This is a genomic window from Streptosporangium sp. NPDC049248 (assembly GCF_040678965.1).
GTDB lineage: Bacteria > Actinomycetota > Actinomycetes > Streptosporangiales > Streptosporangiaceae > Streptosporangium > Streptosporangium fukuiense.
Genome location: NZ_JBFAQY010000042.1, coordinates 1 through 51001, shown reverse-complemented (window position 1 = coordinate 51001; position 51001 = coordinate 1). Strand labels below are relative to the sequence as shown.

Below are 51001 nucleotides of genomic sequence, written 5' to 3'. Positions count from 1 at the left end.
CCAGAGGGCGTGAGCGCGAGGCCCGAGTGGCTCGATCGCCTCCAGGAACGACCGAAGTTCCTCCTCGACTCCGGTGACCGATCCCCTGCAGGGGATCGGCGCTCTCCGGCGTTCGAGGCCGTCAGTCAGGTGACCGGACTACAGCAGTCCGGACACCGATGGTGTGTCATCAGGGAGAGCGTGCCGCACGGGCCGCGGAACGGCGAGGTCGCCGGTGGCCCGCAGGAGCCCCGGGAGGCTCACCCGGGGACGCGGGCCCCTCCGCGCACGCGTCGTATGAGGTCGGCGGCGGCCTCCGGCCACCGGGGGTGGTCGAAGGTGAAACCCGCTTCGAGCAGGCGGCCGGGGACGACCCGGCGGCTTTTCAGCAGAAGTTCGGTGTCCGAGCGCAGCGCGAACGCGCCGAGCCCGGCCATCCACCTCGTCGCGGGCAGGCCGATCCGAATCCCCCATGCCGCGCGCAGCACGCGCATGAACGCACGCTGCGGCAGAGGATCGGGGGCGGCAAGGTTCACCGGCCCGGCCAGGTCTTCCCGGTCGGCCAGGAACTCGACGGCGCTGACGAAGTCGCGGTCGTGGATCCAGGACATGTACTGCGCGCCGCCCGCGATCGGGCCGCCGAGGCCGAGCCGCGCCATCCGCAGCAGGACGTCGAAGACGCCGCCGCGATCGGGACTCATCACCATGGCGGTACGCAGGGCGACCTTGCGCGTGTGCGGGGTTTCGGCCCGTTCCTGCTCCCGCTCCCACGCTTTCGCGATCTCGACGCTGTAGGCCCAGTAGTCCGGGACACCGGGTTCGGTGCCGCCGAGCACGCCGGTCGCCTCGTCGTTGGGCGCGTCGAAGCGGTGGGCGTAGACGGTGGCGGTGCTCATCTGCAACCAGACCCGGGGAGGCCGCGCGGCGGCCGCGATCGCCTCGCCCACGACCCGGGTGGAGTGCACGCGCGAGTCCATCATGGCCCTCAGGTTGGCGGCGGTGTAGCGGCAGTCGACGCTGCGCCCGGCCAGGTTGACCACGATGTCGCTGCCGTCGATCTCCTGTGCCCAGGGCCCCAGGGTCTCCCCGTCCCAGCGGATGTCACGCTGCCGCACCGGCCGCCTGGTCAGCACCACGACGTCATGCCCCGCGGCGGTCATCGCACGATCCAGGATCGCGCCCACCTGACCGCTTCCTCCGGGTATCACTATTTTCATCGGACTCCCCAGAACGTGTGAGGCGAGCCTAGCGCGGCACGCTGAACGCGTTCAAAAGAGGTCGGCCTTACCCGCCGATCCGCGCGCACGCGGCTCTGCGGGCGGCGTATCGGCGCCGCCGGCCGTGCCTGTCCGCCGCCGCCGATACGCCGAAGGCTCTTACCGAGCCTGGGCCTTCATCGCGTCCCGCACCGCGTCCAGGAGGTTGGCCGCCCTGTGGTCCGGCACCCCCTCCTGAAGGTGGTTCATGACGTAGCCGAACGCCAGGCCGGTCGCCGGGTCGGCGAAGCCGAGTGATCCGCCGAGACCGGGGAAACCGAAGGCGGTCGGGCTGTACCAGAACGCGTCGGGTGTCGGCAGGCCGAAACCGGTGCCGATCCGGACGGGTACCCGCAGGATGCGGTCGATGCCACCGACCTGTTCCGCGGTCGCCGCGGCCAAGGTGTCGGGTCCGAGGATGCGGTGCCCGTCGACCTCGCCGATGAGCGCGGCGTAGAAGCGGGCCAGGGCGCGGGCCGTGCAGATGCCGTTGGTCGAGGGCATCTCGGCGGACTGCTCGTCGGGGTCGTTGTGGTCCAGTGGCGGCGTGACGACGGTCATCGACCGCACGGTCAGCGACGTCGGATCGGCATAGGCCGCCATCACCTCGCGCGCGGGTCCGGGAAGGGCGTCCAGGTCGATCCCGGCCAGCGCCTCGACGTCGGGCACCGCGGCGATGATCCGGCTGACCCGATGCCGCTCGGCTTCCGGCAGCCCGATCCACAGGTCCAGGCCGAGCGGTGCGGCGATCTCTTCGGTGAGGAACGTGCCGAGGCTGCGGCCGCTCACCCGGCGGACGACCTCCCCGACCAGCCAGCCGTAGGTGAGCCCGTGATAGCCGTGCTCGGTGCCCGGTTCCCAGGAGGGGCGCTGGGCGGCCAGTGCGGTCACCATCGGGTCCCAGGCGATCGCCTCCGCCGGGGTGACCGGGTGGTCGATCACGGGCAGTCCGGCCTGGTGGGTGAGCAGCCAGCGGACCGGGATACGGTCCTTCCCGTTCGCCGCGAACTCCGGCCAGTAGTCGGCGACGGGTGCGTCGAGGTCCAGTTCACCGCGCTGGGCCAGCAGGTGCGCGCAGGCGGCGGTGACCCCCTTGGTGGTGGAGTACACGACCTGCAGGGTGTCGTGCTCCCAGCGGCGGCCGGTCTCGGGGTCGGCGATTCCGCCCCACAGGTCGACGACCTTCCGGCCGTGCAGGTAGACGCCGACCGCGGCGCCCACTTCCTGGCCGCCGGCCAGATTGGCCGCGAACGCCTCACGTACTCCTTCGAATCCCGGTGCGGTGTTCCCACCGATTTCGGGCATGCGTCATCGCCTTCCGTGTGGAGGGGTGTTGCCGGGAAGTGCTACCCGCGCCACTTCTCGATGAGCCAGGCGCAGATCTCCGGCTCGGTCATCTCGGGGAACTCCTCGGTGAACGCGACGAGGGCGCGCATCGCCTCGTCTCGGTCCAGGCCGCGCACCGCCGCCGCCCTGAGGTACTCCTGACGTGCGGCGGAAGGACGGCCTCCGCCCGCACCGCGACCCGGCAGGCCGTCGCGCCACCGCACTATCTCTTCCAGCCGATCAGCCCGCCAGCCGGGAGCCCCGTCGACCTCGACGTCGGGCTCGGGAAACGGGTGACGCGAATCGCCCGGATAGCGGGAGCGCCACTTGTGCACCGCGTGCCGGCTCACCCCCAGCGCCTCGCCGATACCGAGGACACCGAGGTAGGACTCGGTCATGGCGCACCAACTTGTCTGTCCGGCCTCCTTCGCGGATCTCATTACTACCACGCCCGAAATGAAGTCCTCGCGTCGACAGAACGCAAAGAACATCGTCTCGATTAGAGACGATGTTAACGTGGACATTGAACCTCGTCTACACCGCAGACAAGGTTATTGATGAAGAGCCGGGCACTCCACATCTCGTGCTCCTGCGGTAGCCACTTTTTTGTGGGTACTTGTCGGCAGGACCGGGGCGGCCTGAAGCTTGGTCGTGGGCGGTCGAAGGCCGTCAGACCCAGACGAGACGGGCAGGTTGGCGGTGTATCAGGAGACCGGTTGGGACTCGGTCAGCTTCTCCAGGCGCCGGTGGCCCCAGTCGGAAAGCGGCGCCAACACTTCGGAGAGTTCGCGGCCGAACGGGGTCAGGGAGTACACGGTCTTCAGCGGCTGCACATCGTGCACCTCCCGGTGGACCAGTCCGTCGGCCTCCATCTCCCGCAGCGTCTGAGTCAGCACCTTCTCGGTGAGACCCGGCAACCGCCGGCGTAACTCGCTGGGGCGGTGCGGATCGGACTCCAGCAGCCAGAGCAACATCGTCTTCCACTTGCCGTCGATCACGGCGATCGCGGCGGTCACTCCGCAGACGTTCGGGTCCTGGGCACGGCTGCGCGTCATCTTCATCACCATTTCGCTAGTCATCGAGGAGTCGAGGCATGACCTCACACAATGAACAGTCTGCTGTCACCGTGCTCGGCCTGGGGCCGATGGGGCGGGCCCTGGCCGGGGCCTTCCTGGACGCCGGCCTGCGGACCACGGTCTGGAACCGGACACCGGGCAAGGAACGGGAGTTGGTCGAGCGGGGCGCGGTCGGCGCTCGATCGCCCGAAGAGGCGGTCGCCGCAAGCACGTTGACCGTGGTCTGCGTGGTGAACTACGACGCGGCGGACGCCATCGTGCGACGCGACGCGGTCACCGACGCGCTCAAGGGGCGCACTGTCGTGAACCTGACCGCCGACACCCCCGGCCGGGCCCGGGACACCGCGACCTGGGCGGCCGAGCACGGTATCGGATACCTGGACGGTGCGATCATGACGCCGACCACGACCATCGGCACACCGGCCGCGGTGTTCCTCCACAGCGGCCCCGGCGAGCTTTACCGGGAGCACCGATCGGTGCTGGACGCCCTGGGGGGCACCCACACCCACCTCGGTGAGGAGATCGGCCGGGCGGCCGCGTACGACATCGCCTTGCTCGACATCTTCTGGACCGCGATGGCGGGCTATGCGCACGCGCTGGCGATGGCCATGGCCGAGGGGGTCACCGCGCGGGAGCTGGCACCGTTCGCCAAAGGCATCGGCGCGATCCTTCCGCCGATCTTCGAGCAGGCCGCGGAGGAGGTCGACAGCGGGAGGTTCTCCGGCGAAGACAACCCGATCACCTCGGCGGTGTCGTCCATGGCCCATATCGTCCACACCTCCGAGGCCCACGGCATCGACGCGAGCGTGATGCGCGCCGCCGAAGGCTTGGCGCGCCGCGCCATCGGGCGTGGCCACGGCACCGACGGGTTCCTCCGGATCATCGAGATCATGAATCCCCGCTGAGAGAGCACCCCTGCCAAGTCCTTCAGAGGCGCGACCCGTGCCGGCTTGCTGCGGTCACACCTTCTCAAGCGCTCACTTCACTCGGATCGGCTGACTGAGCGCTTCAGGGCCGGCCTTCCCACCGCGAAAGGCGGCCGTGCTCCCACGGATCACGAGTTCGGTGCCCAGTTCCACTCGCCGCTGCTGGAGCGACTCCCCCTCGGCCAGGCTGATCAGCATGGTGGCGGCCGTGGCGCCCATCTCGATCAGGGGCTGGTGGATCGTGGTGAGCGGCGGGATGGCCCAGCGGCAGGAGGGCATGTCGTCGAAGCCGATCACACTGAGGTCGTCCGGGATGCGTAGTCGCAGCTCGTGGGCGGCGTGGTAGACACCGACGGCCTGGCCGTCGTTGGCCGCGAAGATCGCGGTAGGTGGCTCGGGCAGCTTCAGCAGCCGGCGGGTGCAGGCCAGGCCGTCCTCGATCTGAAACGTCCCCTGGCAGATCAGGTCGGGGTCGACCGGCACACCGGCGGCGTCGAGGGCGGCACGGTAACCGTCCAGGCGTGCCCGGCCGGAGAGCGCGTACTCAGGCCCTGTGATCATCGCGATCCGGCGGTGACCGAGTTCGAGAAGATGACGGGTGGCCTCCAGGCCGCCGCTCCAGTTGGTGGCCCCCACCGAAGGTACGCCGCGGCCGGGATCCCCGGCCGGATCCAGCACGACCAGGGGGACCTCGCGAGTGGCCAGCCGTACGCGCTGCTCCTCCGTGGGACCCGAGAACACCGTGATGACGCCGGTGGGGCGGCGGCCGAGCACGTCCTCGATCCACCGGTGTCCCGGGGTGTGCCGGCCGCCGAGCTCGGAGATCACCACGCTCAGGCCGTGCCGCCGGGCGACCTGCTGGACGCCCTTGACGATCTCTATCGGATAGTCGCCCGCCAGCTCGTGAAAGACGACCTCGATGAGGCCCGCCGGCTTGATGCGGCGGCGTTGCCTGCGGTAGCCGTGCTCTTGGATGAGGCCCTCGACCAGGGCGCGGGTCTCCGGGCCGACCTCCGAGCGGCCGTTGACGACCTTTGAGACGGTGGCCATGGAGACCCCGGCCAGCTCGGCGAGCTGAGAGAGGGTCAACGGTTTGGAAGAGGCCGAGTCGGCGTGGGGGGATTCCTCGGTCGAGGTCATATAGGGAGTGTATCGGGCGACTTTCGGTCTCTCGGCATGGCCGTTTTCGCTGCTCCTCCCCCCTTCCAGCCCGCTTCGCCGGACACTTGGAACGATCATTGATCCGACAACTATCGGTTGTCAACAGAAAATTTCCACCGGCCGGCTCGGGCTACCCGGGTCGTCAAGCAGGGGCCGTCGAGAAAGTTAGCTGAATTCAGCCGGAATTCTACGGTTGCCAACTGGTAACTTCTGTGAAACTTTCACATGCGCGGGCAGCGCGACATGATCTCCCTCCGGGCGAATGCCCAGGCCGGGAAACATGTCAGCGGCAATGCCCAGGTCAGCGAGGGTTGTGACTCATTGACCTGGATCGGACAGTCGGATGTACTCCGCGTCAACACATCCACGGGAGCAGGCCATGGAGATCTGGAGTCTCGAATGTTAGCGATAACAGATTTCGGCGGCCGCTGTCCCCCAGCCGTGGCCAAGGAGCGATGGATGCCTCCCCCGTCTCGACCTCGTGCCCAAGAAGGAACCGGCATGCCCCCCACTGCGATCCTGACCGTCGCCTCGAAAGCACGACGAACCCTCACTCTCACGATCGCCGCAGCCCTCGGAGCCGGCGTCATGGTGGCCATCCCGTCGGCCGTCTCCGCTGCGGAGACCACGCTCGGGGCGGCGGCCGCCCAGTCGGGTCGCTACTTCGGCGCGGCCATCGCCGCCGGCAGGCTCGGTGACTCCACGTACGTGAACATCCTGAACCGCGAGTTCAACTCGGTCACCGCCGAGAACGAGATGAAATGGGACGCCACCGAGCCGTCGCGCGGCTCGTTCAACTACACCAACGGCGACCGCATCGCCAACCACGCCATCGCACGCGGCATGAAGATCCGAGGCCACGCCCTGCTGTGGCACGCCCAGATGCCCGGCTGGGCACAGAGCCTGTCCGGCTCGACGCTGCGCAGCGCCGCCATCAACCACGTCACCCAGGTCGCCACCCACTACCGAGGCAAGATCCACTCCTGGGACGTCGTCAACGAGGCCTTCGCCGACGGCACCTCCGGCGGACGGCGTGACTCCAGCCTCCAGCGGACCGGCAACGACTGGATCGAAGCCGCCTTCCGCGCCGCCCGCGCCGCCGACCCCGGCGCCAAACTCTGCTACAACGACTACAACACCGACGGCATCAACGCCAAGAGCACCGGCATCTACAACATGGTCCGCGACTTCAAATCACGCGGCGTCCCGATCGACTGCGTCGGTTTCCAGTCCCACCTGACCAACTCCGTCCCCGGCGACTACCAGGCCAACCTCCAGCGCTTCGCCGACCTCGGCGTCGACGTCCAGATCACCGAACTCGACATCTCCGGCTCCAACCAGGCCAACGTGTACGCCACCGTCACCCGCGCCTGCCTGAACGTCGCCCGCTGCACCGGCATCACCGTATGGGGCATCCGCGACAGCGACTCCTGGCGCACCGGCCAAAACCCCCTGCTCTTCGACGCCGCCGGCAACAAGAAGGCCGCCTACACCTCGGTGCTGAACACGCTGAACGCGGCCACTCCCAACCCGAGCCCCACTCCCACTGTCACGCCGCCCCCGGGTGGGCCGTGCCGGGTGGGTTACACCCTCAACGCCTGGAACAACGGATTCACCTCGGCGATCACCGTCACCAACACCGGCTCCTCCGCGATCAACGGCTGGTCGCTCGTCTTCACCCTGCCCTCGGGCCAGAGCATCACCGGGGGATGGAACGCCACCTACTCGCCCGCCAGTGGCCAGGTGACGGCACGCAACGTGAGCTACAACGGCTCGATCCCCGCCGGAGGCTCGGTCGAGATCGGCTTCCAGGCCACCCACACCGGCAACACCGCCGCCCCCTCCGCCTTCACCCTCAACGGGAGCACCTGTTCCCGCGCCTGAACTCCCGGGGGACCGAGCGGACGGCTACCCGGCGACGTCGGGCCGTACAGGTCCTGCCGATCCGGCATGCCCGCTTCCTGCCCCGTTCACGGAGAACGGCCGGACCTGCGGCGTGACCTGACCGCACACCGCGCCCCGGTCCCGTCGTCCGCCAGGCGACGGGACCGGACACCCCCTCCGGTAACCCCCCAGAGAAAGGAACGCCCGTGTCCCTGAGCCGCAGGCAGTTCGGCAGGGCCGCCCTGACGTCGGCCGCCCTCGCCACCACCGGCGTGGTCGGTTTCCCCCGAGCGGCGTACGCGGCGAACGCCGCGTACGTCTTCGGCTACTTCACCGAGTCCCCGAGCCAGCAGGCCGCCGACTACGGCCTGCACCTGGCGGTCAGCCGGGACGGCCTGAACTGGACCCCCCTCAACCAGAACAACCCCGTGGTCACCCCCACGGCCGGCCAGCTGGGCCTGCGCGACCCGCAGATCTTCCGGAAGCTCGACGGCACCTTCGTCGTCGTCGCCACCGACCTGAAGGGCCTCAACTTCGGCACGCCCAGCCAGTACCTGCATGTCTGGGACTCGGTCGACCTGACCAACTTCACCGGCTACCGCCGCCTGCGGATGCACACCACCGGCGGCCACACCTGGGCCCCGACGGTCTTCTACGACAACTCTCGCGGGCAGTACGGCATCGTCTACTCGTTCGACACCGGCGGCCGGGACATCCTCGCGGTCAACTACACCTCCGACTTCCAGTCGGTCGGCGCGCAGCAGACCTTCTTCAGCCCCGGCTTCAACGTGCTGGACGGCGACATCGTGGTCGACGGTTCCACGACGTACCTCTACTACAAGAACCTCAACGACGGGAACCTGTACGGCGCCCGCTCCGCCACGGGCCAGCCCAACAGTTTCACGACCTACACGAGCGGGATCCGCATCGGCAACGCCATCGAGGCGCCGTTGCTCCAGAAGACCAACGAGGGTGGCTGGCGTCTGTGGGGTGACTCCTTCAGCCCGGTCAACAACGACTACTACCTGTGGTCGTCGTCGAACATCGGCGCGAACGCGTGGTCGGCGGTGAACCAGCGCGACTACACCCCGCCGATGAACTCCAAGCACGGTTCGATCGCCGGGATCACCGACGCCGAGTACAACGCCCTGGTCTCCCGGTGGGGCCTGCCGAACTGGGTGCGGCTGAAGTCGTCGAACTTCCCCGACTACTTCGTCCGGCACGCCAACCGGATCGGGCGGATCGACCCCTACCCGTTCGACCCGTATCGGGAGCAGATGTGGCGGATGGTGCCGGGGCTGGCCGACTCGGCCGGGGTGTCGTTCGAGGCGGTGAGCGTTCCCGGTAGCTTCCTGCGCCACAGCGACTACGCGATCCGGCTGGACCCGAACGACAACTCCGCGACCTTCCGGGCCGACGCGACGTTCTATCGGGTGGCCGGGCTGGCCGACGGGAGTTGGTCGTCGTTCCGGTCGTACAACTTCCCGACCCACCACCTGCGGCACCAGGGTTACGTGCTGCGCATCGACCCGGTCAACGCGTCGTCGAGCGCCGCCGACCGGCAGGACGCCACATTCCGGGTGACGTCATGACCCAAATGTTAACGCTAACAAAATTATCCGGAGGGGGACGTATGCATTACACCAGGCGAAATCATCTGCGCGTACTGCTTGCCGCCATCACCTCGGCCATACTCGTCGGCACCCTGCTCACGCTCGTCACGCCCGCCGCGAACGCGGCGACGGTCGACACCGGCGCCTGGTACGTCCTGGTCAACCGCAACAGCGGCAAGGCCCTGGACGTCTACAACCTGGCCACCAACGACGGCGCCCGCATCACCCAGTGGACCCGCAACAACGGCAACCAGCAGCAGTGGCAGTTCGTCGACTCCGGCGGCGGCTACTACCGCCTGAAGTCCCGCCACTCCGGCAAGGTCCTCGACGTCTACAACTTCTCCACCGCCAACGGCGGCGCCATCGTGCAGTGGGCCGACGGCAACGGCACCAACCAGCAGTTCCGGCTGGCCGACTCCGCGGGCGGCTACGTCCGCCTGATCAACCGCAACAGCAACAAGGTGCTGGAGGTCCAGAACGCCTCCACCGCCGACGGCGCCAACATCGTCCAGTACGACGACTGGGGCGGCAACAACCAGCAGTGGCAACTCGTCCAGGTCGGCAGCGAACCGAACCCGACCCCCACCCCGACCACCGGCGGCGACTACACCAATCCGGTCGTGTGGCAGGACTTCGCCGACGGCGACATCATCCGGGTCGGCGACGCCTACTACTACTCGGCCTCGACGATGCACTACTCGCCGGGCGCGCCGATCCTGCGCTCCTACAACCTGGTCGACTGGGAGTACGCCGGCCACTCGGTCCCCCGGCTCGACTTCGACTCGAACGCCTACGACCTCAACGGCGGCCGGGCGTACGTGAAGGGCATCTGGGCCTCGACCCTCAACTACCGGCCGAGCAACAGCACGTACTACTGGATGGGCTGCGTCGAGTTCAACCGCACCTACGTCTACACCGCCTCGGCGGTGGACGGCACCTGGACCAAACGCTCCCAGATCAACAACTGCTACTACGACGCCGGCCTGCTCGTCGACGACAACGACACGATGTACGTCGCCTACGGCAACGGCACGATCAGCGTCGCCCAGCTCTCGGCCGACGGGCTCAGCCAGGTGCGCGCCCAGCAGGTGTTCCAGACCCCCTCCAGCGTCGGCACCCTGGAGGGCGCCCGCTTCTACAAGCGCAACGGCTACTACTACATCTGGCTGACCCGGCCCGCGAACGGCCAGTACGTGCTGCGGTCGACCAGCCCGTTCGGCCCGTACGAGATGCGCCAGGTCCTGCTGAACATGCCGGGCCCGATCTCCGGGGGCGGCGTGCCGCACCAGGGCGGGCTCGTGCAGACCCAGAACGGCGCCTGGTACTACATGTCGTTCGTCGACGCCTTCCCCGGCGGCCGGGTGCCCGCTCTCGCGCCGATCACCTGGACCGGCGACGGCTGGCCCACGATCCAGACGGTCAACGGCGGCTGGGGCGTCAACTACCCGAAGCCGAACATCCAGACCAACCGGACCGTCCAGTCGATGATCGGCCCCGACTCCTTCACCTCGGGCGCGCTCGGTCACCGCTGGGAGTGGAACCACAACCCCGACAACACCAGGTGGTCGACGGGCAACGGGCTGCGGCTGCAGACCGCGACCGTCACAGGCGACCTGTACAACGCCCGCAACACCCTGACCCACCGCATCCAGGGGCCGTCGTCGACCGCGACGATCGAGCTCGACTACTCGCAGATGGCCAACGGCGACCGCAGCGGCCTGGCCATGCTCCGCGACCAGTCGGCCTGGATCGGCCTCAAACGCGACAACGGGACGACCCGCGTCGTGATGACCAACGGGCTGACCATGAACAGCAGCTGGCAGACCACCGGCACCGGCACCGAGGCGGCGAGCGCCAACGTCTCCGGCGGCCGGATCTGGCTGCGGGTCAACGCCGACATCCGGCCCGGCTCCGGACGGCAGGCCCGCTTCTCCTACAGCACCGACGGGACCAACTTCACCTCGTTCGGACCGGCCTTCACGTTGAACAACGCCTGGCAGTTCTTCATGGGCTACCGCTTCGGGATCTTCAACCACGCCACCCAGTCCCTCGGCGGCGCGGTGACCGTGCGCCGCTTCGACCTCACGACCCCGTAAGAACCACCCCACCGCCCAATCGCTCCGCGTCAGATGAAATCGGAGTACATCATGAGAGCAAGACCCCTGGCCGTCATCGTGGCTGCGGCCACATTGCTGATGAGCCTCTTCGTGGCCGTCCAATCCGCGAACGCGGCGACGGTCGACACGAATGCCTGGTACGTCCTGGTCAACCGCAACAGCGGCAAGGCCCTGGACGTCTACAACCTGGCCACCAACGACGGCGCCCGCATCACCCAGTGGACCCGCAACAACGGCAACCAGCAGCAGTGGCAGTTCGTCGACTCCGGCGGCGGCTACTACCGCCTGAAGTCCCGCCACTCCGGCAAGGTCCTCGACGTCTACAACTTCTCCACCGCCAACGGCGGCGCCATCGTGCAGTGGGCCGACCTCAACGGCACCAACCAGCAGTGGCGCCTGGCCGACTCCGCCGGCGGCTACGTCCGCCTGATCAGCCGCCACAGCAACAAGGCCCTGGAGGTCCAGGGTGCCTCCACCGCCGACGGCGCCAACATCGTCCAGTACGACGACTGGGGCGGCAACAACCAGCAGTGGCAACTCGTCCAGGTCGGCAGCGGGCCGAACCCGACCCCGACGCCGACCCCGACCGGCACCTGCGCTCTTCCGTCGACGTACCGCTGGACGTCGACCGGCTCGCTGGCGAACCCGAGGTCCGGGTGGGTCTCGCTCAAGGACTTCACCGTCGCCCCCTACAACGGCAGGCAACTCGTCTACGCCACGACGCACGACAACGGGTCGAGCTGGGGTTCGATGAACTTCGGCCTGTTCACCAACTGGTCGGAGATGGCCTCGGCCAGCCAGAACGCGATGAACTCCGCCACCGTCGCCCCCAGCCTGTTCTACTTCGCCCCCAAGAACATCTGGGTGCTCGCCTACCAGTGGGGCGGCCCTGCCTTCTCCTACCGCACCTCCACCGACCCCACCAACCCGAACGGCTGGTCGGCACCGCAGACGCTCTTCTCCGGAAGCATCACCGGCTCCGGCACGGGCCCCATCGACCAGGCGGTCATCGGTGACGGCACGAACATGTACCTGTTCTTCGCCGGCGACAACGGCAAGATCTACCGGGCCAGCATGCCCATCGGCAACTTCCCCGGCAGCTTCGGCTCGAACTCGACCGTGATCATGAGCGACACGACGAACAACCTGTTCGAAGCCGTCCAGGTCTACAAGATCCAGAACGAGAACCGCTACCTCATGATCGTCGAGGCGATCGGCTCGCAGGGCCGCTACTTCCGTTCCTTCACGGCCACCAGTCTGAACGGTACCTGGACACCGCAGGCCGCGACCGAGGGCAACCCCTTCGCCGGCAAGGCCAACAGCGGCGCCACCTGGACCAACGACATCAGCCACGGCGAACTGATCCGTACCAACGCCGACCAGACCATGACCGTCGACCCCTGCAACCTGCAGTTGCTCTACCAGGGACGCAGCCCCAACTCCGGCGGCGACTACGGCCTCCTGCCCTACCGGCCGGGCCTGCTGACACTGCAGCGCTGACGGCGTGACCCGGGTCCGGCTCGGGTGTTCCTGATGTTCGCGGCAAAGGCGCATGCCGAATCGGGTGAGCGTCGTCACGGCATGCGATCAGGACCGGGTGGATCCAAAGCGGCGGGCTCGGCGCAGGCCGAGCCCGCCCGGGTCACGCGGAGAGCCCAGATCATCTCCTGAACCGGTCCCGGGCGCGGAGGGAGGTAGCGCCCACCGCCCCGGGACCACGCCCCCGTCATCACGTCTCTAAGGGAGACAACAGGTGAGACCTGCTCTGCGCACGGTCCTGTGCACCGTGGGCCTGCTTCTAACGGCAATGCTGTTCCCGTTGTCGGCCAGGGCCGACAACCCGATCGTCCAGACCGTCTACACCGCCGACCCGGCGCCGCTCGTCCACAACGGCCGCGTCTACCTCTACACCGGTCACGACGAGGACGGCTCGACGTACTTCACCATGCGCGAGTGGCGGGTGTACTCGTCGTCGGACATGGCGAACTGGACCGACCACGGCTCCCCGATGAACCTGGCCACCTTCGCCTGGGCCGACGCCAACGCGTGGGCGGGCCAGGTCGCCTATCGCAACGGCAGGTTCTACTGGTACGTGCCGGTCCGGGACCGCGCCTCCGGTTCGATGGCCATCGGCGTCGCGGTCGCCGACAGCCCGACCGGGCCGTTCCGCGACGCCATCGGACGTCCGCTGGTGAGGAACGGCGAGATCGACCCCACGGTCTTCATCGACGACAACGGTCAGGCCTACCTGTACTGGGGCAACCCCAACCTCTGGTACGTCCGGCTGAACACAGACATGATCTCCTTCTCCGGCAGCCCGACCCAGATCCCGCTGACCGCCGCGGGATTCGGCGCGCGCGGCGGCAACACGAGCCGTCCCACCCTCTACGAAGAGGGGCCCTGGGTCTTCAAGCGCAACGGCCTCTACTACAACGTGTTCGCCGCGGAGTGCTGCTCGGAGTTCATCGCCTACTCGACGGCTCCCAGCGCCACCGGGCCGTGGACCTACCGGGGGACGATCATGCCCCGCCAGGGCGGCAGTTTCACCAACCACGCCGGAATCGCCGACTTCAACGGCGGGTCGTACTTCTTCTACCACAACGGCGCCCTGCCGGGCGGGGGCGGTTTCACCAGGTCGGTGGCCGTGGAGAAGTTCACCTACAACGCCGACGGCACCTTCCCCACCATCAACATGACCACCGCCGGCCCCCCGCAGCTGGGAACGCTGAACCCGTTCGTACGCCAGGAGGCCGAGACCATCGCCTGGGCATCGGGGGTCGAGACCGAAGCCTCCACCGAGGGCGGCATGAACGTCGGCTTCATCGAGAACGGCGACAACATCAAGGTCAAGGGCGTCGGCTTCGGCACCGGGGCGTCGTCCTTCACCGCCCGGGTGGCCTCGGGGTCGAGCGGCGGCAGCATCGAACTCCGCCTGGGCAGCGCCACCGGCACGCTCGTCGGCACCTGCGCCGTCCCGGGGACCGGCGGGTGGCAGAACTGGACCACCGTCACCTGCCCCGTCAGCGGAGCCACCGGAACCCGCGACCTGTATCTCCGCTTCACCGGCGGCAGCGGCTACCTGCTCAACCTCAACTGGTGGCAGTTCACCCCGAGCGGCGGCAGCGGCGGGAACCTGCTGACCAACGGCACCATGGAGAACGGCACTGCGGGCTGGACCAGCTCCGGCGGCACCCTGTCCTCCGCCACCGATGTTGCTCACGCCGGCAGCCGGTCCCTGCTCAACTCCGGCCGTACGGCCGCCTGGCAGGGCCCCCACCAGAACGTGACGTCGGCCCTGACCAACGGCAAGAGCTACACCACGAGCGTCTGGGTGCGCTCACAGAGCGGCACTCCCAGCGCGAAGGCGACCCTTACGCTCACCGCCGACGGCACGACGAACTACCTCCAGCTCACCCCGGCGCAAACGGTGAACACGAACGGCTGGACCCAGCTCACCGGCACCGCGACCGTCTCGTGGACCGGCACGCTGACCAACGCCTCCTTCTACGTCGAGACGGCCGCCGGAACCGACGGCCTCTACATCGACGACGCCTCCTTCCAATGACCGGACAGAAAGGAGTCATCCCATGTCCAGGCACAGATCCCTGCTCACCGCCATCACGGCCGCGGCGCTTCTCGTCCTCTCCATGGGTACCGTGGCGATAAGTCACAGTGCGGGCGCGAGCACGTCGAGCAGCGCCCTCGCGGCGACCGCCGGGTGCGGCAGGACGCCGACACTCCAGAACGGCACCAACACGATCCAGAGCAGCGGCAAGAACCGCAGCTACATCCTGAGGATCCCCACCGGCTACGACAACCGGCGGCCGTACCGGCTGATCTTCGGCTTCCACTGGCTGGGCGGCACCGCCACCGACGTCGCCACCGGCCAGACCGTGCAGCGCGACGTCTGGTCCTACTACGGGCTCCAGCGGCTGGCCGGCGAAAGTGCGATCTTCGTCGCGCCGCAGGGCTTCAACAACGGCTGGGCCAACAGCGGCGGCGAGGACGTGACCTTCGTCGACGACATGATCCGGCGGATCGAGGCCGACCTCTGCGTCGAGACGACGCAGCGTTTCGCCCTCGGTTTCAGCTACGGCGGCGCCATGAGCTACGCGCTCGCCTGCGCGAGGGCCGACGTCTTCCGCGCCGTCGCGGTCTACTCCGGCGGACAGCTCAGCGGATGCGCCGGCGGCACCCAGCCGATCGCCTACTTCGCGGCGCACGGCCTGCGGGACGGCGTGCTGAACATCTCCGGCGGGCGGTCGATGCGAGACAGGTTCGTCCGGAACAACGGCTGCACCGCCCAGAACCCGCCCGAGCCCGGCCAGGGCAGCCTGACGCACCGGAGCACCACTTACGCGGGCTGCGCGGGCGGCCGTCCGGTCGTCTGGGCCGCCTTCGACGAGGGGCACATCGCCGCCCCGCAGGACGGGGCACCCGGCGACAGCGGTTCCAGGACATGGCTGCCGGGAGAGACGTGGCAGTTCTTCAGCCAGTTCCAGTCGACCCCGACCCCCACTCCGACCCCCACCCCCACCCCGACCCCGACTCCGTCGGGACCGGTCACGGGGGCGTGCGCCGCGACCATCCGGGTGACCAATTCGTGGCAGGGCGGCTTCCAGGGTGAGGTCACCGTGCTCGCGGGCAACTCCGCGATCAACGGCTGGACCGTCAACTGGACCTGGCCCGGCTCGCAGACCGTCACCCAGATCTGGGGAGGCGTCCGGTCCGGCTCCGGCTCGACCGTGACGGTACGCAACGAGACATGGAACGGCTCGCTCGGCGCCGGCGCGAGCACGACCTTCGGCTTCCTCAGCAACGGCGCACCGGCCACCCCGGCGGCCACCTGCGTCAGTCCGTGACCGTGGCGCGCATTCGACCGAGTGGCGATCGGGCCCCCGGTGCGGGGCGTCAGCCCACGCCGGGGGCCCGATCGTCGATCCCCTGTCCACCGAGGAGCGTTGTCAATGAGAAGGAAACGAATACGCGCGTTGCTGACCTCCGCCGTCACCGTGATGCTGACCCTGACGGCGGTCACCTCGGCCACCCCGGCGCAGGCGTTGAATAACGGCGTGGGCCGCACCCCGCCGATGGGGTGGAACACCTGGAACACCTTCGGCTGCAACATCAACGAGACGCTGATCAGGCAGACGGCCGACGCCCTGGTCAGCAACGGCATGCGCGATCTGGGATACCAGTACGTCGTCGTCGACGACTGCTGGTTCGACCCCAACCGCGACTCGGCGGGCAACCTCCAGGCCAACCCGTCGCGCTTCCCGAGCGGGATGAAGGCGCTCGGCGACTACCTGCACGCCAGGGGCCTGAAGTTCGGCCTCTACCAGGCCCCCCTCGACAAGACCTGCGCCCAGTACTTCAACTCCTACCCGGGCGCGACCGGCAGCCTCAACCACGAGGTCCAGGACGCCCGGCAGTTCGCCGCCTGGGGCGTCGACTATCTCAAGTACGACTGGTGCTCACCCACCGGCACCATCGACGACCAGGTGCGCACCTTCGCCAAGATGCGGGACGCCCTGGCCGCGACCGGGCGGCCGATCCTCTACAGCATCAACTCCAACAGCATCCACTCCAAGACCGGCCCGCAGCGCAACTGGGGCGACGTCGCCAACATCTGGCGCACGACCGAGGACATCACCAACGCCTGGAACACGGGTCAGACCAACGGCTACCCGATGGGCATCCAGAACATCGTCAACGTCAACGTCCCCCTCGCCGGCTACGCCGGGCCGGGGCAGTTCAACGACCCGGACATGATGGTGGTCGGCCGGGGCGGCATGAACGACACCGAGATGCGCAGCCACTTCGCCCTCTGGGCCGTCATGGCCGCGCCCTTGATCGCCGGTAACGACGTGCGCAACATGGACAACGCGACCGCCACGATCATGAAGAACCAGCAGCTGATCGCCATCAACCAGGACCCGCTCGGCCTTCAGGCCACCCAGGTCAGTAACGACGGAACCCGCCGCATCCTGGCCAAACGGCTGGGCAACGGCGACGTCGCGGTCGCGCTGTTCAACCAGGGCGGCAGCACCACCACGATCAGCACCACCGCCTCCGCGATCGGCCTGTCCGGCAACTCCTTCAACCTGCGCGACGCCTGGACGAACGCCGTCACCACGACCACCGGCGCCATCTCGGCAAGCGTTCCGGCCCACGGCACCGTCGTGTTCCGGGTCAGTGGCGGCACGCCCTCCCCGTCCACGACCCGGATCCAGGGGGCGGGCTCGGGCAGATGCCTCGACGTGACCGGCGTCTCCCAGACCAACGGGACCCAGGTGGGGATCTGGGACTGCAACGGCCAGAGCAACCAGCAGTGGACCTCCACGGCCGCCGGTGAGCTGCGGGTCTACGGCAACAAGTGCCTGGACGTCAACAACGCCGGCACCGCCGACGGCACCACCGTCATCATCTGGGACTGCAACGGCCAGAACAACCAGAAGTGGCGCCTCAACACCGACGGGAGCATCACCGCCGTCGGCGCGAACAAGTGCCTGGACGTCGTCGGCAACTCCACGGCCAACGGCGCCAAGACCCAGATCTGGTCGTGCAACGGCGCCGCCAACCAACGGTGGAACCGCGTCTGATCACAACGCGCCCAAGGTCCGACTCCTCGTACCACGTGAACCACCGGAGCCCGCTCGCCGCCGCTGTCCCCCAGCGGCGGCGAGCGTGATCCGTACGGCCGCCTTCACGACGGTGGGCGCGGGTGACCGCGTAGACGTCGCGTGAAGGCGGCCGGCACGCACTCGGAGCCAGGTATGAGCGGGCGTATGAAATCACCTGCCCCCCTGGAAAAGGGCGGGGTGATGCGTGCTTTCCAAGGTCAGGCGATGGTGGCCTTCCATCGGCCGCGCCGCAGGTGGATCGTCCCGTCGGGGCTGATACGGACGACCGCGCCGTACAGCGGTAGCGACCCCTCCCACAGCCAGTGGTCGCGGGCCTCGTCGAGCACGTCCCACAGACGTCGCGGTCCGCCCTGATGCACGGTCGGGGGTTCGCGGCCGGTCTGCTCGGCGCGTGCCCAGGATCCGTCCTCGTGCATCATGAGCGCGATCCGGGTGTCGCCGTTCTCGCGGTAGTCGTGTTCGATGCCGGGGGCCATGATCTCCAGCATGGAGCGCAGTTCCCAGGCGTTCTCCTCGATGTCGATCACGGGATACCGGCCGGTCGAGACGTCCTCGCCATCCGCCACGTGCGCGGTCTCCACCAGGTCGGCCAGGCCAGGTGAGTAGTCGGCGCCGGTCCTGGTCTTCATGAACATCGCCCAGTCCCGCTCCACCTGCCCGGCGGCGCCACCGTCGTCGGTCTTGGTGGCCGACACGATGAGGGAGGTGCCGGCGATGGTCGTCGTCAGGCGGCCTCCGGGGTTGAGCGCGCTCAGCCAGGAGATGGGGATGGGCCGTACCGACACCATCGTCACGATCCGGTCGAACGTCCCGGGGATCTCGCCGGTGGCGTCCACCGGCGAGACGCGCGGGGTATGGCCGATGGCGGTCAGCCGCTCCGAAGCGGCGGAGGTCACGTAGGCGTCCACGTCGATGCTGGTCACCCGGCCCGCACCGAACCGGTGGCACAGCAGGGCGGTGCCGTAGCCGGAGCCGGTACCGACGTCGAGGACGGTGTCCTCATCGCCGATGCGGGCGTGCCGGTACATCTGCACCACCAGACCCGGCAGCGTGGACGAGGAGGTGGGCCGCCCCGTCGGCTCGTCGTGAGCCTTGGCCTGGTCGGCGTGGAACGTGCCGATCCTGGTGACGAGGGTGCGATCCCGGTAGGCGGCCTCCAGCCATGCCTCCTCGTCGGCCGGACCGTGCCGGAGCTCCCAGTGACCGTCGCTCCAGGTCCACCAGGCAGGCACGAACCGGTGGCGGGGGGTGGAGGCGACGGCGTCGCGCCACCGCGACCCCGGGTGGGTGACGCGGCCGGCGAGCCGCCGCGCGTGAAGGAGCCAGTCCATGACGGTCAGTCTCCTCCCCCGCTCCGGAGGCAGGGACGTCATCAGCCGATTCCAGCGAGAGGGATCAGCCACTCCCACCGTGTCGGCAGGATGAGGGCGTCGCCCTCGCAGACGGTTTCCGCCGGTGCGCAGTCGTTCCCGTCCGAACTCGGGTTGCAGGCCATCGCGCCGTTGCGGCGCGGTACCCGGATGAGGAGGTCCTGCCATGCCCGTCCGGTGAGGATCTCCGCGAGCGGGGTGGTCCTGACGTTGCCCGCGGACCCCAGGAACCGGGACATGACACACATCCACACCTCCCCGTCGGAGGCGACGGCGGCGCGGCCGTTGCCGCACTGGCCGCACAGCTCCCGGACGCCCGTGCCGATGGTGGCGGCGCCACGGCCGACGCCGCGCATCCGGTCGATCGGGCCGAGGCGGTGGACGCCCAGGGCCTGCATCTGCGCGTATGCCTGCTCGGCGCGCTGGCCGTCGGAGAGGCGGACGACGGCGACCTTGAGCGGGATGTCGCGCCGCACGGCCTGCCGGATGTTGGCGAGGGTCCGGGCGTGGGAGCCACGACGGCCGGTGATGCGGTCGTGCTCGCCGGGGTCGTCGGAGTAGTACGAGGTGGCCAGCGTGACGCCGGGGTGGTCGAGCAGGTCCCACAGCCGGTCGGTGACCCGGTAGAGGTTGGAGAACACCTGGACCTTCAGGGCCTGGGCGAGGGCGTGCGTCAGCAGGCGCTCGAAGTCGGGGTGCCGCGTCGGCTCGCCGCCGATGAACTGCACGGTGGCGATCCCGGCGGCGGGGGCGCAGGCGAGCAGGTCCTCCCAGTCGCCGGTTGTCATGGTGCCGTGGGATCCGGTGGGTCCGGAGTCGGCGTAGCAGTGACCGCATCGGAGCTGGCAGCGGCCGGTGATCTCCAGTTCCAGGAAGTGGACCGGGGCGAGCTCGGAGGCGTGCGGTGTCATCGTGGTTCCTTCCTGCGGAGGACGAAGCGGTGGTTCCCGTGACCACGAGAGCGCCGCCCTCCTCTTTCACCCCCCTGTGGGATGAAAGTCGGCGTCTCCCGTGGTCACGGGGGTCGTGCCCGGCCGCCTCCCGGTCGGCTGTGTCGGGTGGAGGTCCGGTCGTCTCTCCCGTACGGCCCGGGTGTGCGACGTCGCGCCACCGTGTACGGGATGGGTCGTGACGGCGCGCTGAGGTCCGGCTCCACGTGCCGCCACGCGATCAGAGGGTCAGGGCGGCGTAGACCAGTTCGGCGATCCGGCGTGCGACGTCGGCCAGGTCGAAGGCCGGGGCGTTCGCGGCGGGAGCACCCAGGTCGGGTCCCCAGTAGATGACCTCGCCGCTGTAGCCGGTCCACACGGTCAGCGTCTCGCCCAGCAGCAGGCGGGGCTGTCCGCCTTCCCGGACGAGTTCGGGGAAGATCTCGTGATCGGCGAGCCTGGCCCGCAGCCGTTGAAGGGCCGCGGTGGCAAGCCCCCACTGCGTGGCCTGTCGGAGCCGGTCGCTCGCCGGGGTGCCCGGTGGCGGAATCATGGCGTACGTCCTCTCATGTGGTGAGAGCGGGTGAAGGAGATGAGCGGCCCCGGGGTCTTCCGGCGTCGGAAGCCGGTGATCGTCCCGGGGCCGCCTCTGGCAGGCGTCCGGGGCCGGGCTGTGTCGGGGCGTAGGCCGCGGCCGACGCGGAGCCCGCCAGAGCTGAAAGGTCAGATGGGCGATGCCCCGGCGGGTTCCATGAGCGCCTCCAGGTACTCCCGCCGATACCGCAGCCACGGTTGCCGCTCGAACAACCCCACCAACAGGTCGGCGGCACCTGCGGGGTCGGCCGAGGGGTGCAGGACCATACGCCCGCTGTTGAACCAGCGGAACATTTTTGGAACGCTCCAAATCAGCAGGCCGGGAGCGAGGCTCAGAACGTAATGGCCACCGGCCGTTCTCATGACGTCACCGTCCAGCGTCGCCACACCGCGACCGTGGAGGGCCTGACGAAGCAGTTGCACCGCATTGGCGAGAGTGCTGGAGGCATGCTGCGGTTCAGGGAAGCCGTAGAGGCCACGCCGCCCATCCGCTCGGTAATGAACCATGTACCGATAGTGATATTACGCGGGATGGATCACCAGGGACGCGATGTCCCACACCCCCGTCCTTCTGCCAGCGAGGGAGGACGCCCCGTCCTACTGGCTCAAGCCGAGGGAAGGCACCAGCGACCGGACCGTGAGCGACAGATGCATCTCCTGCTCCCGACTATGGCCACCGAGGGTGGATGCTCTGTCCTACCGGCCCAAGTCAAGGGAACGCACCAGCGACCGGACGGAGGGCGACGGGCGCGTCTCCTGTTCCCGGATCTCGGCCACCAGGGAACGGGCGACGCCCTGATGCCGGAACCATACCGGCGACAGCGTATGAGCCTCCTGCAACCGCTCGATGGCCACCTGCCGCTGCCGGGCATCCAGATGCGCTTGGGCGACATCGAGCAGGTGACGACCGTAGGAAATGCCCAAAAGGTCGCCGGACCGGACGCGGTTGGCCGCGTTCAGCGCCTTGTCCGGCTCCCGCCGTACGGTGTAGGCATGGGTGGCCTGCATCGCCACCGTGGCAGGGCCGAACGCGGTGTTGTAGATCGGCGTCCGCTTACCGAGCCGTTCGGCGCCAGCGGAGGCCATCGCGATGTAGTCCTCCACCTCCCTACCGCCCGCCGCCGCCGGGGCCAGCGCGGTCATCAGCAGGTTGCCCCACGCGGCCACATGGGCGGCCGGAGCGGAGAACGACGGCTCGATCCGAGCCGCCATACCGGCTGCGAGTTCCTCGGCTTCCCGGGTGCGGGCCTGGTGCAGCAGCACCCACGCATACGTGGCGTGCAAGGTCACCCACAGCAGTTCGTCATCGCCACCGTGCGCGACGGTGATGGCCCGCTCCGCGCCGATCGCCGCCAGGTCGTCCCGGCCGAGATGCACCATCACGCTGGCCGCCAGGTCATAGGCCATGGCCAGCGGGTAGACGGCAGCCGCGCCGTACGCCGCGTGGGACAGCCGCGCCTCGGCGATCAACCCGGGAAGCCGAGCGACCAGGGCGGGGAAGTCACCGGCCCAGTAGCGGCGGCACGCGTTATCCACTGCGGCCCGCACGTCCGCCGGTGATGTCGGCTCACCGTCGTGGCCGTCGTCCGCCCCTGGCAGCAGAGACGCCGACAGCAGGGCGTCCCGCAACTTCAGGACGCTGGCGCCGTCGCGTTCGCCGCCCATCCGGTCGCGCTTGCCGGTCAGCGCCGACAGGTCCACATCGAGGGCGTTCGCCAACTTCATCAAGGTGGTGAGCCGCGCCGACTCACGGCGCCCCTGCTCCAGCTTCGCGATGATGTCCCTGCTGACACCGGCCCGTTCGGCAAGCTCCTCCTGTGTCCAGGATCGGTCGTCGCGGATCTTCCTGAGCCGGTTTCCGATGGTGCAACCGTCGTCCATGGGCCCCGCCCTTCCCTGGTGATGTCGCAGTTTCAGGCTAAGCCGCAGGCCCACTTGTTGACAGGTATTCCCCCGTGGAAGGGCCTGTTCATCCTCGCGCCACCGAGGGAGCCGTTGCCGCGACAGGGCATGAAGGTCGTCCAGCGCGAGTCCGCCGATCGGGGTGACGGCATCCGGCATGACCTGTGTGATCTTTGTCAGAGATGTTGCTCCACCGAGCACAGCGAGCAGGGATAACGCCGGCAGCGGGCCGAGCCGGTAGCGGCGTCCCCGGCGGCTGCGCGGGGCGGATACCGCATCCGGCACCAACGCTTCGGCCCTGGCCTCTGGAACAGCCCGGGTTTCGTCGGGGGCGGGTGGCATGATCCGTCGATGCCCGAGAACAGTGCTTCGATCGCGTCTTTCTGGGATGCCTTCGCCGCCTCCTTCGACGAGGAGGCCGACCACGGCCTTCGCGACCCCGCCGTCAAGACCGCCTGGGCAAACCGCCTGCGCTCCTGGATGCCCGCCTCGCCCGCCGACGTCTTGGACCTGGGATGCGGCACCGGCTCGTTGTCCCTGGTGCTCGCCGAGCAGGGCCACCGGCCGGTCGGGGTGGATCTGGCCCCGCTGATGATCGAGCAGGCCCGGCGCAAGCTCACGGCGGCCGGCTTCGATGCCGCGATGATGGTGGGTGACGCGAGTAACCCGCCCACGCGAGCCGGGACGTCTTTCGACGTGATCCTCTCCCGTCACCTGTTGTGGACCCTGCCCGATCCGCAGGAGGCGTTGCGCCGGTGGATCGGCCTGCTGCGTGCCGGCGGGCGTTTGGTCCTCATCGAGGGGCGCTGGGCCTCGGCCGAACCGGGTGAGGACCAGTCCCACGAGGGGAGGCCGGAGCCGATGCCGTGGATGGGCGGGGTCGAGGCGGAGCGTCTCCTGGCGGCGCTGCGGCCACTGGTCAAGGCCGCTCGCGTCGAGCCACTGCCTGATCCCACCCTGTGGGGACGGACCATCCAGGACGAGAGGTATGCCGTCGTCGCGTTCGCGTAGCCGTTCGCCTTTCAGGCCGGAGCGAGGACCCAGCGTGACATACAGCCGTGCCCGGGGTCCCCGGGCACGCATGTGCCTCACATGTTCTCGGCGCCGGCTTTGATGGCTTCGCGGATACGGGAGTAGGTGCCGCAGCGGCAGATGTTGCGGAGGCCGTCGAGGTCGGCGTCGGTGATTCCGCGGCCTTCGGCCTTGGCCCGGCGGACCAGTGCCACGGCGGCCATGATCTGGCCGGGCTGGCAGTAGCCGCACTGGGCGACGTCGCGGTCCAGCCACGCCTGCTGCATGGGGTGCAGCTCCTTGCCGACCGTGGCCGGAAGCCCTTCGATGGTCGTGACCTCGTCGGTCGGCTGGAGGTCTGCGACGGGGATCGCGCAGGGGTTGACGGCTTTGCCGTTGATGTGGCTGGTGCACGCTTTGCAGACGTTGATGCCGCAGCCGTACTTCGGCCCGGTGATGCCGAGAATGTCGCGCAGCACCCACAGCAGGCGCACGTCGCCGTCGACGTCAACGGTGACCTGCTCACCGTTGACGCGGAAAGTGTGCTGAGGCACTCAGGTCTCCTTGTTTCAGCGGGCGTGGTTCAGGCCGTCGGTCGGGGAGGGGGGAATGGGGGGGACGGTCGGTTTGGGAGTGAAGGAGAGCGTGCCGTGGTTGATCGGGAAGCTGGTGGGCATCGTTCCGGTCGCGCGACCGTACGCGCAGGCGACCGCGGCCAGCGACGCGGCGACGCCCAGCTCCCCGGCGCCGCCGGGCTCCTCGGAGGTGCTGGGCATGACGATGATCCGGAGTTCGGGCGGGGTGTTCCACTGCCGGGTGTAGAAGTAGTTGTCCCAGCTCGCTTCGAGGAAGTAACCGTCGCGCAGGTGCAGGCTGGAGGTCAGGGCCAGCGCGATGCCGTCCATGGCGCAGCCCATCATCTGCGCTTCCAGACCTCGCGGGTTGACGGCGAGGCCGACGTCCACCGCGATCACCACCTTGGTGACGCGCGGTCCGGCCACGCCGTCGCGGATGGGGCGGTTGACGGTTTCCGGCCGGCAGTCGATCTCCACCAGCACGGCGCTGACGGCCTTGTACTCGGCGTGGAACGCGATGCCCTGCGCGGTGCCGGCCTGCATCGACCGTCCCCAGGCGCCGACCTCGGCCACCTTCGCCAGCACCGCCCGGGAGCGGTCGTCGCGGAGAAAGTCGTGCCGGAACCGGTAGGGGTCCTTGCCCATCTTCGCGGCGAGCTGGTCGACGATGAGCTCCCGGGCACAGGTGACGTCGGGTGAGTAGACGTTGCGCATGCTGCCGGTGTTGAAGCTCTTGTCGGTTTCGTTGAGCAACTGGCTGCTGGCGCCGAAGTTGTAGGACATCGCCTGACTGAGATGGAAGAACGTCTGGGAGAAGCCGATGTCGCCCACCGGAAGCCTCGCGGCCATGGCGGTGATGATCTCACCGAGTCCGTGGCCGAGGTCCGTGGAGACGCTGGTGTGCCGCTGCTTGTAGCTCAGCACGGTGTTGCCGAGGTAGGCGGCGCGTACCCGCGAGGTGGCCATCGGGTGGGTACGGCCCTGGCGGGAGTCGTCGGCCCGGTGCCACATGAGCTTGACGGGTTTGCCGATCTTCTGGGACACCTCGGCGGCTTCCAGTGCGGCGTCGAAGAACAGCTTGCGCCCGAAGGAACCACCGCCTTCGGTGACGTGTACGGTAACGCTGCCGACCGGCAGCCCCAGCTTGGCGGCGATGGTCTGCTTGGCGGTGAGCGGCGATTTCAACGCCGACCAGATCTCGGCGCGGCCGGCCCGCACGTCGGCGATCGCACAGTTGGGTTCCAGCGCGCTGTTGCTGCGGAAGTAGAAGGTGAACTTGCCTTCGACGGTCGGAGTCAGCGGCTTGAGCCCGAGCGGTAGCTCCGCGGCCTCCAGTTTCCGGAGTACGGTCTCGTCGGACGTTCCTTCCGCGGTACCGGATTTCCAGGAGACCCGCAGGGCGCGTACGGCGTCGATGCACTGGCCGAAGGTTCTGGCGCGCACCGCCACCCCGGTGGAGATCGTCACCACATCGGTGACACCCGGCATGGCGCGGACCTCGGCGAGGTTGGCCACCGAGCCGACCTTGCCGTTGATGGTCGGCGGACGGCACACCATCGTCGGCTTCGCGTCCGGGACGTCGAGGTCCATCGCGAACTTCTTGCGCCCGGTCACCGCGTCCAGCGCGTCGATCCGGTTGTGCGGTCTGCCGATGACGGTGAAGTTCTCGCGTGAGGTGAGCTCCACCGACACCTGCTGGGTACGCGTGCTCGCGGCCTTCTCGGCGAGCGCACCGATGTCGACACTGCGGCCGGAGCGATTGGTGATCACCCCGGCCTTCAGCGTCAGGTCGGTGACCGCGGAACCGAGTTCGGTCGCCGCGGTCGCCAGCAACCGGTTCCGGGCGATGGCGGCGGCGACCCGGATCGGAACATAGGTGGCGATGGTGGTGTTCGACCCGCCGGTGAGCTGGTTGAACACCAGCTCCGGCCGAGCGTCGGCCAGTGTGACACGCACCCGTTCCAGCGGTACGGCCATCTCCTCGGCGATCAGCATGGCCGTCGAGGTGGTGATGCCCTGCCCCACCTCGGCCCGCGGCAACGCGAACGACACCGTGCCGTCCTGGTTGACCTCGACCGAGATCAGACCCGAGGTCGGCAGCGCCGCCGCGGTCATCATGTCGTTGAGGTCGAGCAGTTCCGTGAGTTCCGGTGAGGGCAGCCCGACGTCGGACGTCGGCGTCAGGTTGAGTTCGGTGGCGACCACCAGGGTCGGAGCCGCCACCACGTACCCGAGGAACCGGCGCCGCCCGATGCCCTCGTCCGGCCCGCCGCCATTCGATCCCATCATCATTCAGCTCAAACCCGGACGGTTGGTCGTGGGGATCTCGATCTTGGTCTCCTTGGCCTTGGTGAGATAGAACAGGATGTACTTTCGCACGGCTTCGTCGAGGACCCAGGCGGTCTCGGGTACCAGCGGCAGCGGGATGAGGCCCTCGCGGAATCTCACCAGCTTCGGCCAGATGGTGGGGATCAGCAGGTCCCACACCGGCTCGCGTTCGATGCCGTCCCAGCCGGCCACCTGGTCGCCGACCAGGTACCGGGCGAGCGCGTTGCACAGCGGCCGGCTGATGCTGGCGGGACTGGTCTGCTCGGCGAGCTGGCCCAGCAGGATGTCGGTCAGCTCCACGCCCTCGGGCGTCGGCCCCATGTTCCGGGGCAGGATCTGGTCCGACTGGGCGTTGGCCGCGGCCCAGGTGGCGGGGATGTACTCGTCCTTGATGCCGAGCATGTGCGCGGTCACCTGCCACACATGCAGGTACGCCTCGGAGTGGGCGGCGCTGATCGGGACCTTCCATTCGAGCATCTTGCGCATGGCGAAGGTCGGCAAGGTGTGCCAGGTGACCAGCATGTCCTCCTGGCTGATCGGGATGTCGCCGGTCCAGTGGGGGGACTGCTGCAGCAGGTGTCGTACCGCCGCGTGCACCAGCCGGGTCTTCACCGCCTCGACCACGCAGGAGCCGTCGGGCCGGTACGCGTTCAGGGCGCCGACGGCGAATCCCAGGATGCTCGTCTTGGCGACGCGGTCCTCCATGTCCGCGCCCCCCTTGGAGTAGTAGACCGAGAGGGCCTCTTTGGGAATGGCGGTGCTCAGCATGCCGCCACCCACGCCGTTGAGCAGGTTGAGGTACAGCCCTCTGGACTTGTTGAACTCGGCTGCGGTGTTCAGCTTGCCCTGGTTCGCCCATGACGGCAGCTGGCGGGCTCTCTCCATGAAGTCCCGCAGGTCCGCCGGCAGCCCCGCGGGCAGGGGCTGGTCGTTGCGGGTCCAATTCCACAGCAGGCGGTTGACCTCGGGGACGGCGCCTCGATCGATCAGCGAGGCGACCAGCGGGTCGGCCTCCTCGTCCCATATCCACCGCGGATCGGTGCCGGCGCCGGCACCCGCGATCGAACCGCTCGACGCCCAGGTCCAGGGCGTCGCCCGAGCCGGGAACGCCACCCCCAGCGCTCCGAGCGCCCCCAGGGCTCCACCTGAGATCAGCATCTTGCGCCTGCTCAGCTCTGCCATGCCGGACTCCTCCTGAGTTCCGCACGCCGATGATACGATGATACGTATCAGGTTTACTTGTATCTCAACAAGGATGTGAGTTGACCTGGAAACCGTGGCCTTCCGCCCCCCGGGACCCGGGCCGAGTCACCGACCGGACCGGTCGTGTTCGCCGTGGAAACGAAACGGGTTGGGTCGAGAGCTCGCCGAGGCTCTGCGGAAGGCTCGGGGCCCGGACTCTGCCGGATTCCGGGCCCGAGAATTCGCAATGGTGTCCCGGCGGGCCGGGGGCTTTCCTCCGCTTCCGGGCCGAGGATCCGGCTCAGGAGTTCGGGTAGTTCGGGTTGTTGGTCAACGGAATCTCGATGCTGATCTTCTGCGCTCCGGACAGGTAGGCCAGGAGTACCTTGCGAAGGACCTCATCGAAGAGCCAGTAGGTGCTGTCCGCCCCCGGGAACACCTTGAGCACGCCTTCGCGGACGGCGATGAAGGGTCCCCAGAACGTGTTGAGAAGCCCGTCCCAGAGCGGATACCTGGGGATGCTCAGCCACCCGGCGATCTCGTCGCCGAGCATGAAGCGCGTCAACGAGCCGAGTACGCGCTTGGTGAGGAGGCCGGCATCGATCGTGGCGCCGAGCTCCAGGAGAATGTTGGCCAGCTTGATGCCCTCGGGCGTCGGGGCCAGCACCGGGTCCAGGACCTGCTTGGCCTGGGAATTGGCCTCGGCCCACGAGGCGGGGATGTACTCCTCCTTGATGCCGAGCATGTACGCGGCCAGCTGCCACGTGTGCAGGAAGGCCGCGGAGTCGGCGGCGGGCATCGGCACCTTCCACGCGACCAGATTCTTCATGACGGTCGTGGGCAGGCTGTGCCAGGTGACCATCATGTCCGCCTGGCTGATCGGAATGTCCTCGTCGGCGGCCCCCTGCCAGTGCGGGGACTTCGGCAGCAGATGGCGCACGGCCGCATGCGCCAGCCGGGTCTTGACGCAGGTCACGATCATTTCGCCGTCGGCGTCGTAGGCGTTCCGAGTCCCGATGTCGTACCCGAGCTTGGCGGTCTTGGAGATGCGGTCCTTCATGTCCGCACCACCCTGCGAGTAGTAGACCGCCCGCGCCTCCTTGGGGATGACCGTGCTCATCATGCCGCTGGCGAAGCCGTACAGCACGCCGGTGTAGAGCCCTCGCCTGTTGTTGAAGTCGGCCGCGGCGGCGATCTTGCCTCTGTCGGCCCAGGCCGGCAGCTGACGGGCCTTCTCCATGAAGGCCTTCAGGTCCGCAGGCAGTCCGGCCGGCAACGGCTGACCGTTCTTGGTCCAGGTCCGCAGCAGAGTGTTGACCCTGGGCACCTCGCCCCGGTCGATCAGCGAGGCGACCAGCGTGTCGGCCTCCGGATCCCATACCCACCGCGGGTCGAGGCCTGCCCCTGTGCCCACCACCGAGCCACTGGGCGACCACGTCCACACGCGCGCCTCCGCGGGGGTCGCGATGCTCAGCGCACCGAATGCGCCCAACGTCCCTCCCGCCCGGAGCATGTCGCGCCTGCTGAGTTTGTCCATGCCTTCGTCCCTTCTCCTCGTGAGGCCGAGAGCATTGCTGATACGATGAAACACGAGATGAATCTGAGTATCACCAATACAGCACACAGTGTCGGACATCACAAGACCGTGACAGCGATTGTCAGGGATTGAGGCAGAATCAATCACAGGAGGTGATCGTGGAATCTGCACTGTCCGGGCTCATGGCGCCGTCGGACTCGGAGTCACTGCTGGAGCGCGCGTACATCGATGCCGTCGAACAGGTCGACGACACGGACGAGACCCGTGCGCGCATACTCGACGCGGCGTATGAGCAGTTCTGCCGCATGGGTATCCGGCGGTCGACCATGGAGGACGTGGCCCGCAGGACCGGGGTTTCGCGGATCACGGTCTACCGGCGGTTCGCCACGAAGGACGCGCTGGTCGAACACGTGGTACGCCGAGAATTCCGCCGATATTTCGACCAGTTCCTCATCGACATCGAACAAGCTCATACCGCCGCCGATCGGGCGGTTCTCGGCTTTGTAAGTTCATTGCGCGCCATCCGCCGTAACCCGTTGATCGGCGGCCTGATCACCTCGGAACCGGACCTGGTCGTACCCTCCATGATCAGCGACGGGGGCCGGACCCTCGCCACCGTGCGGCAGTTCGTCGCGGGTCAGCTCCGCCACGAGCAACGCGCGGGCAACGTGTCGAGCGACTTGGACGCCGACCTCGTGGCCGAACTGATGGTCCGGGTCTCCGCCTCCTTCCTGGCGATCCCCAGTCAGATCATCGACCTCGACGACGACGAGCAACTGGCCGCGGTGGCCCGGCAGTTCCTCGTGCCCATGTTGGAACCGACCGGCCGCCCGGATTGACCGCCGAGAAGAGCAGACCGCGGAGCAGCGGCGAAGCACCCTGCTCCGCACCAGGTCATCAGCCCTCGCTATTCGTCAGGCAGCAGGTAGCGCCAGGAGAGCACGAAGAGTGCCCCCGAACCGGTCTTGAAGAGTGACCGGCCGTACTCCTGCCCGGCAGGCACCGCCTTGGTGATCGCACTCACCGCCGCCCCCTCGATGTCCTTGTGCCAAATCGGGTCCACCGTGCCCGAAGGCTCCGGGACCCCTGCGGGCCACGGCGCCGGCTTGCCCTCCGCCGAGGCGGCCCCTTCGGCGACCATGCGAACGCGAGTGGCGACGTAGTCGGTGCCCGCGGTGGCGGCCCGGGTCGCCAAGCCGTCCATCAGCTTCTTCGCCTCCGAGAGCTCCTTCGGGTAGAAGTCCGCGACCTGGTCCAGAGCCGGGGCCCGGACCTCCAGCATCTTTCCGTCCTTCCCCCGTACCCCGAGGACGGTGGTCGGCACGTCCGTCACCATCGGCGCACCCGGCCTGGGCTCCGCGGTCGGCGGTTGCCCGGTCAGGTACGTCTCCATCGACGCGACCGTCTCGCCCGTCTCGGCAGCGGTGAGCTTCAGCTGCCTGCTCGCGTCAACGATCACCAGGCCGTCGCTGTACAACACCACTCTCGGCGGACGCAGCACGTTCATGGTCGCGGTCACGAACCCGCCTTCGGCACCCCACAATGCAACCGGCTTCGCCGGCCCGTCGTCAGCCGGGGTCGCCGACATATCCGATTCCGCTCCTCCGCAGGCCGCAGTCAGGGACAACAGTGCCACGAGCAGGCTCATTCGTAATCTCATGCCCCACAAACGTACGTTTCCTTCAGATGGTTCATCCGGTGTCGTTCGCGGTCAGGCGGATCCACCGGCAAGGGCAATCGCCGACTCGGCGAGATCGTCGCGGCCAGCCTCGGCCCAGCGCCACGCCAGATATCACCGACCTAGCGACAGTTCCTCACCTCGCAAGCCTCCGGAATCCTGGCCTGCGACTTCCTGCACGTCGACACTGTCTTCCTCAAACGCCTGATGGATCAGCTGCGTGCTTCGGGCGGCACGTAGGCGAAGGTGGGACCGGCGCCGCCGGGCAACGTCATCAGGGCCCGCGCCTGGGCCCTGAGCGTGAACATGGTGCGGGTGGCGTCCGTGAGCCGCTTCGGGTCGCCGTTGAATGCCTGCTCCAGCAGATCCAGCAGGGTGCTGTAGGTGGTGTCGAACAGATCCTGGGCCGCCCGCACAGCACTGCCCCGCGCGGCGGGCCGGGGGTTGGGGGTCATCGGGAGCACGCCGTCCGGATCGACGCGGACCTTCTCGCCGGTCGGGCCGGTCTTCGGGGTGTCGCCCCGCTGGTAACGGCGGCCGAGCTTGAGCTCCTGGAAGCGGTAGTAGTGGGCGACCTCGTCCCGCTCGGGGTGGAGGACGTCCTGGTCGCCGTCCCAGACCTCGCCGCGGGCGTTGCCTTCCCCCTGCTCGACGATCTCTTTCAGCGCGCCGAGCGCGGACTCCAGATCATCGACGGCGAACAGCGAGCCGGCAGTGTGACGGAAGTGAGCGCCGCTCACCTGCCGGGTCGGGTCGCCGCAGAAGACCTCCTTCTCGCCGAGCGTGTCGCACAGGTGGCGCAACCCCTGCTCGATCGCCGCGTAGAACTGCCCGATCGTCTCGTAACCCTCGCCCTCCGGCGGCGCGCCCGGTGCCGCCGGCTGTTCCAGGCGCAGGAACATCTCCAGCGCTTCAGCGCCGAACGGCACCAGCGACACCTCCAGGTCGCTGTGCGGCAGCTTGCGCGGGTGCGGCGGCAGCATCCCCGGCATGTCCAGGCGCGGCGTGCCGCCGACGGCGTTGAGCAGGTTCGCCGCCAGCGCCAGATGCAGCATCTCCTCCACGAAGACGCCGCTCACCACCTCCACAGCGGCGGGGTTGCGCTCCGAATCCAGCGAGTACAGCACCGTCAGGTACGGCGGCAGGGTCGCGTGCTCCAGCTCGATCGCCCACTGCAGGTGCTCGCGCAGGCTGTCGAGCGTGCCGATCTTAACCGGACGTTCGTGGTTCATTCGTGTCATACCTCGGGTTGTCGGCATGGCGGATCGGACAGCCGGCCCGTGGGCCGGCTGCCTGGTTCGATCCTGGGTTCAGACGGCGTGACGGCAACCGGTGCCGTCACGCCGTGGGGTGATCCGCGGGGGTCAGGACGGGCGTGGCGCGCGGCGGTCCTCGCGCTGGGCCAGCTCGGCCTCCTCCACCAGCGTGAACATCGGCTTGCCCGGCTCGCAGAGCATGGTGACCGTGAACCGCACCGGGACATCGTCGCGATTGTTGCCGTCCTGGTAGTGGATGACGTCGCCACCCGGCTCCCAGAACGCCTCGCCGGCGCGGATCACCTGCTCCGGCTCCCCTTCCAGCTCCATCAGCATCTCGCCCTCCAGGACAACGCCGAAGGCGGGACCAGGATGGCGGTGCGGCGGCGCGCCCGGGTCTCCGGGCGGGTACTCGATGACCACGGTCATCGCGTGCGCGTCCTCAGGGATGAACGGAGGCCGCGCCTCCTGCAGCACGGTCAGCGCCGTCTGCCACGCGGTCGATCGTGGCTCGCCCATCACCCGGCCCTACTTCGCGGCGGACCGGTCGAGCCAGTCCTTGTAGGTGATGGTGCCGAGCTGCGCGCCCTCACCGGGCACCAGCGACCGCTCGCCGAGCACGCTGCCGAAGTAGCGCGCCTGCGGGTCGGTGACGACCTCGCGGGTGTCGCCCCAGGCAGCCAGCGCCTTGCGGAGGAACTCGTCCATCTTGCACTGGTTCGGTCCGGCGATCTCGATCCGGCCGTTCAGCGGCGTCCCCACCGCGGTCCTGCCCACCGCCTGGGCCACGTCATCGCCCGCGATCGGCTGGAACAGCACCGGTGCGACGTGCACCTTGCCGTCGACCGTGCCCTCGTCGGCGATGCCGCGGGCGAACTCGAAGAACTGGGTGGAGTGCACCAGCGAGAACGGGATGCCCGACTTCTCGATCAGCTGCTCCTGGGCGATCTTCGCCGCGAAGTAGTCGTTCTCCGGCATCCGCTCGGTCCCAACGATCGACACGGCCACGTGGTGGCCCACGCCCGCGGCCGCCTCGGCCGCCAGCAGGTTGCCGGTGGAGGTCTGGAAGAACTTCATGACGGCCTCGCGCTCGAACGAGGGCGAGTTCGACACGTCGATCACGACCTCGGCGCCCTTCAGCACCTCGGCCAGCCCCTCGCCGGTCAGCGTGTCGACGCCGGTGTTCGGCGACGCGGCCACGGCCTCGTGGCCGTGCTCGCCCAGCTTCTTCACCAGCTTCGACCCGATGAGCCCGGTCCCGCCGATCACCACGATCTTCATTGTTGGCACCCCTTCTGGCTTTCTGGACGCTGTGCTGCGCCCCCGTCGTCAGCTAAGACAAGGCGGCCCCCCTCAGTTGTGACAATGCGGCTACGAGACCGCCTGAAGGACTCGATCTTGGTTGGGTTGAGCATCCACAGCAGGTGATGGATTCCTTCCGTGGATGCCTCGATGGCAAGCAGGGCGACGTCACTGCCGTCCCGGCTGACGAGCACTCCCGGCAGGCCGTTCATCTCGACCCACGTGACGGTGGCGCCCGGCCAGAACCGCGGCGAGAACGCGGCCACGAACCTGGCCACCCGCTCGCTGCCCGGCACCGGGAACGTCGACGATCCTCTGACGCCGCCGCCGTCTGAGGAGCTGACGACATCGGCGGCGAAGAGCTTCTCCAGGGCGCCGACGTTTCCTGTCCGGGCGGCGTCGAGGAAGGTTTCCAGCAGGCGTCGGTGCTCGACCTTGTTGACGGGCTCGCGCCGTACGGCGGTCAGGCGCTTACGGGCACGGCTCACGATCTGCCTGACGTTCGCCGGGGTGAGCCGGAGGATCTCGGCGATCTGCGTATAGGGGTAGTCGAACGCCTCGCGCAGGACATAGGCGGCGCGCTCGGTGGGCTTGAGCCTCTCCATCAGCAGCAGGACGGCCAGCTCCAGCGCTTCGCCGCGCTCCGCGCCGACGGTGGGGTCGAGGCTGGTGTCGACGGGTTCCGGCAGCCAGGGGCCGATGTATGACTCGCGCCGAACGCGCGCCGACCTGGCCAGGTTGATGGCCAGCCGGGTGGTGACCAGCGCCAGGAAGGCCGGCGGGTTCTCAATGGTCTCGCGGTCGGTGCCCTGCCAGCGCAGCCACACCTCCTGGACGATGTCCTCGGCCTCGGCGGCACTGCCGAGCATCCGGTAGGAGATGCCGAACAACCACGGGCGCAACTCGGCGAAGGCGGACGCCGCCCGGTCGAGGGCGTCCGCCTGTTCCAGGGATTCCGCGTTCATGTGCCGCGTTCCGGGTCGGGGGAGTGCGGCGCGGTCAGGTACGACGGCAGCGTCGCGTGCTTGAGCTCGATCGCCTGTCGCAGGTGCTCGCCGAGGCCGGCGAACGTGCCGAGCCGCGGCTCAGGCAGCGTCGCCACCCGGCCGCGAGCCGTCCTCCAGCACCTCGACCGCGTCGCGCAGCACCCGCAGAGCGATCTTCTCGCGCTCTGCGTCCGTCGGGTCGTACAGCCACTCGGTGACCGGCCGCCCCATCTCCTCCTCCGGGTGGCTGGCCTCGGCGATGACCAGCTCCTCCTCGATCTCGACGTGGAGCTCGTACAGGAACTCGTTCTCACCGTTCGGGGTGCTCATGTCTCCTCCATGTGATGTGGCTTGATCGTCAGCTGAGACAGGACAGCCCCGGCATTTGTGACAAGATCCGGTTACCGGCTCCGTTTCAGCCACGTACCGTCCAGATGGCGACGGCGACCAGCGCGACGCAGGCGGTCGCGATCATCGCGACCACGGCGGCCACCCCGATCCACGGCGCCGCGAGCGGCGACGACACGACGGCGCCGACGCACCCCGCCACGGCGGTGCGCGGCATGACGGAGTCCGCGTCGAGCAGCGCGTGCACCGCCCGGAGCAGGACGAGATACACCCCGACCGGGATGGCGACCGCGTAACCGAGCGCCATCGGCGAGGCCGCCACCTGTTGCCCGCTCTGCTCCACCGCCACCTCGAGCCCGGCTCCGAGGGCCGCCAGCGCGGCGAAGACGCCGAAGTGGCCGTACCCCCACCAGTACGACCGACGGCGCCGGTCGCTGAGCCCCTCCCCCGCCTCGACCAGGAAGTACAACCACCACAAGGCGAACAGCAGGACGAGACCTGATCCGGCGATGACGACGAGGGGACCCGCTTCGAGCGCCCCTTCAACCCCTCTGCTCGCCGCCAGGACACTCTCGCCCAGCAGGATGATCGTGAACAGGCCGTAGCGCTCGGCGATGTGATGCGGGTGCCAGGTGGTCGCCCTGACCCGCTCCGCCCACCTTGGCACCGCCAGCTCCAGGACGACCAGGCAGGCGAAGAACGGCAGTCGGAGTGACGCCGGCAGGAGGCCCGCCTCCACGAGGGCGAGCCGGAGCAGCCAGCCCGACTCGGCCAGGGCTATGCCCGCGGCGTAGCGGAGCCCCGTACGGCGGCTCGCCGGGTCCTCGAACGCGGCCCTCAGCCATTGGGCGACGAGCCCGACCCGCATGATGAGGTACCCCAGCGTGATGATCCCGAGGTCGGCGTGGCCGACCGCGGCGGGCACCCCGGCGGCGAGGACCAGCACGCCCGCCATCTGCACCATGGTCAGCAGCCGGTAGGGGACGTCGTCGGTGTCGTAGGACGAGGCGAACCAGGTGAAGTTCATCCACGCCCACCAGATCGCGAAGAACACCTGGAGGAACGGGACCAGTCCGGTCAGGGCATGACCTTCGGCGATGGCGTGCGCGAACTGCGCCGTGACGGCCGCGACCGCGACCACGAAGGTGAGGTCGAAGAGGAGTTCGAGCTGGCTCGACGCGCGATGCGGCTCGTCGACGGGCCGTGAGCTCATCCTGACCCGGATCCGGATGGTGGTCATGGTCGAGGGCACGCTCACGCTCCTGTCGCTCTTTCGGCGTCCGGTTCACCCAAAAGACCGGACGGCGTCGTGATCTGTGACAGATCGCCGCGACAGCGATCGAACTCAGCGGGCGATGTCGGCGGCGAGCACTTCTTCCAGCTCGGCGAGGTCGCCGGACTGGGCGGCGGCGACGAACGTCCGTACGAGGCGCCGGTGCGCGGTGGTGCTCACCTGGTGGCGTCGCTCGGTGGCGAGGTGGTTGCGGGCGCGTCGCAGGAGTTGCCGCGCATGGTCTTCGCCAAGGTGGAGGAGCTCGGAGATCTGGCGGTAGGGGTAGTCGAAGGCCGTGCGCAGGAGATAGACGGCTCGTTCGGCGGGTGTCAGCCTCTCCAGCAGCAGCCGGATCGCAGTGTCGACCGCCTCTCGTCGTTCGGCTGCCGTCTCGGGCCCGGCGGAGAGGTCCGCCGTCTCGGGGAGCCAGGGGCCGGCGGAGGTCTCTCGGCGCCTGCGGGCGGACTGGGCGACATTGATGGCGAGCCTCGTGGTGGTCAGCGCGAGGAACGCCGGCGGGCTGATGACGACCGACCGATCGGCACGGGCCCAACGCAGCCACGTCTCCTGCACCACGTCCTCGGCTTCGCCCACGTCCTGCAGGACGCGCAGACCGATCGTGAGAAGCCGGGGCGCGGCGCTGACGAACGCCGAATCGTCTCCGTCCCAATGTGTGATCGACCGGTCATGGATCTGCTCTGCGTGGTCTTCGTACGACTCCAACAGGCTCATGGTCACGATGGCGGCTCCGTTCGACAGCTGGCATCCGGTGATGCCACTGCGATCACGGTCGCTGCTCGGGCTGCTCCATCGCGCCCTGGGAACACCGTGGTCGGTACCCTGGCCCGCACCGTGGCGGGCGTCGGGGCAGCGGAGGCGCTTCGGACAGTGGGATGCTCCGCGACCACCCGGCTCACCCTGCGGCCGGTGTCACCAGCAGATTGCTGGGCTTAATGGCAGAACGGTAGGTTACGTGTCCATCTAGGATGTAGCGCCGGTTTCTCCCCATGTTCGGCAGTCATGGGGCAACGAACAGATGATCGTCGGGGGCGGTGCCATGGCAAGCAGAGGTCCCGGGTCGCAACTTCGCGGGCGGCAGCTCGAGTGCGAGACGCTGGATCAGCTCGTGGCGACGGTGCAGGACGGCCACAGCTCGGTCCTGGTTCTGCGCGGCGAGGCCGGCATCGGCAAGACGGCGCTGCTGGAGTACGCGCGGGACAGCGCGTCCGGCTGCCGGATCATCAGAGCGACCGGCGTGGAATCCGAGATGGAGCTGGCCTTCGGCGGGCTGCATCAGCTGTGCTCCCCGTTCCTGGAGCATCTGGGTCGCCTGCCGGGCCCGCAACACGACGCGCTCGGGACGGCGTTCGGCCTGAGCGCGGGAACTCCTCCGGACCGCTTCCTGGTCGGGCTCGCGGTGCTCAGCCTGCTCGCCGACGTGGCCGAGAAAGGGCCGCTGGTCTGCCTCGTCGATGACGCGCAGTGGCTCGACCAGGTCTCCGCGCAGACCCTCGCCTTCGTCGCGCGGCGCCTGCTCGCGGAGCCGATCGGGCTGGTGTTCGCGGTGCGCGAGCACCACCTCGGACAGGAGCTGAAAGGGCTGCCCCAGCTCGACGTGGGACGGTTGAGCGACAGCGACGCCCGCGCCCTGCTGGACTCCGTGACTCCTGGACGACTCGACGAGCAGGTCCGGGACCGGATCGTCGTCGAGACGCAGGGAAACCCGCTGGCCCTGCTCGAACTGCCCCGGGGGCTGGCGCCGGCGGAGCTGGCGGGTGGATTCGGGCGGCCCGACGCGCGACCGCTGGCCAGTCAGATCGAGCAGGGCTTCCTGCGGCGGGTCCGGTCGTTGCCGGCCGAGACACAGCGGCTGCTGCTCATCGCGGCGGCCGAACCGGTCGGGGATGTGACCCTGCTGACTCGCGCGGCGGAGTTGCTGGGCATCGAAGTGTCCGCCGCGTCGCCGGCCGAGGCGGCGGGGCTGATCGCCATCGGTACGCGGGTGCGTTTCCGCCATCCCCTCATGCGATCGGCGGCCTACCGCGTCGCGTCCCCGCAGGACCGGCAGGACGTCCACCGCGCGCTGGCCGACGCGACCGATCCCCAAGCGGACCCCGATCGCCGGGCGTGGCACCTCGCCAACGCGACGGCCGGCCCCGACGAGACGGTGGCCGCCGAGTTGGAGCGCTCGGCCGATCGGGCGCAGGCGCGCGGCGGAGTCGCCGCGGCGGCGGCGTTCCACGAGCGGGCAGCCGAGCTGACCCCCGATCCCGCGCGCCGCGGCGCCAGGGCCTTGGCGGCGGCACGGGCCAAATACCAGGCCGGCGGGTACGACGCCGCGCTCGAACTGCTGGACGCGGCCGAACTCAGCACTCTGGACGAACGCGAACTCGCCCAGGCCGGCCTGCTGCGCGGTCAGATCGCGTTCGCCTCCAGGAGCGCCGGTTCCGCCTTCCCACTGCTGCTCAGAGCCGGTGAGCGCCTGGCGCCGCTGGACGCCGGGCTGGCCCGCGAGACCTACCGCGACACGTTGAACGCGGCCATGAACGCGGGCCGGCTGCCGAGCGGCGCCCAGGTGGTGGACATCGCCGAGGCGCTGCTCGCCGCACCGCCGGGGCCGCCGCCGGAGCGCAACGACCTGCTCCTGAACGGCGTGGGCGTGGCGCTCACAGAGGGTTCCGCCGCGGGCGTGCCGATGGTGCTGCGGGCCCTGGAGTTCTTCCGCGCCGAAGGGGTCTCCAGGGAACAGGGCCTTGGCTGGCTGCCGTTCGCGTCCCGGATGGCCCATAACGTCTGGGACTTCGACAGTTGGTCGGTGCTCTCCGCGAGACTGGTCGATCTGGCACGCGAGGCGGGTGCACTGTCGGTGCTGCCCTCAGCCCTCCACATGCTCGTGTCGAACAGGGTCCTCGCCGGTGAGTTCGCCCTGGCCGACGCGCTGGTCGCCGAGGCGGTGACGATCGGCGAGGTGACAGGCAGCCGCTACCTGGCCCAGTACGCGGCCCTGATACTCGAGCCGTGGAGAGGACGAGAGGCCGCGACACGTCAGGTGAGCGCAGCGATCATGCGGGACACGGCCATTCAGGGGGAAGGCAAGGTGGGGACCGCCACCCAATGGGCGAGCGCGGTGCTCTGCAACGGCCTCGGCCGGTACGAGGAGGCGTACGTCGCCGCCGAACGAGCCTTCGAGCACCCGCAGGAGCTCGGCGGGACGGCCATCAGGTCCACGGTCGAACTCGTCGAGGCCGCCGTCCGGAGCGGGAGGCCCGCTCGGGCGGCCGAAGTCGCCTGGCGACTCGACGAGATGGCCCGAGCCAGCGGCACCGACTGGGCCCTCGGGACCTCGGCGTGCGTACGGGCCCAGGTGAGCGACGGAGCGGACGCCGACGTTCTCTACCGCGAGGCGATCGAGCGGCTCGGCCGCACCGAGGTCCGGACGACGCTCGCCCGCACCCGGCTGCTCTACGGCGAGTGGCTGCGCCGGGAGAACCGCCGCCTCGACGCACGCGAGCAGCTGGGCATCGCATACGAGCTGCTCGGCGACATGGGGGCCGAGGCGTTCGCGGAACGCGCCCGGCGCGAGCTCCAGGCCACCGGTGAGACGGTACGCAAGCGCACCGTCGAGGCACGCGCCACTCTCACCGCCCAGGAGGCGCAGATAGCGCGCCTGGCCGGCGACGGGCTGACGAACCCCGAGATCGGCGCTCAGCTCTTCATCAGCCCGCACACCGTCGAATGGCACCTGCGCAAGGTCTTCGCGAAGCTCGGCATCACGTCACGCAAGCAGATCCGCACCACGCTGCTCGAAGGCGCGGCGCTCACGGCCTGAGGATCCGCGGCCCGCCGTCGTCCGCGAGCGGGATGGTGATGTGACGAGCGTCATGTCACGAGCGGCCTCCCGCACTTTGTCTCTGTAACGACGGTCCATGAGTCACCGCCGGGCCAACGGCGCGATGGTCGTCGATTCGAGAGACGATGCGGGAGAAGAGATGTTCATCAAGAAGAGGTTGTTCATCGCGGCCGTGTCGCTGATCGCCTCTGCCGGTGCAATGACGGCGCCGGCTTCGGCCGACGACGGCGGCGCCTCGATCAGCTCCTGGGGCTTCCCCGGTGAGGGATCCGACTGGCAGCCGGTGACCTACGCCGGCGGGCAGATCACCAGCAGGTCCACTCCGGGAGAAGCGCGCGACAACCGCGGCAACATCCTGCACGCCTGGCGCGGCGCGGACAACGACTCCATCTGGATCTCGTTGAACAACGGGCCCGCGTACTCGCTGCCCAACGCGCAGACATGGACGCCTCCGCGGGTGATCTGGACGGACGACGGGGGGCGCGGCAACTTCCGGATCTTCCACACCGGCACCGAGGGCCACGTCTACCAGCACCGCGTCCAGCTCAGCCCGAGCTACCAGCTACCCGCCACCCTGCCCAACTGGACCAGGATCCCCAACGACACGCGCACCACCGACACCGAGCCCGTGGCGGCTGCCGCGCTCCCCGGCAACTCCTTCATGCTCGCCTGGAACAGCCAGTCCACCGACGACATCTGGACGATGTACTACAACGGCGACACCGGTACCTACAGCTCGCCCAGCGTCGTGCCGGGCGCGCGGAGCAAGGACGCGCCGGGACTGGCCGCCCAGGTGGGCACCAACGCCGACCCCGCTCCCTGGAACCAGGTCGTGCTCGCCTTCACGGGCACCGACAACTACGTGTACATGTCGCGGCAGCGGTACGGGACCGGCAACTGGACGAATCCGTTCCGGGTCTATGCGACAGGCACCCCGGGCTACACGAGGAACGGCCCGTCCGTCGCGCTCTCCCGAAGCGGCTACGGCGTCATCACCATCACCGAGGACCGTGACAACACCATCGGCAGTTACATGATCTCGCGCGACGGTGGGTGGAGCGGCTACTACGAGGAGAACAGCTTCGCGCTCTCCCCCGGCAGAACCCCGCTGGCCGTGGTGGCCGGTACCGATCTCTACTACGTCATCAACGGTTCGGCCGGCGGCAAGAGCGGCGTGCTGTGGAAGAAGGTCTACGACTTCGCGGCGATGCCCACGCCGTCGGCCCCGCAGTGGTGAAGCCGGCGAACGCGCGGCTGGACGACGTCATCGTCCCCGACGCCGGCTCCCGACGTCCGCGTCCTTCTCGGAGAGATCACGTGAGAATGGTCCGACCAGCGGCGGCCATGGTGTCCGTCCTGCTGCTCTCGTTATCGTCGCCGGGCATCACCCAGGCGGCGTGGGGGGCGTCCGCCTCCCCGGCGTCCGTGACCGCACCTGCCACGGCGGAGGACCCGCCGTCGGCCGGGCCTGGAGCGTCCGGCCCTGACCTGAGTCACACCAACCGCACAGCCCCGCCGGCCGGTCTGCCGGACTGGTCACGCGCCGGGTACCGAGGCGGCCAGGAGCTGCCTGAGGGCGATACGGAACTGACCGACGACGCCTCCTGCCGTATCTCGCCGGAAGAGCTCGCCTCCTCCTACGGGGTGACGGCGGACGACGGGACCGACGACACCGCCGGACTGCAGAAGGCGATCGACCACATCAAGAGCGACTGCTCGCCGAGCGCCAACTTCAACCGGCTCTCGCTCATCGAGCTGCCGGCAGGCCGGATCGACATCACCCGGCAGATCTACGTAGATGCCGGATTTCTGATCGTACGGGGCAAGGGCTCCGGCGACGGCGGCACCCGGCTGGTGTTCAGGCCCGGCCTCCAGACCCGCTACGACCAGGTGATCAACGGCCGGTGGGACCAGGAGAGCATGACCGCCGGCACCGCCCCCGACATCGGCAACGGTGGCTGGATCTGGCCGGGGCGCGGCATGTTCCGGGTCCAGACCCGGGAGGTGGCGACCCGGTACAAGGACGACTGGGAGCTGGCCTCCAGCCTGCCCATGCGCAAGGACCTCTACGAGGGCAGCGTCAACCAGCACTGGACCTCCGGCTTCAAGGTGGCCGCCGCGGCCGATGACCCGGGCTTCTCGGCACGAGCGGGAGGCACGGTCGTGCGGCTGGACGCGAAAGCCGACATGACCAAGTTCAGGCCGGGCCGCTATGTCTGGGTGGGCGCGGCCAACAGCAGGAAGTTCTACGCGCAGCAGGGCATCACCGATCAGAGCATGATCGAGGCGCTCCACATGCGGCAGGAGATGTTCCGGCTCAGCCGCATGGACGCCACGGCCAAGACGATCACGCTGGATCGGCCGCTGGAGTGGGACCTGCCGGTCAACTCCGAATCGGACGGCTCCGAACCGCTGAACGGCAACGGCACCCCGTACGCCAGCAAGGTCACGCCGCTGAAGGTGGTCGAGGGTGTCGGGTTCGAGGACTTCGCCTTCACCCAGGACATGAACGGCCTGCCGAAGATCGGCGGCCAGGAGACGTACTCGCTGACTCCCGAGCAGGCCGTGCACAACTACGGCAACATGGCACCCGAGTACGCCATGCACGGCATCGTGTTCAAGTGGGCGGCCAACAGTTGGGCGCGCGGGCTGAAAGCCACGATGACCGGCTCACACCCGATCGTCACCGAGGTGGCGCGCAACCTGCAGATCGAGCGCAACAGCTTCGACGGCGCCTGGAACAAGGGCAAGGGCGGCAACGGCTACCTGCGTGGCAGCCGCGTGTGGGACTCGCTGTGGGCGCACAACCTCAGCCGCAACCTGCGCCACTTCACCTTCCAGTGGTCGGCCAGCGGCAACGTCGCCTTCCGCAACGACCTCGACTCCGACCTGAACCTGCACGGCGGCTGGGAGCACGACAACCTGTTCGAGCAGAACACGGTGCGAGTCCCCTATGAGCACCGCTCGGCCAACTGCTCGGCCAACTGTGGCGGTGAGGGCGGCGAGATCGATGCGGGCACCTGGTATCCGATCTGGTGGGCGGCCGGGCCCAAGGCGGGCAAGTGGGCCGGCTCCTCTGGGCCGCAGAACGTCTTCTACGACAACACGCTGAGCAAGCAGACCACCGCCGGCGGGCCGTTCGAGCCGTACAGGCCGTACGGCGCCCAGGCCGGCACCGCCTTCCAGTTCGGATCGGACGACTCCGACCCACGCGCGTTCCTGCCCCTGAGCCAGAACGGGCAGGCGATCACGGACTGGACCGGACGGGAGACCCTGAACTACCAGGGCAACGGAGTGGCCGCCCTCGACGTGGGACACCGGCACTCGCTGTTCCTCCGCGACACCGGCGGCGAGCTTCCCCCACGTGACCCGAAGCTCGTCGAGATCAAGGCGGCCACCTGGAACATGGCCGGCGCGTCCTCGCAACAACAGGGCGACAGGTACGCGACCGCGCTGCCCGCTTTGCACACCCGGGAGAGTCCTCCCAGGGAGAACGACATCCTGGCCCTGCAGGAGACCGGCTATCCCGCCGACCGGCACTATTGGGGCAAAGACACGATCGCGCAGACCGACTATGTCAAAAGGATGCGCGACGGCAGCACGAACGCGCCTCCCGTCGAGGAGATCTGGCTCAGCCGAACCAGTGGAGGCCGCGGCGGAGGTTACCTCTACTGGCTGAACACGAACGTCGACACCGGTTCCGGCAACCCGGAGAAGATCAATCTGGCCGTCTGGACGCGGAGAAGTGTCCAGAGGGACGAGATATTCGTCGTCCCCGGAGCGACCCGGAACGGCGTTCACGAGGGCAAGTCCCGTCCCGCGCTCGGCGTCGACTATTGCGGGGTCGTCTACTTCACCTGGCACGGGGCCGCAGCAGGCGGCACGGACAACGTCACGATGCTGAGGAACATCAGGAGTCATATGCAGACCGCCGGCCCGAACGGGCAACCGCTGCCCTGGGTGGTCCTCGGCGACTTCAATATGGAGGTTTATGGGCAGACAGGATTGTTGACCGCCCTCGGCGACGACTCCCGTCAGTTCGACGTACTGCCCTCTAGCGGGCCCACCCGGCCCGTCACGGGACGCACCATCGACTACGCCGTCACCCAGAACGGCGTCACCCCGGCGCTCTACAGGGGGTACGGGTTCGGGACGCCGATGACCGACTTCGAAATGTCGGACCACCTTCCCGTCGAATACGACTTCTCCTATCTCACCGAGGACCAGCGGTGCACGACGTCCCAACCGGCGCGGCAGGCGAAGGCCGTTCCGCGAACAACGCAGAATCTCAGAAGCGCCTCCAGCACCCGCTCTCCCTACCCTTCGGGTTCGGGGACGCAGCCCGGCAGCAGCCGCCTCAAGACCAAAATATTCGCCCGGTCCGAGCAGAGCGCGCACAATTTCCGGTTCCTGGCCGCCGGTGACGACCCGGGACACTATCGCGTGCTGCACAGCTTCACGCGTACCTATCTGGGCCAGGAATTCGGACTCGCCGACGCGCCGGTGATTCTCCAGGGCTCCGACGAGGGCGACTCCCAGCTGTGGCGATTGCTCGACATGGGAGACGGCACCTGGATATTGCTGAACAAGGCCACCGGCCAGGCGTTGACCGCCCTGGATCGCGCTGACGGCGAAGAACTGGTGGGTCGTGACCTCGTCGACGAATTCGATCCCGACCAACGCTGGTTCCTCCAGGACGCCGAGAACGAGGCGCTGGACGTCGATGAGATCGTCACCGGCGCGGGATCGGCCATGACCGTACAGGACTCCGATCCGGAACCGGGCACGCCGGTGGCGCTCGAACCCGACAGCGACGATTCCGAAGAAGAATTCATGCCCATATACGCCGACAAGACCGAGGATTATTACTGCTACTACCTGGTCCACAAGGGACTGTATGTCAATTCAACGGCCACCAACCCCGCGGTCGGCGACGGCAACCTGCTCACGCTGAACGAATTCCGTCCCAATGACGGCGGCTACATGTTCTGCACCCCGCCGGCCGACAGGCATGCCTCGCAACTGACGGCGGTGGGCCAGTACGACGCGCAGGGCCGCTTCCTCAACCTCGGCACTGTCGGCCCAGGTCTGCTGGCGCTGAGCGCGTCCTACGGGCTCACCTGGACCTGGAAAGCCATCGCAAGCTGACCGCCGGCGGCGTTCTACCGGCGGCATCGCGCCTGCCGATCACCACACCAGATCACGACCCATGACGAACGCCTTCGCCGGGCCGCGGAAACGGCCCCCGCCGGTGCCGTACGCGCGCCCCGGCGAAGGCCCGGCATCTTCGTTTCTCGCCATGCCCTGGCGCGGGAGCGTGATCACAACGAGCAGTCCCGCTCCCGGTGCTCGTCGAGCGCGGCGGGCGGTTCGCCGCGCGAGCCCTGACCCGGGACCCGGGTTCGGCGCGGGCCAGCCATCCTCGCCGACGCCTTAGAGGCTCCACCCGCAGGTCAGGGGCAGGGAAGGCGGACGAGTCGGCCTGTAGGCCGGGTTTTGTTCCTCACTTGCGTGAAGAGGCGACCATCCATCTAGGGCCGTCGTTGCCGACGGCCTCAAGCGGTCTACCCGCGCGGCTCGGGCGGGCAGCCCTCAAACGTCGCGCGCGGGACGCTCCGGAGAGCGCCCCTTCTTGACCTTGCTCCGGGTGGGGTTTACCGAGCCGCCCACGTCACCGTGGGCGCTGGTGGTCTCTTACACCACCGTTTCACCCTTACCCCCTCTTGCGAGGAGGCGGTCTGTTCTCTGTGGCACTGTCCCGCGGGTCACCCCGGGTCGGCGTTACCGACCACCCTGCCCTGTGGAGCCCGGACCTTCCTCGGCGGGTCTCCGAAGAGACCCGACGCGGCCGCCCGGCCGGCTCGTCCGCCGTGTTCCAAGCCTAACGGCTCCCAAGTGGGCTCCAACCGAACGGCAAGTCATCTGCGCTGAAATATGAATCAAGCGGGACGGGACAGACGAGCATCAGGGGAAAACGATGAGAGCAAGGATGGCCGGTCCCGCGCGCTGCCGGGATCCGCACCGGTGTGATGGGATACGGCCATCCCACCGGGTGTGGACGCTCGCACCGATGCGGGAGACGAGTGTTGGCCGTCTCCCGCATCGGGTCCGATCGTCGGCCGGAGGCCCGGCACCGTATTGCCCCGTGAGACCGACGGTTCAGCGCAGGTGGGAGGTGTCGTTGAACGCCTTCACCACCGCCGGACCGTCGGCGTAGTACTCGATCAGGGACAGGGCTGACAGGTCGAGGTGCATGCGGTACAGCGCGCTGAGGGGAGCGAGCAGCGCGAATCGCAGCAGCATCTTGATCGGCGTGACGTGCGAGACGGCGAGGATCGTCTTGCCCTCGTAGCGCTCGATCAGCACGTCCCCGGTCGCCTGGACCCGCCGCGCCGCCTCCCCGAAACTCTCCCCACCCGGCGGCGCGGCGGACGGGTCCGCCAGCCACGCGGCGAGCTCGTCCGGCCAGCGACGCTGGATCTCGGTGAACGTGTGGCCCTCCCAGTCGCCGAAGTCGGTCTCCCTGAGCCCCTCCTCGACGACGACCTCAAGACCGGTCCTGGCCGCGATGATCTCCGCGGTGGCACGGGCGCGCTTCAGCGGCGAGCTGACGATCACCTGGATGCCGTACGGCTCCCCCGCCAGCCTGGCGGCGACGGCCTCGCCCTGGGCTATGCCGTTGGGCGTGAGTTCGGGATCGCCGAGCCCGGAGAACCTGCGCTCGACGGAGAGCGGCGTCTCACCGTGCCGGAGCAGGTACAGCGAGGTCGCGACCGAGGTGGGCGGGCGCCAGCCGGTGCCGCGCCCGGTGGGCATGGCCGTCCGTTCCGCCTGCCCCGCCGGCTCCCGGGTGACGACACCGGCGCCGAGGTCATCGGTCTCGAAGAGGAGAAGGTCCTCGGCGGGCCCCCCACCGGTGAGCGTGGCGGCGCCACTCCCGGAGGCGCCGACCGCCCTCCCGGCGGGAGAGGAGGAGGCCGAGGCGGTCCAGGTGCGGCCCTTGGCCGCGGCGTCCATGGCCTCGTTGGCCAGGCGGTCGGCGTCCTTGTTCTTCTCACGCGGGATCCAGCGCCAGGTCACCTTCAGGCGCCTGGCGAGGGCCGCGGCCTGTGAGGCCAGCGGGCGCAGGCCCTCGTTCTTGACCTTCCACCGGCCGGCCATCTGCTCGATGACCAGCTTGGAGTCCATCCGGACCTCGACCTTCGCACCGTCCCCGGCGAGGGCCAGCAGCGAGGTCAGGCCGGCGATGAGCCCCCGGTACTCGGCGACGTTGTTGGTCTGGGTGCCGATCGACTCGGCGGTCTCGACCAGTATCTGGCCGTCGGCGGCGTCCTTGACGACGGCGCCGTAGCCGGCCGGCCCGGGGTTGCCCCGCGAGCCGCCGTCGGCCTCTATGACGTACAAGGTCACAGGCCGGACTCCGCGGTGCGGACCAGGATCCGGCGGCACTCCTCGCAACGGATGACCTCGTCGTGGGAGGCGGCCTTGATGCGGTTGATCTCGGCGATGGACAGGCTGGTGCGGCAGCCGAGGCAGCGACCGCCCTGGAGCATCGCGGCGCCCACCCCGAACTGCTCCCTGAGCTTGGCGTAGAGGGCGAGCAGATCGGCCGGTATGTCCTTCTCGACCTCGGCCCGCTTGCTCTGGACCTCCTCCTTCTCCTTGTCGATCTCGGCGAAGGCCGCGTCCCTGCGGTCCTCGGCGACACCGCGGGTACCCGCGAGCTCGTCGCGCTCGGCCACCAGCTTGGCGACCTGCGCGTCCGCCGTCTCGCGGCGCTCCATGATCTCCAGCACCACCTCCTCCAGGTCGCCCTGCCTGCGCGTCAGGGAGGCGATCTCCGACTGGAGACTGGCCAGATCCTTCGGCGAGGAGACCTGTCCTGAGTCGAGGCGCTTCTGGTCGCGTTCGGCGCGGATGCGGACCGAGTCGACGTCCGCCTCGGCCTTGCTCTGCTCGCGGGCGAGGTCACCTGACTCGGTCTCGGCGGCGATCACCTGGGTCGCGATGCGGGCGACGCGAGCGGAGAGCTCGTCGATCTGGGCCAGCTCGGGCAGGGTGCGGCGGCGGTGGGCCAGCCGGTCGAGGGCGGAGTCGAGTTCGGCCAGGTCAAGCAGACGCTTCTGGGCCGCAGGGGCTGCTTTCACGTGAAATCCTCGCACTTTGCTGTTGTTTTCCAGGCGTCCGTGACCGTCTCGGAAACGCGCGTCTCAACAGTAATCCCCCTGGCGGCCGATGCGGACGCCAGATGGTGTGCCGCGTCGGCGAGCCATGGCCACTCGGTGGCCCAGTGGGCGGCGTCGATCAGCGCGGGGCCGTCGGCCTCCATGAATTCGCTCGCCGGGTGATGGCGCAGGTCCGCGGTGAGGAAGACGTCGACTCCGGCGGCGCGGGCCACCCCGAGCAGGGAGTCTCCGGACCCCCCGCTGACCGCGATCCGCTGGACGGGGCGGCCGGGGTCCCCGGCGACCCGCAGGCCGCCCGCCGTGGCGGGGAGCCCGCGCGCGGCCTGCCGGGCGAACTCGGCGAGGGGGACGGGGGCGGGCAGCGAGCCGATCCGGCCCAGGCCGCGTCCGGGGTCGTCGGCCGCGGGCATGAGCGGGACGAGCGGGCCGGTCAGGCCGACGGCGCGGGCGAGCGCGTCGGAGACGCCGGGGTCGGCGACGTCGGCGTTGGTGTGGGCGGTGAAGAGCGCGATGTCGTTCTTGATCAGTGTGTGGATCAGGCGGCCCTTGAAGGTGGTGGCCGCGACGCTGGTGGTGCCGCGTAGGTAGAGCGGGTGGTGGGTGACGATGAGGTCGGCGCCCCAGCCGAGGGCCTCGTCGGCGACGGCGGCCACCGGGTCGACCGCGAACAGGATCCTGCGCACCTCCGCGGAGGGGTCTCCGCAGACGAGTCCGACCGCGTCCCACGACTCCGCCCAGCGTGGGTCGTAGCGGGTTTCCAGCTCTGTGACGATGTCGGCAAGCGTAGGCACCCGCGCAGACTATCGGCCTATTCCCCGGCGCGAACGGATCGCCTAATGTAAGTGGATACTGACCCATCGAGGGGCGGCGGATTCCAGTATTTTTCGCAGCACTCCTGGCGTATGAAGGGATGGGGAGTTGGGGAGACGTGGGCGCAGGCGGCAGCCGAAGCTTGAGGACGTCCACCGGCGCCCGATCCTTGCCGGCATCGGGAACCGCTGCCGTGCCAACACCGACCGGGGGACGTGCGCGTGAGACCGAACATCGCGATCATCGGTGCCGGATTCGGCGGGCTGTGCATGGCCATCCAGCTGGAGAAGGCCGGCATCCGCTCGTACACGATCTTCGAGAAGGGGGACAACGTCGGGGGCACCTGGCGCGACAACACCTATCCGGGGGCGGGTTGCGACATCCCCTCGCACCTGTACTCCTTCTCCTTCGAGAAGTACTCCAGCTGGACGCGCCGCTTCCCCGAGCAGCCGGAGATCCTGGGCTATCTGGAGAGGTGCGCCGACAAGTACGGCGTGCGCCCCCGCCTCCGGCTGAACACCACGGTCGTCGCCGCCACCTTCGAGGAGTCGCTGGGGAAGTGGCGGGTCCGCACCACGGCCGGGGACGAGCTGTTCGACGTGGTGGTGTCGGCGGTGGGACAGCTCAATCGACCCCAGCTGCCCGACATTCCGGGAATGTCAACGTTTGATGGCGCGGCTTTCCACTCCGCCCGCTGGGACCACTCCTTCGATCCGACCGGCAGGCGGGTGGCCGTGATCGGCAGCGGGTCCTCGGCGGCGCAGTTGATCCCGAAGGTCGCCGAGGTGGCCGATCACCTGGACGTCTTCCAGCGGACCCCCAACTGGGTGATCCCCAAGGCGGACGCCGTCTTCGGCCCCGGCGCCAGGACCGCCTTCCGGCGCGTGCCGTTCCTGCAGCGCGCCTACCGCGAGTGGATCTACCGGTACGCGGAGGGCACCCTCTACCCGGCCCTGTCCGGAGGCTGGAGCTCCGGCCCGCTCCGCAAGCGCGCCCTGGAACACCTGCGCGACCAGGTCCCCGACCCGCTGCTGCGGGCCAAGCTGACCCCGGACTACCCGATCGGCTGCAAGCGGGTCGTCGCCGACAGCAAGTTCTATCCCGCGCTGACCCGCCCCAACGTGGACGTCGTCACCGACCGGATCACCCGGATCGTCCCCGGCGGCGTGCAGACCGCCGCCGGACTCCGCGAGGCGGACGCGATCGTCTACGCGACCGGCTTCGAGACCTCCGGCTTCCTGGCCTCCATCCAGGTCATCGGGCGCGGCGACCGGCACCTGGCCGAGGAGTGGAAGGACGGCGCGGAGGCCTACCTGGGCATCGCCGTACCGCACTTCCCCAACCTGTTCCTGCTGTACGGCCCCAACACCAACCTCGGCCACAGCTCGATCGTCTTCATGATCGAGTGCCAGGTCCGGTACATCATGGGCTGCCTGCCGCAGCTGGCCGCGCGCGGGCCGATGGAGGTCAGGCCGGAGACGATGGCCACCTGGCGGCAGAACCTGGAGGCGGCCATGGGACGCATGGTCTGGCAGGCGGGCTGCACGAGCTGGTACAAGAACGCGGCCGGCCGGGTGACCAACAACTGGCCGGGTACGACGACCGCCTACCGCCGCATCACCAGGGCCCCGCGCCCGGACGCCTTCCAGTTCGCGCGCTGACCCGCGGTCTCCCGCGAGGCGCCAAAGGCGAAGTGCCGATACCGTCGTGGCGAACGAGAGCCGTACGCGCAGAAGGGCCCGCCGTGTCCGCCGACCTCCACCGCGACTCCGTGGTCGCCGATACCCACAACGACCTGCTGATGGCCGTCACCGCCAGACCCCCTCGGCGGTGGGCGTCGTTCTTCCGTGAGCGCTGGCTGCCGCAGCTGCGCGAGGGCGGGGTGAACCTCCAGGTGCTGCC

The 51001-nt window shown here is 68.8% G+C and carries 40 protein-coding genes and 1 other RNA gene; 14 read left to right on the top strand and 27 right to left on the bottom strand.

All coding sequences use genetic code 11. The features are described 5' to 3' along the window. Positions 1-239: 239 nt before the first annotated feature. The 4 genes from AB0K21_RS41555 to AB0K21_RS41540 all read right to left on the bottom strand — a co-directional run bounded on the left by AB0K21_RS41555 (position 240) and on the right by AB0K21_RS41540 (position 3616). Positions 240-1196 carry a TIGR01777 family oxidoreductase gene (locus AB0K21_RS41555; protein WP_364158131.1) on the bottom strand — a complete coding sequence of 319 codons (957 nt, stop codon included), beginning with the start codon at positions 1194-1196 and terminating at the stop codon, positions 240-242. A 159-nt stretch (positions 1197-1355) separates the two neighbouring features. Next, on the bottom strand, positions 1356-2540 hold the full coding sequence (locus AB0K21_RS41550) for a serine hydrolase domain-containing protein (RefSeq protein WP_364158128.1): 1185 nt from the start codon (positions 2538-2540) through the stop codon (positions 1356-1358). A 41-nt stretch (positions 2541-2581) separates the two neighbouring features. After that, positions 2582-2959 (bottom strand): hypothetical protein, encoded by a 378-nt coding sequence (locus tag AB0K21_RS41545; RefSeq protein ID WP_343969489.1) that lies wholly within the window; start codon positions 2957-2959, stop codon positions 2582-2584. Positions 2960-3265: 306 nt separating this feature from the next. Then, positions 3266-3616: a helix-turn-helix domain-containing protein gene (locus AB0K21_RS41540; protein ID WP_343969486.1), complete on the bottom strand. Its 351-nt coding sequence runs from the start codon at positions 3614-3616 to the stop codon at positions 3266-3268. A 38-nt stretch (positions 3617-3654) separates the two neighbouring features. Here AB0K21_RS41540 and AB0K21_RS41535 point away from each other — a divergent pair, with 38 nt between their 5' ends. Continuing rightward, a complete protein-coding gene (locus tag AB0K21_RS41535) occupies positions 3655-4542 on the top strand; it encodes an NAD(P)-binding domain-containing protein (protein ID WP_364158123.1) in 888 nt (295 codons plus the stop codon). Between the two features lie 72 nt (positions 4543-4614). Here AB0K21_RS41535 and AB0K21_RS41530 read toward each other — a convergent pair whose 3' ends face one another. Beyond that, the gene (locus AB0K21_RS41530) at positions 4615-5703 is read right to left on the bottom strand and encodes a LacI family DNA-binding transcriptional regulator (protein WP_364158120.1); all 1089 of its coding nucleotides are present in this window, start codon (positions 5701-5703) and stop codon (positions 4615-4617) included. A gap of 522 nt (positions 5704-6225) precedes the next feature. On the opposite strand from AB0K21_RS41530, the gene AB0K21_RS41525 reads away from it, so the two are divergent. The 7 genes from AB0K21_RS41525 to AB0K21_RS41495 all read left to right on the top strand — a co-directional run bounded on the left by AB0K21_RS41525 (position 6226) and on the right by AB0K21_RS41495 (position 17940). Next, positions 6226-7608, top strand: coding sequence for an endo-1,4-beta-xylanase (locus tag AB0K21_RS41525; protein ID WP_364158117.1), 1383 nt, complete (start codon positions 6226-6228; stop codon positions 7606-7608). Positions 7609-7814: 206 nt separating this feature from the next. After that, positions 7815-9200 carry a glycoside hydrolase family 43 protein gene (locus AB0K21_RS41520; protein ID WP_364158114.1) on the top strand — a complete coding sequence of 462 codons (1386 nt, stop codon included), beginning with the start codon at positions 7815-7817 and terminating at the stop codon, positions 9198-9200. 41 nt (positions 9201-9241) lie between these two features. After that, positions 9242-11317, top strand: a complete 2076-nt coding sequence (locus tag AB0K21_RS41515; RefSeq protein ID WP_364158111.1) for a family 43 glycosylhydrolase — start codon at positions 9242-9244, stop codon at positions 11315-11317. 51 nt (positions 11318-11368) lie between these two features. Then, positions 11369-12838, top strand: a complete 1470-nt coding sequence (locus tag AB0K21_RS41510; RefSeq protein WP_364158108.1) for a non-reducing end alpha-L-arabinofuranosidase family hydrolase — start codon at positions 11369-11371, stop codon at positions 12836-12838. 253 nt (positions 12839-13091) lie between these two features. Then, on the top strand, positions 13092-14903 hold the full coding sequence (locus AB0K21_RS41505; protein ID WP_364158105.1) for a family 43 glycosylhydrolase: 1812 nt from the start codon (positions 13092-13094) through the stop codon (positions 14901-14903). Positions 14904-14925: 22 nt separating this feature from the next. Beyond that, positions 14926-16200, top strand: a complete 1275-nt coding sequence (locus AB0K21_RS41500; RefSeq protein ID WP_343969462.1) for a cellulose binding domain-containing protein — start codon at positions 14926-14928, stop codon at positions 16198-16200. Positions 16201-16305: 105 nt separating this feature from the next. Next, positions 16306-17940: a lectin gene (locus AB0K21_RS41495; protein ID WP_343969459.1), complete on the top strand. Its 1635-nt coding sequence runs from the start codon at positions 16306-16308 to the stop codon at positions 17938-17940. Between the two features lie 239 nt (positions 17941-18179). On the opposite strand, the gene AB0K21_RS41490 is transcribed toward AB0K21_RS41495, so the two are convergent. The 5 genes from AB0K21_RS41490 to AB0K21_RS41470 form a co-directional block, all read right to left on the bottom strand. Further along, complete coding sequence (locus AB0K21_RS41490) at positions 18180-19313, bottom strand: methyltransferase domain-containing protein (RefSeq protein ID WP_364158100.1); 1134 nt, start codon at positions 19311-19313, stop codon at positions 18180-18182. A gap of 41 nt (positions 19314-19354) precedes the next feature. Further along, a complete protein-coding gene (locus tag AB0K21_RS41485; RefSeq protein ID WP_364158097.1) occupies positions 19355-20263 on the bottom strand; it encodes a radical SAM protein in 909 nt (302 codons plus the stop codon). A 259-nt stretch (positions 20264-20522) separates the two neighbouring features. Beyond that, positions 20523-20834 carry a hypothetical protein gene (locus AB0K21_RS41480; protein WP_343969450.1) on the bottom strand — a complete coding sequence of 104 codons (312 nt, stop codon included), beginning with the start codon at positions 20832-20834 and terminating at the stop codon, positions 20523-20525. Positions 20835-21004: 170 nt separating this feature from the next. After that, a complete protein-coding gene (locus AB0K21_RS41475; protein WP_364158093.1) occupies positions 21005-21262 on the bottom strand; it encodes a hypothetical protein in 258 nt (85 codons plus the stop codon). 309 nt (positions 21263-21571) lie between these two features. After that, positions 21572-22936 (bottom strand): helix-turn-helix transcriptional regulator, encoded by a 1365-nt coding sequence (locus AB0K21_RS41470; protein WP_343969444.1) that lies wholly within the window; start codon positions 22934-22936, stop codon positions 21572-21574. Between the two features lie 192 nt (positions 22937-23128). Between AB0K21_RS41470 and AB0K21_RS41465 the strand changes: the two genes are divergently transcribed. Continuing rightward, positions 23129-23788: a class I SAM-dependent methyltransferase gene (locus AB0K21_RS41465; protein ID WP_343969441.1), complete on the top strand. Its 660-nt coding sequence runs from the start codon at positions 23129-23131 to the stop codon at positions 23786-23788. A gap of 77 nt (positions 23789-23865) precedes the next feature. Here AB0K21_RS41465 and AB0K21_RS41460 read toward each other — a convergent pair whose 3' ends face one another. The 4 genes from AB0K21_RS41460 to AB0K21_RS41445 all read right to left on the bottom strand — a co-directional run bounded on the left by AB0K21_RS41460 (position 23866) and on the right by AB0K21_RS41445 (position 29410). Further along, positions 23866-24342, bottom strand: a complete 477-nt coding sequence (locus AB0K21_RS41460) for a (2Fe-2S)-binding protein (protein WP_343969438.1) — start codon at positions 24340-24342, stop codon at positions 23866-23868. 15 nt (positions 24343-24357) lie between these two features. After that, a complete protein-coding gene (locus tag AB0K21_RS41455; RefSeq protein WP_364158088.1) occupies positions 24358-26652 on the bottom strand; it encodes a molybdopterin cofactor-binding domain-containing protein in 2295 nt (764 codons plus the stop codon). Between the two features lie 3 nt (positions 26653-26655). Next, the gene (locus AB0K21_RS41450) at positions 26656-27873 is read right to left on the bottom strand and encodes an oxygenase MpaB family protein (RefSeq protein WP_343969432.1); all 1218 of its coding nucleotides are present in this window, start codon (positions 27871-27873) and stop codon (positions 26656-26658) included. Between the two features lie 301 nt (positions 27874-28174). Then, positions 28175-29410: an oxygenase MpaB family protein gene (locus tag AB0K21_RS41445; RefSeq protein ID WP_343969429.1), complete on the bottom strand. Its 1236-nt coding sequence runs from the start codon at positions 29408-29410 to the stop codon at positions 28175-28177. Between the two features lie 182 nt (positions 29411-29592). Between AB0K21_RS41445 and AB0K21_RS41440 the strand changes: the two genes are divergently transcribed. Then, positions 29593-30249, top strand: coding sequence for a helix-turn-helix domain-containing protein (locus AB0K21_RS41440; protein ID WP_343969544.1), 657 nt, complete (start codon positions 29593-29595; stop codon positions 30247-30249). 68 nt (positions 30250-30317) lie between these two features. Here AB0K21_RS41440 and AB0K21_RS41435 read toward each other — a convergent pair whose 3' ends face one another. The 9 genes from AB0K21_RS41435 to AB0K21_RS41395 form a co-directional block, all read right to left on the bottom strand. Beyond that, complete coding sequence (locus AB0K21_RS41435) at positions 30318-30929, bottom strand: hypothetical protein (protein ID WP_343969426.1); 612 nt, start codon at positions 30927-30929, stop codon at positions 30318-30320. Between the two features lie 371 nt (positions 30930-31300). Next, a complete protein-coding gene (locus AB0K21_RS41430) occupies positions 31301-32320 on the bottom strand; it encodes a ferritin-like protein (protein WP_343969423.1) in 1020 nt (339 codons plus the stop codon). A gap of 132 nt (positions 32321-32452) precedes the next feature. After that, positions 32453-32863, bottom strand: coding sequence for a cupin domain-containing protein (locus tag AB0K21_RS41425; RefSeq protein ID WP_031172261.1), 411 nt, complete (start codon positions 32861-32863; stop codon positions 32453-32455). Positions 32864-32872: 9 nt separating this feature from the next. After that, the gene (locus AB0K21_RS41420) at positions 32873-33625 is read right to left on the bottom strand and encodes an SDR family oxidoreductase (protein WP_364158082.1); all 753 of its coding nucleotides are present in this window, start codon (positions 33623-33625) and stop codon (positions 32873-32875) included. After that, positions 33622-34611 (bottom strand): RNA polymerase sigma-70 factor, encoded by a 990-nt coding sequence (locus AB0K21_RS41415; RefSeq protein ID WP_364158079.1) that lies wholly within the window; start codon positions 34609-34611, stop codon positions 33622-33624. Before AB0K21_RS41415 ends, AB0K21_RS41420 begins: the two co-directional genes overlap by 4 nt. Beyond that, the gene (locus AB0K21_RS41410) at positions 34608-34748 is read right to left on the bottom strand and encodes a hypothetical protein (RefSeq protein WP_343969412.1); all 141 of its coding nucleotides are present in this window, start codon (positions 34746-34748) and stop codon (positions 34608-34610) included. Before AB0K21_RS41410 ends, AB0K21_RS41415 begins: the two co-directional genes overlap by 4 nt. After that, positions 34732-34962, bottom strand: a complete 231-nt coding sequence (locus AB0K21_RS41405; protein ID WP_031172255.1) for a hypothetical protein — start codon at positions 34960-34962, stop codon at positions 34732-34734. Before AB0K21_RS41405 ends, AB0K21_RS41410 begins: the two co-directional genes overlap by 17 nt. 85 nt (positions 34963-35047) lie before the next feature. After that, positions 35048-36232 carry a low temperature requirement protein A gene (locus tag AB0K21_RS41400; RefSeq protein ID WP_343969406.1) on the bottom strand — a complete coding sequence of 395 codons (1185 nt, stop codon included), beginning with the start codon at positions 36230-36232 and terminating at the stop codon, positions 35048-35050. Positions 36233-36325: 93 nt separating this feature from the next. Then, positions 36326-36985 (bottom strand): sigma-70 family RNA polymerase sigma factor, encoded by a 660-nt coding sequence (locus tag AB0K21_RS41395; protein WP_343969541.1) that lies wholly within the window; start codon positions 36983-36985, stop codon positions 36326-36328. 325 nt (positions 36986-37310) lie between these two features. On the opposite strand from AB0K21_RS41395, the gene AB0K21_RS41390 reads away from it, so the two are divergent. The 3 genes from AB0K21_RS41390 (at position 37311) to AB0K21_RS41380 (ending at position 45251) form a co-directional block, all read left to right on the top strand. Continuing rightward, positions 37311-40082, top strand: coding sequence for an AAA family ATPase (locus AB0K21_RS41390; protein ID WP_364158074.1), 2772 nt, complete (start codon positions 37311-37313; stop codon positions 40080-40082). Positions 40083-40242: 160 nt separating this feature from the next. Further along, entirely contained in the window at positions 40243-41340 is a 1098-nt protein-coding gene (locus tag AB0K21_RS41385) for a hypothetical protein (RefSeq protein ID WP_364158071.1), read from the top strand. An 86-nt stretch (positions 41341-41426) separates the two neighbouring features. Then, positions 41427-45251, top strand: coding sequence for an endonuclease/exonuclease/phosphatase family protein (locus AB0K21_RS41380; protein ID WP_364158068.1), 3825 nt, complete (start codon positions 41427-41429; stop codon positions 45249-45251). A 321-nt stretch (positions 45252-45572) separates the two neighbouring features. Here AB0K21_RS41380 and rnpB read toward each other — a convergent pair. The 4 genes from rnpB to AB0K21_RS41360 form a co-directional block, all read right to left on the bottom strand. Continuing rightward, positions 45573-45967: RNase P RNA component class A (gene rnpB, locus AB0K21_RS41375), an RNA gene on the bottom strand. A 295-nt stretch (positions 45968-46262) separates the two neighbouring features. After that, complete coding sequence (locus AB0K21_RS41370; protein ID WP_343969366.1) at positions 46263-47513, bottom strand: bifunctional RNase H/acid phosphatase; 1251 nt, start codon at positions 47511-47513, stop codon at positions 46263-46265. Further along, positions 47510-48250 carry a C4-type zinc ribbon domain-containing protein gene (locus AB0K21_RS41365; protein ID WP_364158064.1) on the bottom strand — a complete coding sequence of 247 codons (741 nt, stop codon included), beginning with the start codon at positions 48248-48250 and terminating at the stop codon, positions 47510-47512. The genes AB0K21_RS41370 and AB0K21_RS41365 overlap by 4 nt, the downstream gene beginning before the upstream one ends. After that, positions 48247-49080 carry a Nif3-like dinuclear metal center hexameric protein gene (locus tag AB0K21_RS41360; RefSeq protein WP_364158061.1) on the bottom strand — a complete coding sequence of 278 codons (834 nt, stop codon included), beginning with the start codon at positions 49078-49080 and terminating at the stop codon, positions 48247-48249. Before AB0K21_RS41360 ends, AB0K21_RS41365 begins: the two co-directional genes overlap by 4 nt. A gap of 240 nt (positions 49081-49320) precedes the next feature. Here AB0K21_RS41360 and AB0K21_RS41355 point away from each other — a divergent pair, with 240 nt between their 5' ends. After that, positions 49321-50760, top strand: coding sequence for an NAD(P)/FAD-dependent oxidoreductase (locus tag AB0K21_RS41355; protein ID WP_343969357.1), 1440 nt, complete (start codon positions 49321-49323; stop codon positions 50758-50760). Positions 50761-51001 lie beyond the last annotated feature (241 nt).

What these genes read in the sequence shown, in the direction of transcription:
- AB0K21_RS41555 (WP_364158131.1), bottom strand. Translation starts at nt 1,196, where the DNA reads ATGAAAATAGTGATACCCGGAGGAAGCGGTCAGGTGGGCGCGATCCTG.
- AB0K21_RS41550 (WP_364158128.1), bottom strand. Translation starts at nt 2,540, where the DNA reads ATGCCCGAAATCGGTGGGAACACCGCACCGGGATTCGAAGGAGTACGT.
- AB0K21_RS41545 (WP_343969489.1), bottom strand. Translation starts at nt 2,959, where the DNA reads ATGACCGAGTCCTACCTCGGTGTCCTCGGTATCGGCGAGGCGCTGGGG.
- AB0K21_RS41540 (WP_343969486.1), bottom strand. Translation starts at nt 3,616, where the DNA reads ATGACGCGCAGCCGTGCCCAGGACCCGAACGTCTGCGGAGTGACCGCC.
- AB0K21_RS41535 (WP_364158123.1), top strand. Translation starts at nt 3,655, where the DNA reads ATGACCTCACACAATGAACAGTCTGCTGTCACCGTGCTCGGCCTGGGG.
- AB0K21_RS41530 (WP_364158120.1), bottom strand. Translation starts at nt 5,703, where the DNA reads ATGACCTCGACCGAGGAATCCCCCCACGCCGACTCGGCCTCTTCCAAA.
- AB0K21_RS41525 (WP_364158117.1), top strand. Translation starts at nt 6,226, where the DNA reads ATGCCCCCCACTGCGATCCTGACCGTCGCCTCGAAAGCACGACGAACC.
- AB0K21_RS41515 (WP_364158111.1), top strand. Translation starts at nt 9,242, where the DNA reads ATGCATTACACCAGGCGAAATCATCTGCGCGTACTGCTTGCCGCCATC.
- AB0K21_RS41510 (WP_364158108.1), top strand. Translation starts at nt 11,369, where the DNA reads ATGAGAGCAAGACCCCTGGCCGTCATCGTGGCTGCGGCCACATTGCTG.
- AB0K21_RS41500 (WP_343969462.1), top strand. Translation starts at nt 14,926, where the DNA reads ATGTCCAGGCACAGATCCCTGCTCACCGCCATCACGGCCGCGGCGCTT.
- AB0K21_RS41495 (WP_343969459.1), top strand. Translation starts at nt 16,306, where the DNA reads ATGAGAAGGAAACGAATACGCGCGTTGCTGACCTCCGCCGTCACCGTG.
- AB0K21_RS41490 (WP_364158100.1), bottom strand. Translation starts at nt 19,313, where the DNA reads ATGGACTGGCTCCTTCACGCGCGGCGGCTCGCCGGCCGCGTCACCCAC.
- AB0K21_RS41485 (WP_364158097.1), bottom strand. Translation starts at nt 20,263, where the DNA reads ATGACACCGCACGCCTCCGAGCTCGCCCCGGTCCACTTCCTGGAACTG.
- AB0K21_RS41480 (WP_343969450.1), bottom strand. Translation starts at nt 20,834, where the DNA reads ATGATTCCGCCACCGGGCACCCCGGCGAGCGACCGGCTCCGACAGGCC.
- AB0K21_RS41470 (WP_343969444.1), bottom strand. Translation starts at nt 22,936, where the DNA reads ATGCCGGATGCCGTCACCCCGATCGGCGGACTCGCGCTGGACGACCTT.
- AB0K21_RS41465 (WP_343969441.1), top strand. Translation starts at nt 23,129, where the DNA reads ATGCCCGAGAACAGTGCTTCGATCGCGTCTTTCTGGGATGCCTTCGCC.
- AB0K21_RS41455 (WP_364158088.1), bottom strand. Translation starts at nt 26,652, where the DNA reads ATGATGGGATCGAATGGCGGCGGGCCGGACGAGGGCATCGGGCGGCGC.
- AB0K21_RS41450 (WP_343969432.1), bottom strand. Translation starts at nt 27,873, where the DNA reads ATGGCAGAGCTGAGCAGGCGCAAGATGCTGATCTCAGGTGGAGCCCTG.
- AB0K21_RS41445 (WP_343969429.1), bottom strand. Translation starts at nt 29,410, where the DNA reads ATGGACAAACTCAGCAGGCGCGACATGCTCCGGGCGGGAGGGACGTTG.
- AB0K21_RS41440 (WP_343969544.1), top strand. Translation starts at nt 29,593, where the DNA reads ATGGCGCCGTCGGACTCGGAGTCACTGCTGGAGCGCGCGTACATCGAT.
- AB0K21_RS41430 (WP_343969423.1), bottom strand. Translation starts at nt 32,320, where the DNA reads ATGAACCACGAACGTCCGGTTAAGATCGGCACGCTCGACAGCCTGCGC.
- AB0K21_RS41425 (WP_031172261.1), bottom strand. Translation starts at nt 32,863, where the DNA reads ATGGGCGAGCCACGATCGACCGCGTGGCAGACGGCGCTGACCGTGCTG.
- AB0K21_RS41420 (WP_364158082.1), bottom strand. Translation starts at nt 33,625, where the DNA reads ATGAAGATCGTGGTGATCGGCGGGACCGGGCTCATCGGGTCGAAGCTG.
- AB0K21_RS41415 (WP_364158079.1), bottom strand. Translation starts at nt 34,611, where the DNA reads ATGAACGCGGAATCCCTGGAACAGGCGGACGCCCTCGACCGGGCGGCG.
- AB0K21_RS41405 (WP_031172255.1), bottom strand. Translation starts at nt 34,962, where the DNA reads ATGAGCACCCCGAACGGTGAGAACGAGTTCCTGTACGAGCTCCACGTC.
- AB0K21_RS41395 (WP_343969541.1), bottom strand. Translation starts at nt 36,985, where the DNA reads ATGAGCCTGTTGGAGTCGTACGAAGACCACGCAGAGCAGATCCATGAC.
- AB0K21_RS41390 (WP_364158074.1), top strand. Translation starts at nt 37,311, where the DNA reads ATGGCAAGCAGAGGTCCCGGGTCGCAACTTCGCGGGCGGCAGCTCGAG.
- AB0K21_RS41385 (WP_364158071.1), top strand. Translation starts at nt 40,243, where the DNA reads ATGTTCATCAAGAAGAGGTTGTTCATCGCGGCCGTGTCGCTGATCGCC.
- AB0K21_RS41380 (WP_364158068.1), top strand. Translation starts at nt 41,427, where the DNA reads ATGGTCCGACCAGCGGCGGCCATGGTGTCCGTCCTGCTGCTCTCGTTA.